General features: G+C 59.6%; 39 protein-coding genes. 18 read left to right on the top strand and 21 right to left on the bottom strand.

What is annotated here, in order from left to right:
* The 8 genes from ACIQ0Q_RS03600 to rsmG form a co-directional block, all read right to left on the bottom strand.
* The coding region (locus tag ACIQ0Q_RS03600) for an SDR family oxidoreductase (protein WP_395771581.1) at window positions 1-333 on the bottom strand (333 nt) is incomplete at its 3' end.
* 116 nt (window positions 334-449) lie between these two features.
* Window positions 450-614: a 50S ribosomal protein L33 gene (gene rpmG, locus ACIQ0Q_RS03595; RefSeq protein WP_188449914.1), complete on the bottom strand. Its 165-nt coding sequence runs from the start codon at window positions 612-614 to the stop codon at window positions 450-452.
* A gap of 12 nt (window positions 615-626) precedes the next feature.
* The gene (gene rpmB / locus ACIQ0Q_RS03590; protein ID WP_297802368.1) at window positions 627-863 is read right to left on the bottom strand and encodes a 50S ribosomal protein L28; all 237 of its coding nucleotides are present in this window, start codon (window positions 861-863) and stop codon (window positions 627-629) included.
* A gap of 225 nt (window positions 864-1,088) precedes the next feature.
* Window positions 1,089-1,418: a lipid-A-disaccharide synthase N-terminal domain-containing protein gene (locus ACIQ0Q_RS03585; protein ID WP_395771580.1), complete on the bottom strand. Its 330-nt coding sequence runs from the start codon at window positions 1,416-1,418 to the stop codon at window positions 1,089-1,091.
* On the bottom strand, window positions 1,415-2,152 hold the full coding sequence (locus ACIQ0Q_RS03580; protein WP_395771579.1) for a glycosyltransferase family 2 protein: 738 nt from the start codon (window positions 2,150-2,152) through the stop codon (window positions 1,415-1,417). Before ACIQ0Q_RS03580 ends, ACIQ0Q_RS03585 begins: the two co-directional genes overlap by 4 nt.
* A gap of 43 nt (window positions 2,153-2,195) precedes the next feature.
* Window positions 2,196-3,074 (bottom strand): ParB/RepB/Spo0J family partition protein, encoded by an 879-nt coding sequence (locus tag ACIQ0Q_RS03575; protein ID WP_395771578.1) that lies wholly within the window; start codon window positions 3,072-3,074, stop codon window positions 2,196-2,198.
* Window positions 3,074-3,859 carry a ParA family protein gene (locus tag ACIQ0Q_RS03570; RefSeq protein WP_395771577.1) on the bottom strand — a complete coding sequence of 262 codons (786 nt, stop codon included), beginning with the start codon at window positions 3,857-3,859 and terminating at the stop codon, window positions 3,074-3,076. Before ACIQ0Q_RS03570 ends, ACIQ0Q_RS03575 begins: the two co-directional genes overlap by 1 nt.
* Before the next feature lie 79 nt (window positions 3,860-3,938).
* Window positions 3,939-4,580 carry a 16S rRNA (guanine(527)-N(7))-methyltransferase RsmG gene (gene rsmG / locus ACIQ0Q_RS03565; protein WP_395771576.1) on the bottom strand — a complete coding sequence of 214 codons (642 nt, stop codon included), beginning with the start codon at window positions 4,578-4,580 and terminating at the stop codon, window positions 3,939-3,941.
* Window positions 4,581-4,646: 66 nt separating this feature from the next.
* On the opposite strand from rsmG, the gene ACIQ0Q_RS03560 reads away from it, so the two are divergent.
* The 4 genes from ACIQ0Q_RS03560 to ACIQ0Q_RS03545 all read left to right on the top strand — a co-directional run bounded on the left by ACIQ0Q_RS03560 (window position 4,647) and on the right by ACIQ0Q_RS03545 (window position 7,979).
* Window positions 4,647-5,621, top strand: a complete 975-nt coding sequence (locus ACIQ0Q_RS03560; protein ID WP_395771575.1) for an NAD-dependent epimerase/dehydratase family protein — start codon at window positions 4,647-4,649, stop codon at window positions 5,619-5,621.
* A gap of 190 nt (window positions 5,622-5,811) precedes the next feature.
* A complete protein-coding gene (gene hemB, locus ACIQ0Q_RS03555; protein WP_395771574.1) occupies window positions 5,812-6,798 on the top strand; it encodes a porphobilinogen synthase in 987 nt (328 codons plus the stop codon).
* A gap of 9 nt (window positions 6,799-6,807) precedes the next feature.
* Window positions 6,808-7,659: a shikimate dehydrogenase gene (aroE, locus tag ACIQ0Q_RS03550; protein WP_395771582.1), complete on the top strand. Its 852-nt coding sequence runs from the start codon at window positions 6,808-6,810 to the stop codon at window positions 7,657-7,659.
* Window positions 7,656-7,979, top strand: a complete 324-nt coding sequence (locus ACIQ0Q_RS03545; RefSeq protein ID WP_395771573.1) for a DUF952 domain-containing protein — start codon at window positions 7,656-7,658, stop codon at window positions 7,977-7,979. Before aroE ends, ACIQ0Q_RS03545 begins: the two co-directional genes overlap by 4 nt.
* Here the strand turns inward: ACIQ0Q_RS03545 and ACIQ0Q_RS03540 are convergent.
* Complete coding sequence (locus tag ACIQ0Q_RS03540) at window positions 7,976-8,515, bottom strand: gamma carbonic anhydrase family protein (RefSeq protein ID WP_395771572.1); 540 nt, start codon at window positions 8,513-8,515, stop codon at window positions 7,976-7,978. The two genes, ACIQ0Q_RS03545 and ACIQ0Q_RS03540, sit on opposite strands and share 4 nt — an antisense overlap.
* A gap of 67 nt (window positions 8,516-8,582) precedes the next feature.
* Between ACIQ0Q_RS03540 and ACIQ0Q_RS03535 the strand changes: the two genes are divergently transcribed.
* Entirely contained in the window at window positions 8,583-9,977 is a 1,395-nt protein-coding gene (locus ACIQ0Q_RS03535) for a coniferyl aldehyde dehydrogenase (protein WP_395771571.1), read from the top strand.
* On the opposite strand, the gene ACIQ0Q_RS03530 is transcribed toward ACIQ0Q_RS03535, so the two are convergent.
* A complete protein-coding gene (locus ACIQ0Q_RS03530) occupies window positions 9,974-10,507 on the bottom strand; it encodes a cytochrome b (protein ID WP_395771570.1) in 534 nt (177 codons plus the stop codon). The two genes, ACIQ0Q_RS03535 and ACIQ0Q_RS03530, sit on opposite strands and share 4 nt — an antisense overlap.
* A 95-nt stretch (window positions 10,508-10,602) precedes the next feature.
* Here ACIQ0Q_RS03530 and xth point away from each other — a divergent pair, with 95 nt between their 5' ends.
* Window positions 10,603-11,370: an exodeoxyribonuclease III gene (gene xth, locus ACIQ0Q_RS03525; RefSeq protein ID WP_395771569.1), complete on the top strand. Its 768-nt coding sequence runs from the start codon at window positions 10,603-10,605 to the stop codon at window positions 11,368-11,370.
* 15 nt (window positions 11,371-11,385) lie between these two features.
* On the opposite strand, the gene ACIQ0Q_RS03520 is transcribed toward xth, so the two are convergent.
* Window positions 11,386-13,584 carry a DPP IV N-terminal domain-containing protein gene (locus tag ACIQ0Q_RS03520; protein ID WP_395771568.1) on the bottom strand — a complete coding sequence of 733 codons (2,199 nt, stop codon included), beginning with the start codon at window positions 13,582-13,584 and terminating at the stop codon, window positions 11,386-11,388.
* 7 nt (window positions 13,585-13,591) lie between these two features.
* Complete coding sequence (locus tag ACIQ0Q_RS03515) at window positions 13,592-14,347, bottom strand: glucose 1-dehydrogenase (RefSeq protein ID WP_395771567.1); 756 nt, start codon at window positions 14,345-14,347, stop codon at window positions 13,592-13,594.
* A gap of 68 nt (window positions 14,348-14,415) precedes the next feature.
* Between ACIQ0Q_RS03515 and ACIQ0Q_RS03510 the strand changes: the two genes are divergently transcribed.
* From ACIQ0Q_RS03510 to uvrD, 3 genes are read left to right on the top strand one after another with little or no spacing between them, the layout of a single operon-like run.
* Window positions 14,416-15,219 carry an SDR family NAD(P)-dependent oxidoreductase gene (locus tag ACIQ0Q_RS03510; protein WP_395771566.1) on the top strand — a complete coding sequence of 268 codons (804 nt, stop codon included), beginning with the start codon at window positions 14,416-14,418 and terminating at the stop codon, window positions 15,217-15,219.
* Entirely contained in the window at window positions 15,219-16,271 is a 1,053-nt protein-coding gene (locus ACIQ0Q_RS03505; RefSeq protein WP_395771565.1) for a saccharopine dehydrogenase family protein, read from the top strand. Before ACIQ0Q_RS03510 ends, ACIQ0Q_RS03505 begins: the two co-directional genes overlap by 1 nt.
* Window positions 16,271-18,445, top strand: a complete 2,175-nt coding sequence (gene uvrD / locus ACIQ0Q_RS03500) for a DNA helicase II (protein ID WP_395771564.1) — start codon at window positions 16,271-16,273, stop codon at window positions 18,443-18,445. Before ACIQ0Q_RS03505 ends, uvrD begins: the two co-directional genes overlap by 1 nt.
* Before the next feature lies 1 nt (window position 18,446).
* Here uvrD and ACIQ0Q_RS03495 read toward each other — a convergent pair whose 3' ends face one another.
* On the bottom strand, window positions 18,447-19,103 hold the full coding sequence (locus ACIQ0Q_RS03495) for a hypothetical protein (RefSeq protein WP_395771563.1): 657 nt from the start codon (window positions 19,101-19,103) through the stop codon (window positions 18,447-18,449).
* A 67-nt stretch (window positions 19,104-19,170) separates the two neighbouring features.
* On the opposite strand from ACIQ0Q_RS03495, the gene polA reads away from it, so the two are divergent.
* Window positions 19,171-21,903, top strand: coding sequence for a DNA polymerase I (gene polA / locus ACIQ0Q_RS03490; protein ID WP_395771562.1), 2,733 nt, complete (start codon window positions 19,171-19,173; stop codon window positions 21,901-21,903).
* 204 nt (window positions 21,904-22,107) lie between these two features.
* Here the strand turns inward: polA and speE are convergent, their stop codons facing one another.
* On the bottom strand, window positions 22,108-22,965 hold the full coding sequence (speE, locus tag ACIQ0Q_RS03485) for a polyamine aminopropyltransferase (protein ID WP_395771561.1): 858 nt from the start codon (window positions 22,963-22,965) through the stop codon (window positions 22,108-22,110).
* Between the two features lie 98 nt (window positions 22,966-23,063).
* On the opposite strand from speE, the gene speA reads away from it, so the two are divergent.
* Window positions 23,064-24,959, top strand: coding sequence for an arginine decarboxylase (gene speA / locus ACIQ0Q_RS03480; RefSeq protein ID WP_395771560.1), 1,896 nt, complete (start codon window positions 23,064-23,066; stop codon window positions 24,957-24,959).
* A gap of 2 nt (window positions 24,960-24,961) precedes the next feature.
* Window positions 24,962-25,828: an NAD(P)-dependent oxidoreductase gene (locus ACIQ0Q_RS03475; RefSeq protein ID WP_395771559.1), complete on the top strand. Its 867-nt coding sequence runs from the start codon at window positions 24,962-24,964 to the stop codon at window positions 25,826-25,828.
* Between the two features lie 7 nt (window positions 25,829-25,835).
* On the opposite strand, the gene ACIQ0Q_RS03470 is transcribed toward ACIQ0Q_RS03475, so the two are convergent.
* From ACIQ0Q_RS03470 to radC, 3 genes are all read right to left on the bottom strand, one after another.
* Entirely contained in the window at window positions 25,836-26,468 is a 633-nt protein-coding gene (locus ACIQ0Q_RS03470; protein ID WP_395771558.1) for an SPOR domain-containing protein, read from the bottom strand.
* Window positions 26,468-28,240, bottom strand: a complete 1,773-nt coding sequence (gene argS / locus ACIQ0Q_RS03465; RefSeq protein ID WP_395771557.1) for an arginine--tRNA ligase — start codon at window positions 28,238-28,240, stop codon at window positions 26,468-26,470. The genes ACIQ0Q_RS03470 and argS overlap by 1 nt, the downstream gene beginning before the upstream one ends.
* Before the next feature lie 72 nt (window positions 28,241-28,312).
* Window positions 28,313-28,975 carry a DNA repair protein RadC gene (radC, locus tag ACIQ0Q_RS03460; RefSeq protein WP_395771556.1) on the bottom strand — a complete coding sequence of 221 codons (663 nt, stop codon included), beginning with the start codon at window positions 28,973-28,975 and terminating at the stop codon, window positions 28,313-28,315.
* A gap of 93 nt (window positions 28,976-29,068) precedes the next feature.
* Here radC and coaBC point away from each other — a divergent pair, with 93 nt between their 5' ends.
* Genes coaBC through ACIQ0Q_RS03445 form a run of 3 tightly spaced genes read left to right on the top strand, consistent with a single transcriptional unit; the run spans window position 29,069 to window position 33,044 of the window.
* On the top strand, window positions 29,069-30,259 hold the full coding sequence (gene coaBC, locus ACIQ0Q_RS03455) for a bifunctional phosphopantothenoylcysteine decarboxylase/phosphopantothenate--cysteine ligase CoaBC (protein ID WP_395771555.1): 1,191 nt from the start codon (window positions 29,069-29,071) through the stop codon (window positions 30,257-30,259).
* Window positions 30,256-30,720, top strand: a complete 465-nt coding sequence (dut, locus tag ACIQ0Q_RS03450) for a dUTP diphosphatase (protein WP_395771554.1) — start codon at window positions 30,256-30,258, stop codon at window positions 30,718-30,720. Before coaBC ends, dut begins: the two co-directional genes overlap by 4 nt.
* Window positions 30,721-30,722: 2 nt before the next feature.
* The gene (locus ACIQ0Q_RS03445) at window positions 30,723-33,044 is read left to right on the top strand and encodes a phosphomannomutase/phosphoglucomutase (protein ID WP_395771553.1); all 2,322 of its coding nucleotides are present in this window, start codon (window positions 30,723-30,725) and stop codon (window positions 33,042-33,044) included.
* A gap of 1 nt (window position 33,045) precedes the next feature.
* Here ACIQ0Q_RS03445 and ACIQ0Q_RS03440 read toward each other — a convergent pair whose 3' ends face one another.
* Both ACIQ0Q_RS03440 and pyrE read right to left on the bottom strand, forming a co-directional pair.
* On the bottom strand, window positions 33,046-33,726 hold the full coding sequence (locus tag ACIQ0Q_RS03440) for a DUF4124 domain-containing protein (RefSeq protein ID WP_395771552.1): 681 nt from the start codon (window positions 33,724-33,726) through the stop codon (window positions 33,046-33,048).
* Between the two features lies 1 nt (window position 33,727).
* Window positions 33,728-34,369 (bottom strand): orotate phosphoribosyltransferase, encoded by a 642-nt coding sequence (pyrE, locus tag ACIQ0Q_RS03435; protein ID WP_395771551.1) that lies wholly within the window; start codon window positions 34,367-34,369, stop codon window positions 33,728-33,730.
* A 62-nt stretch (window positions 34,370-34,431) separates the two neighbouring features.
* On the opposite strand from pyrE, the gene ACIQ0Q_RS03430 reads away from it, so the two are divergent.
* Together ACIQ0Q_RS03430 and ACIQ0Q_RS03425 are read left to right on the top strand one after the other, a co-directional pair.
* The gene (locus ACIQ0Q_RS03430; protein WP_395771550.1) at window positions 34,432-35,199 is read left to right on the top strand and encodes an exodeoxyribonuclease III; all 768 of its coding nucleotides are present in this window, start codon (window positions 34,432-34,434) and stop codon (window positions 35,197-35,199) included.
* The gene (locus ACIQ0Q_RS03425; RefSeq protein WP_395771549.1) at window positions 35,199-36,473 is read left to right on the top strand and encodes an AmpG family muropeptide MFS transporter; all 1,275 of its coding nucleotides are present in this window, start codon (window positions 35,199-35,201) and stop codon (window positions 36,471-36,473) included. The genes ACIQ0Q_RS03430 and ACIQ0Q_RS03425 overlap by 1 nt, the downstream gene beginning before the upstream one ends.
* On the opposite strand, the gene ACIQ0Q_RS03420 is transcribed toward ACIQ0Q_RS03425, so the two are convergent.
* Both ACIQ0Q_RS03420 and ACIQ0Q_RS03415 read right to left on the bottom strand, forming a co-directional pair.
* Complete coding sequence (locus tag ACIQ0Q_RS03420) at window positions 36,464-37,564, bottom strand: anhydro-N-acetylmuramic acid kinase (RefSeq protein ID WP_395771548.1); 1,101 nt, start codon at window positions 37,562-37,564, stop codon at window positions 36,464-36,466. The two genes, ACIQ0Q_RS03425 and ACIQ0Q_RS03420, sit on opposite strands and share 10 nt — an antisense overlap.
* Window positions 37,565-37,566: 2 nt before the next feature.
* Window positions 37,567-38,844, bottom strand: coding sequence for a peptidoglycan DD-metalloendopeptidase family protein (locus tag ACIQ0Q_RS03415; RefSeq protein WP_395771547.1), 1,278 nt, complete (start codon window positions 38,842-38,844; stop codon window positions 37,567-37,569).
* Between the two features lie 171 nt (window positions 38,845-39,015).
* Between ACIQ0Q_RS03415 and tyrS the strand changes: the two genes are divergently transcribed.
* Entirely contained in the window at window positions 39,016-40,227 is a 1,212-nt protein-coding gene (gene tyrS, locus ACIQ0Q_RS03410) for a tyrosine--tRNA ligase (RefSeq protein WP_395771546.1), read from the top strand.
* Window positions 40,228-40,491 lie beyond the last annotated feature (264 nt).

Genomic DNA, 40,491 nt, shown 5'->3' with positions numbered 1-40,491 from the left:
CTGTACCGCCAAGGCCGCCGACAGGGCGTTGAGTTCGTAATCGCGCAGGAAGTCGGCACGGCTCAGCCGGGGCAGGGCTTTCAGAGTGATGCTGCCGACGGCATAGACCAGTCCGTCGAGTCGGTCGCCCGCTTCGCTGGCGGCCTGGGCGATGAAGCCGTCATCGAGCACATCGCCGATGCTGTAGCCGGCACCGAGTTCGGCGGCAAGGCCGGTAACGGCGTCGGCATTGCGCCCGGCCAGATGCAGGCGATGACCGCGTGCTGCCAGCAGGCGTGCCGTGGCCGAACCGATGCCGCCGTTGGCGCCGAAAATGAGGATGCTTCCGGACATGAGCGGCTCCCGAACAAAAGACCATTGTCCGGCCGCCGCCGTGATGGAAATGTGGTGGTCTTGGCCATGAAAAAACCCGCCGGAGGGCGGGTTTTTTCGTTGCAGCAAGCCGGGGCTTACTTGATCTTGCCTTCCTTGTACGGCACATGCTTGCGCACGACTGGATCGTATTTGGAAATTTCCATCTTGTTCGGCGTGGTCTTCTTGTTCTTATCGGTGGTGTAGAAGTGACCGGTGCCGGCGGTGGAGATCAGGCGGATTTTATCGCGTTTCGATGCCATGTCAGGTGCTCCTTAAATTTTTTCGCCACGGGCGCGCAGTTCGGCCAGCACGGAATCGATGCCGCGCTTGTCGATGGTACGCAGGCCATGGGCCGAGACCTTGAGTTTGATCCAGCGGTCTTCGCTGGCGACCCAGAAACGGCGCTCGTGGATGTTGGCATGGAAATGCCGGCGGGTTTTGTTGTTGGCATGCGAAACGTTGTTGCCGCTTTGCATGGCCTTGCCGGTTACTTGGCAAATACGACTCATGGCGTACCTCGTGGAGTATTAAGGATCCCCCGTAGCCCGGGTGAATTCGGCCCCGCGGAAATTCCGCACACAATGGGGTGGTGCCCGATGACGGCGTGCGTATTGTGGGCCGCACAGCCAGCAGAGCTTCAGGCGAGCCGGTTATTATGCCAACGTTTTCCTTGTGGCGCAAATACTTAGCTGAATCCGCAAGGAGTGCCGCGCTAAGCCCTTGATGCCCAAGGCCTAGTGCGCAGCCTTGTCGCGGTGCCAGCCGCGGTGCTTGATGTCCAGATACAGGCTGTACAAAGCGGTAAAGGTCGGGAACAGATTCTGCAGAACCCCCACCGAGTCCTGTTTGGAGGAGAACAGAAAGTAGCTCAGGGTCATCAGGCTGCCGACCACGCTCATGTACCAGAACACCCGTGGAATGACCGGTTTGCCGGCGCGTTTGGAGGCGATGAACTGCACCAGCCAGCGGCCTCCGAACATCAGCGCACCGGTGTAGCCGATCAGCTTCCAGGGAGTGATGACCAGTCCGGTCCAGGCCAGCCACTCGATCGGAAGATTCATCATAGTTCGGTGGTTCCGGTGATTTTGCTGCGTTTGATCAGCCAACTCACGCCGCGCAGATCGGCGATGCCGACCCAGGCGCGGCCCAGGTTGTTGTATTTGGACACGCCGGTGCTGCGTTCGCGATGATTGACCGGCACGCTGACCGATTGCCAGCCGGCGCGCTTGACCAGAGCCGGGAGGTAGCGGTGCATGTGGTCGAAGTAGGGTAGGTCGAGGAACAGCGCGCGTTCGAACAGTTTGATGCCGCAGCCGGTATCCGGAGTTTCATCGCGTAGCAGACGCGAACGGATGGCGTTAGCCGCTTTCGAGGCCCAGCGCTTTGAGCCGGCGTCTTTGCGTTCGACGCGCCAGCCGGCGAACAGTTTCACCGCCGGATCGGCGGCATCCCGGGCCGACAGCAGTTTTGGAATGTCGGCCGGATCATTCTGGCCGTCGCCGTCCAGCGTGGCAATCCATTCGCCGCGTGCCTGTTTGACACCGTTACGGATAGCGGTGCTCTGTCCGCTCTGCCGGGTGTGGCCGAACACACGGAGTTCTGGCACGGTTTCCCGCAGTTGTTTCAAGATCTCGCGCGAGGCATCCTTCGAGCAGTCGTCAACGTAGATGATCTCGAACGGCAGTAGGCCGCGCAGGGCGGCGGTGATTTCATGCACCAGCGGCGCGATGTTGTCCTGTTCGTTGAATACCGGAACGACCACGGAAACCTGCGGCAATGCGGCGTTGTCCAGTGTCATGGGCGGCCTCTGTCGGCTTGGGAACTACCGCTATTGTAGCGTGTCAGCGCCGCAGTTTTTCCAAGATGCCATCGAGCGTATCGAGGCCGTGGTAGTGGATGACCATTTTACCGCTGCCCTTGCGGCCATGATTGAGCTGTACTTTCGCCCCGAGCAGATCAGCAATTTCACGTTCGAGCATCTCGATGTCGGCATTGCTGGGCGCCGGCGCCGCATCGGATTTAGCGGCGGCTTTGGTTTTCCCGGCCTGTTGCGCGCGCCGTTCCACTTCGCGCACCGATAACTGTTCGGTAGCAGCGGTTTGCGCCAGTGCGATGGCCAGATCGGCCGGCAGCGTCAGCAATGCCCGGGCATGGCCCATTTCCAGCTGGCCGGTTTCCACCAGTTTGCGGATCGCTTCTGGAAGTTCCAGGAGACGCAGCAGATTGGATACCGCCGCACGCGAGCGGCCGACCGCTTCCGCGGCTTGCTGGTGGGTCAGATCGAATTCATCGATCAAGCGGTGCAAGGAGGTCGCTTCCTCCAGCGGGTTAAGGTCTTCGCGCTGGATGTTTTCAATCAGCGCCATGGCGATGACCGCACGGTCATCGACCTCGCGGACCACGACCGGCACATCACGCAGTTCGGCCAGTTGGGCCGCGCGCCAACGGCGTTCGCCGGCGATGATTTCGAACTTGCCGCCGCCGATGTCGCGGACCACGATCGGCTGAATGACCCCTTGGGCGCGGATGGAATCGGCCAGCTCGGCCAATTTCTCGGTTTTCATGTCCCGGCGCGGCTGGTATTTGCCGGGCTGCAATTTGGTGATTGGCAAGCGGGTCAAGCCTTCCTTGCTGAGATCAGCGGGCGCCGCAGCAGCCTTCAGATTGCCGCCGAGAAGCGCATCAAGGCCGCGTCCGAGTCCTGTTTTCTTGGCCGCCATTATGCGCTCTCCTTGTTCTTGGTTTTGTTATTGCGTCGGATGACTTCGCCGGCCAGACCCATATAGGCCAGGGCGCCGCGTGAGCTGCGGTCGTAACGCAGGATGCTCATGCCGTGACTGGGCGCTTCGGCCAGACGCACATTGCGCGGCACCAAGGTACGGAACACGGTGTCGCCGAAGTGCTGGGTCAGCTCGTTGCTGACCGCATTGGCCAGATTGTTTCGGACGTCGTACATGGTGCGGATGATGCCGTCAATCTCCAGCGCCGGGTTGAGCTTCTGCTTCAAGGCGTTGATGGTGTTGATCAGCGAACTCAATCCTTCCAGAGCAAAATACTCGCATTGCATCGGAACGATGATGCCATCGGCGGCGGCCAGCGCGTTCAGGGTCAGCAATGACAGCGAGGGCGGGCAGTCGATGATGATGAAGTCGTAATTGTCCCGGATGGGCTCCAAGGCCTGCTTCAGGCGGCTTTCGCGCGCCGGCATGTCCATCAGCTGGATTTCGGCAGCGGTCAGGTCGATGTTGCCGGGTATCAGGTCGAAGCCTTCTTCGCTGCGGCGCAGCACCTGTTCGATGGCCGATTCACCCAGCAGCAGTTCGGTGATGGAATGTTCCAGTTCGCGTTTATCGAAGCCGGCGGCCATGGTCGCGTTACCCTGGGGATCAAGATCGACCAACAGCACTTTTTTCGGCGTGGCGGCCAAGGCGGCAGCCAGATTCACGGCGGAGGTGGTCTTGCCAACCCCGCCTTTCTGATTGGCGATAGCGATGATGCGGCTCATTCAGCTTCCAGTAACCGGCGACTTCCAGCCCTCCATTATGCCCAATGCCGGCGGTCTTTGGCGTTGCATCGGTAAATTTTTATGGGCGTGCGGCGTGGCCGACCACCACCAGTTGGCGTTCGGCATCCAGACCCGGCACGTGCAACGGGTGAACTGCCCTGACCTGCCAGCGGGCATCCAACTCTGCGATTTCATCCGCGATACGGGGGCCTTTCATTGCCAACAGTACGCCGTCCGGTGCCAATAGATGGCCGCCGACGGCGAGTATGCCGGCGAGGCGATCCATGGCTCGGGCGGTGATGGCGGCATAACAACCCTCTTCGGCAACCGCCTCGGCCCGGGACTCGATGACGCGGGCGTTTTCGAGACCGAGCTGGCGTACTGCCTCGCGCAGAAAGCGTGCTTTTTTGCCGTTACTCTCAACGAGGCTGACGGAAGCCTCCGGCCGGATGATGGCCAGTGGAATGCCGGGCAGGCCTGGACCGGTTCCGAGGTCGGCCAGCGATGCCTGGGTGAAATACGGGTGCATGGCCAGGGAGTCCAGAAGATGTTTACCCAGCATGTCGTTGGGATCACGGATTGCGGTCAGGTTGTAGGTTTTGTTCCATCGCACCAACAGGTCCAGATAGTCCAGGAGCTTGCCGGCGTGTTGCCGGTCGAGCGCAAGCGCATCCAGACCCCGACAGAGGTCCGCATGCAGTGGATGGTTTTCCGGATTCATTTGCCTATTGTCGCAAAACCTGCACTTATGCGCATACACTAATGCAAATCTTCGGAGATTGGCACCATGGCCAATGTATTGCTAACAGGTGCCAGCGGTTTCGTCGGCGGTCATCTCCTGCATGAGCTTCTGGTCAACGGGCATAAGGTGCGGGCACTCTTGCGCAGCGCGGTCTCCGATGCTCAGCTCGCGAATGCGGGTGCCGAGCCGGTACGCGGCAGCTTGCAGGACCAATGTGCGTTGAACGCGGCATGCCAGAATATGGACGCAGTCTTTCACTGCGCTGCCAATACCAGCGCCTGGTCACGGGATCGCGAGACACAGAACGAAACAAATATCGCCGGGACCCAACGTCTGCTGGCCGCTGCTGAAGCCAACGGTGTCGCCTGTTTCGTCCACACCTCCAGTGTTTCGGCCTATTCGCATCTGGTCGAAGAAACCCTGACCGAAACCCTGCCACAGCGCGGCGGCGAAAGTTGGATCAATTACGAACGCAGCAAGTATCTGGGTGAGCAGGCGGTTCGGCAGGCGTCCCTGCCGTATCTGGTATTTAATCCCTCGCATGTGCTGGGCCCCGGCGATCGTAACAACTGGGCGCGGTTGGTCAAGATGGTGCACGACGGCACACTGCCCGGCGTTCCACCGGGATCCGGTGCTTTCGCCGATGTCCGTGAAATCGCCAAAGCCCAGGTTCGTGCCTGGCAGAGCGGGCTGCGCAATGAATCCTTTCTGCTCGGCGGCAGTCATGCCAGTTTTCTGGAGTTCGTGCAGTTAGCCGCACAGTTGTCCGGACGTCCGCTGGCCCGACGGGCGATGCCGAAGGCGGTGCTGCGCATCGTGGGACAATTGAGCGAAATGACCGCTGCGGTCACCGGCAAAATGCCTCAGATCACACCGGCAGCGGTTGCCATGACCTGCCATCACCTGAAAGTCGATTCCGGCAAGGCGATTGCCCAGCTCGGTTACCGAGAAACTCCGTTGCCGCAGTTAATGGCGGATACGCTGGCGTGGATGCGTGCCGAAGGCATGGTTACGGCGTAGCGATCTTCAGCACTGGGCCGACGCCCTCGGTGAAACTAAGGGCGTGAAGTCGATTGCCATCAGGCATTGCCACCGCGCTTCGGTTTCGGCGCTCATGGCAATAATACCAGTCCCAATGACGGCCCGAGGGCATGGATGGCGTGAATCAGATGATAGGCTTAAAATACGCATACCGATCTCGGAGTCGCCCATGTCCTTCCCCATGTCACGCCCACGCCGGATGCGCGCATCCGAGTTTTCCCGTCGTCTGATGCGCGAATACCGCCTCGATGTCAGCGATCTGATCTTGCCGGTATTCGTCCATGAGTTGCAACAGGTAACGCCCGTTGCCTCGATGCCGGGCGTGGAGCGTCTTTCCATCGATGCGCTGGTGCGCAAAGCCGAACAGGCAGCTTTGGCCGGCATTCCGGCTATGGTCCTGTTTCCGGTGACCGCGCCGGAAGCCAAGTCACTGGATGCGGCCGCTGCCTATGATGAAAACGGCTTGGCCCAGCGCGCCATCCGCGCCATCAAGTCGCGCTTTCCGGACATGGGTGTGATTACCGATGTCGCGCTTGATCCCTACACCAGCCATGGCCAGGACGGCTTGGTTGATGAAAGCGGATATGTGGTGAATGACGATACCGTCGAAGTGTTGGTTGCACAGGCGCTGTCGCATGCCCACGCCGGTGCCGATGTAGTGGCTCCGAGCGACATGATGGATGGCCGTATCGGCGCCATCCGCGAAGCACTCGAAGAGCAGAACTTCGTCAACACCCGAATCCTGGCCTACTCGGCAAAATACGCTTCGGCGTATTATGGCCCGTTCCGCGATGCGGTCGGCTCGGCATCGGCGCTCGGCGGCGGCAACAAATATTCCTACCAGATGGATCCGGCCAATGCCGATGAGGCCCTGCGTGAAGTGGCACTGGACATCGAGGAGGGTGCCGACATGATTATGGTCAAGCCGGGCATGCCCTATCTGGACGTGCTGCGTCGGGTCAAGGACCGGTTCGAAATGCCGACCTTCGTTTACCAGGTGTCCGGCGAGTACGCGATGATCAAGGCTGCTGCCCAGAATGGCTGGCTGGAGGAGCAGGCCTGCGTAATGGAATCGCTGCTGGCGTTCAAGCGCGCCGGTGCCGACGGCATCCTGACCTATTACGCGCTTGACGCCGCCCGTTACCTGAAGGGCTGAGCCGTGCCGCTGCGCCAGCCGCATGCACGCTTCGCAGTCCTCGGCCAGCCGGTCGATCATTCGCTGTCACCCTATATCCATAAACATTTCGCCCGCCAGTGGTCGATCGATTTGGACTACATACGTCTGGAACTGGCACCGGAAGCGCTGGCACAGGGCTTGATACGTTTTGCGGCTGATGGCGGTGTCGGCATGAATGTGACTCTGCCGCACAAACGGGCCGTGATGGCACTCTGCAGCGAATTGATGCCGCGCGCGCGGCGTGCACAATCGGTCAATACGCTGAGTTATATCGACGGCGCTTGGCATGGCGATAATACCGATGGCATTGGTTTGGTGAATGATCTCTGTATGCGCCATAACATCGATCTGCGTGGCCGTCGCACTTTACTGCTCGGGGCCGGTGGTGCTGCATTCGGGGTGGCGCCGGCGCTGCTGGATGCCGGCATCGGTGAGCTACTGGTGTGCAATCGCACCACGGAGCGTGCCGATGATCTGGTGAATGTCCTTCAGGAACCGGCGCGCGCTCATGCCCGCTATTGGCAGGATCTATCCGAACTCGGTCATTTCGATCTGATCATCAACGCCACCTCCGCGGGGCGCGGCATGCAGCCCTTGCAGCTGCCGTTTCGTCTGGCCGGCGCATCCACCGTAGCGGTCGATCTCAGTTACGGCATGGCTGCCATCGATTTTCTGGCCTGGGCCCAGGCCGCCGGCTGCGGCGAAGCCTTCGATGGCCTGGGCATGCTGGTCGAACAGGCCGCCGAAAGCTTTCGGATTTGGCAGGGCCTGCGCCCGGATACCGACGGCGTATATGCCGAGCTGCGCCGCCTGGCCGATGGCGAAGGTGCCGCCGAGTGACGCCGCAGGCACTGCCGTTCGGCGTCTTTATTCTTGCGCGCGCCGCCGATTGGGACAACGCCCAGCAGCTCGGCTACTGGCATACCGCTTCACTCGAAAAAGAGGGATTCATCCATGCCGCCAGTCATGAGCAGGTGCCCGCTGTTTTCGCCCGCCGTTTCAGCGATGCGGCGCAGGTGTTCCTGTTGAAACTAGACGAGGCGGCCTTGGTCGATTATCTGCGCTGGGATCCGCATCCCGTTAGCAGTGAACTGTTTCCACACATTACCACGCCCATTCCGCTGGAATGTATCGAGCGCGTACTGCGCTGGCCGGTTTAACTTTCGGCCAGATACATATCCTTCAGGCGCACGTAATGCTGCGCCGAATAATACAGTTGCGCGATATCCTGTTCGCTGAGCGTGCGTACGCATTTGGCCGGGTTGCCGAGCCAGAGCTCGCCGCGGCGAACGGTTTTGCCCGGCGGAATCACCGCGCCGGCGCCGACGAAGCCGTGGTCCTCGATGACGGCACCGTCCAGTACGGTGGCGCCCATGCCGATCAAACAGGCGTTGCCAATGGTGCAGGCATGCACGATGGCAGCATGACCGATGGTGACGTCATCCCCAATCAGGGTTGGATAACCGACCGGTCGGCCTTCCGGCCCGTCGTGGCTGACATGCACGATGCTGCCGTCCTGGATGTTGGTGCGGGCGCCGATGCGGATATGGTTGACGTCGCCACGGATGACCGTACCTGGCCAGATCGAGCTGTCGTCGCCGATGTGCACGTCGCCGATGACCGTGCAGGCCGGATCGATGAACACGCGTTCGCCGAGGCGGGGGGTGATACGATTGAAGGGGCGCAGAGCCGGCATGAGTTGACCTTTTGCTGACGGAAACTGGGTACAATCTGCTTATTCCCTCCCATTCTACCCGACTGCCATGACCCTTCGCACCGACTTCGACCGTTTGAAACAGGCGCACCTGCGCGGCGCGTTCTCCTATCAACAGCGCATCGAGCTGCTCAGCCGCCTGGATGCTGCCGTGCGCCGGAACCGGGAAGCGGTGGTCGAGGCCTGCAGCCGCGATTTCGGTCGCCGCGCCCGTATCGAGACCCTGGCCGCCGATGTCATGGTCACGCTGGATGAAATCAAACATGCTCGCAAGAATTTGCGCCGCTGGATGCGTCCACAGCGCCGTGCCATCAACCTGACCTTCAAGCCAGCACGTGGTGAAATCCGTTACACGCCGCTCGGCGTAGTCGGCGTGGTGGCACCCTGGAACTATCCGTTCCAGCTCGCTATAATCCCGCTGGCCAATGCCATCGCTGCCGGTAATCGGGTCATGATCAAGCCGTCCGAATTCACCCCGTCGGTCAGCGCCCTGATCGAAACGCTGATCCATGAAGTCTTTTCCGCTGACGAGGTGGTGGTGGTGCAAGGCGATGCCAGCGTGGGTGCGGAGTTCACCAGGCTGCCGTTCGACCATCTGATCTTCACCGGATCCACTGCTGTCGGCCGGCATGTGATGGCCGCCGCTGCCGCCAACCTCACTCCGGTCACGCTCGAGCTCGGCGGCAAATCGCCGGCATTGATTGCCGCCGATTACCCGATTGCCCAAGCGGCCGATCGCATCGCGTTCGGCAAATGCTTCAATGCCGGCCAGACCTGCGTGGCACCGGATTATGTGTTATTGCCGGAGGCGCAGCTGGAGGCCTTCATTACTGCATTCGCCGAAAGCATCGCACGTCGCTATCCGAATATGGCCGCTAATCCCGAATATACCGGCATCATCAATGAGCGACAGTCCTCCCGTTTACAGGCATGGCTGGACGAAGCCAAAGCTGCTGGCGTTCGCACCATCGCCTGCGGACCAGAACACAATGTTGCCGAGGGGCTGCATCTGATGCCGCCCACGGTGCTGGTAAATCCACCAGACAACTTGACGGTAATGCAGCAGGAAATCTTCGGGCCACTGCTGCCGGTACTGACCTACCGAACTCTTGAACAGGCGCTGGATTTTGTCCTGGCCCGTGACAAACCGTTAGCGTTCTACTTGTTCGATCGCGAATCGGCACGCGTGGATGCCGTACTCGGTCGCATCTGCGCCGGCTCGGTGTGTATCAACGATGTGCTGGTGCAGTTTGGCCAGGATGATCTGCCCATTGGTGGTGTCGGTGCTTCCGGTATGGGCCACTACCATGGCCGTGACGGCTTCCTGACCTTCAGTAAGGCCATGCCGGTGATGCATCAGGCCCGTCTGAACGGCATGCACCTATTCAATCCGCCATACGGGCGGATCATTACGCGCCTAGTGGATTTTCTGACCAAGCCTTAAAGCATGCGCTGCAAGGCATTGTCACGACGGATGAAGTGATGATAGAGCGCAGCCAGCACGTGCAGGCCAATGACCCAGTAAAAGGCTTCGCCGATATCGTGGTGTAGCTCTTCAAGCTGGTGACCCAGCTCTTTGTTTTCCGCCATTAGCGGCGGCAGAACGATATCGGTAAACGGGATGAACAATTCTTTGCCTTCAGTCCAGACCGTCATCATGCCCAGAATCGGCATGATGATGAAAAATGCATACAGGACAGAATGGAACAGATACGAAATACCCAGCTGCCAGCCCGGAAGCTTTGGAGCGATACGCGGCGATCCGTGTTTTAGGCGCTGAACGATACGTGCCCATGCCAGAATGAAAATGCCGATGCCAATCCAAAAATGCGATTGCATCATGACAAAACGGCCTGTTGTTCCGCGTCCGAATAAATCGCGCTGTTCGATGGCGATATAAGCAAGGACGATCAGAATAGCCATCAACCAATGCAGGCGGCGAAGGCTGATGTCAAAACGGTCTTTTTCAAACATCCGGATAACCTAATGGCAAGAGCGTATGTTCTGATTGTAACCACGATGGCGCTATTTTGTGAATAATAGACACAAATTGCTACAGTAGTCACATTATGAAAATCGCCAGCTGGAACGTCAATTCGCTCAATGTCCGCCTTCCGCATCTGCTGGAATGGCTCAAAATCGGCAACCCCGACGTGCTGGTGCTGCAGGAAACCAAGCTGGAAGACCACAAATTCCCGCAGGCCGAGATCGAGGCCGCCGGCTACCACGTGGTGTTCGACGGCCAGAAAACCTACAACGGCGTGGCCATTCTCAGCAAAACCGAAATCACCGGAGTGCAGCGCGGCATTCCCGGCTTTGCCGATGAGCAGAAGCGCGTGCTGGCCGCCACCGTGGGCGGCGTGCGCATCATCGACCTGTATGTGGTCAACGGCCAGGCCGTGGGCAGCGAGAAGTACGATTACAAACTGCGTTGGCTGGAAGCGATGACCGACTGGGTGCGCGAGGAGATGCAGCGTTACCCGCAGCTGGTGGTGCTCGGCGATTTCAACATCGCGCCCGACGACCGCGACGTGCACGATCCGGTGGTGTGGAACGACGACAGCATTCTGACCTCGACCGCCGAACGCGCCGCGCTGAACAAACTGCTGGCGCTGGGCCTGCATGACAGCTTCCGGCTGCACAGCGACGAGGCCGGGGTGTTTTCCTGGTGGGATTACCGGATGGGTGGATTCCGCCGCAACCTCGGTCTACGCATCGATCTGGTGCTGATCAGCGAGGCCTTGAAGTCACGCGCCGCCGCTTCGGGCATCGAGCGCGAACCGCGTACCTGGGAACGGCCCAGCGATCACGCGCCGGTGTGGGTGGATATCGGCTGAATCCGCATCCTTAACTTACGGGTTTAGACAGCGATCAAAAAAATCCTGTGTCAATAGCAGGCGGTGCTTCAAATCCGCACCACGAAGGCCGTGCTTGGCGCCGGGGTAGGTCATCAGTTCAAACGGCGTGCCCTGTTTCTGCAGCGCCGACATCAGCGCCGTGGAGTGGCTGAACAGCACATTGTCATCGGCCATGCCGTGAATCAGCAGCAGCTTCGAGGTCATGCCCTTGGCGTGCGTCAGCACCGAGCCCTCGCGGTAGCCCTCGACGTTGTCTTTCGGCAGATCCATGTAGCGTTCGGTGTAGTGCGTGTCGTACAGCGCCCAGTCGGTCACCGGTGCGCCGGCCACGCCGCAGGCGTACACCTCGGAATGTTTGGCCAGCAGCATCAGGGTCATGTAGCCGCCGTTCGACCAGCCGTACACGCCGATGCGTTGGGCATCGACATAGGGCAGGGTTTTCAGGAAGTCCACCCCGCGCACCTGGTCGGTCACTTCCACCGTGCCTTGCTTGCGGTAAAGACTGGCGCCGAAACGCTGGCCGCGCCGCGGCGTACCGCGGTTGTCGATGGAGAACACCAGATAGCCGCGCTGCGCCAGCACCTGATTGAAATCCGGGGCCCAGTTGCGGGTCACGGTCTGCGCTGCCGGGCCGCCATACACAATCACCACCACCGGATATTTTTTGTTGGCATCGAAACCGGCGGGTTTGATCAGGCTGTAATGCAGCACCTGGCCATCAATGGCCTTCAGCGTGCCGAATTCCGGCAGACGGTGCGCTTTTAGGTACGGCGTATACGGATGGTCGGCGTCCAGCGTGTTGTCGATCAAGGCGCGCACGGCGCGACCATCGGCGGTACGCAGCCGGGTCTGCGGCGGCGTTTCCGGGTTGGCATAGGTGCCGATGTAGTGGCTGGCGCCGGCATTGAACTGCGCGCTGTGCATGCCCGCTTCGGTGCTGATGCGGGTGATGGCGCCGCCGTCGAAACCGACGCGGTACAGGTGGCGTTCGGTCGGGCCGTCTTTGGTGCCGGTGAAGTAAATCCAGCGCTTGGTGCTGTCAATCGCCAGCACATCCTCCACCATCCACTCCCCGGAAGTGATGGGGTTCAGCGTGCCTTTACTGCCCAGCCAATACAGGTGCTCGAAACCGGACTGCTCGGACGACCACAGGATGCGGCCATCGTCGAGGAAGCGCAGATTGTTGTGCAGCGGCACCCAGCTGCTGCTGGTTTCGGTGCGCAGGCGTTCGGCTTTGCCGCTGTCACGCTGGAAGCGGTGCAGTTCCAGACGGTGCTGTTTGCGGTCCTGGATCTGCCAGGTCAGGCGCGTGGCGTCCTGCCATTGCACGCGCGGCAGGTAGATGTCTGCTTCCTTGCCCAGATCCATCCAGCGGGTTTTGCTGTCCGCCAGCGTGAGCAGACCGAGCTGGATCAGCACGTTGGCATCGCCGGCGGCCGGATAACGCTGCTTCACCACTTCGGTGCGGTCGGCGTAGATTTCAAAACGCTCCTTGATCGGCACCGGGGTTTCGTCGATGCGCGCATAGGCGATGGCGGAATCATCCGGCGCCCACCAATACCCGGTGTGGCGGTCCATTTCCTCGTCGGCTACGAATTCAGCCACGCCGTTGCCAATTGCTTCCGAGCCGTCGACCGTGAGCTGGCGCTCTTTGCCGATGGCGATGTCGATGATCCACAGGTTACGGCCGCGGATGAAACTGACGAAGCCGCCCTTCGGCGAGATTTTGGCATCGGTCACGTCGCCGGTGCCGCTGGTGAGCTGGCGCAGGGCGCGTTCCGGCGTGGCGGCGGCCAGATCGAACCAGAACAGTTCGCCGCCCATCGGGAACAGCAGGCGCTGGCCATCGGCGGCCCACTGGTATTCGACGATGCCGGTCAGCGCCGCGATACGCTGGCGTTCGCGCCGCGCTTTTTCTTCATCGGAAAGTTCTTTGCTGCTTCCGGCCAGCGTGGCCGAATCGACCAGCATGCGCGACTCGCCGGTGGCGACATCGAAGGTCCATAGATCGAGTTGCCCGGCTTTGTCCGGCTTGCCTTTCAGAAAGCTGATGCGTTTTCCGTCGGGCGAGAATTTGGCTTGGGTCAGGGCGTTACCGGACAGGCTTTTGCCGGAGGTCAGGGCGTCGATCGTGAGCTGTTGGGCCATGGCGGTGCCGGAAAGAAGGGCGAAAACAAGAAAAAGAGTACGCATGCGATCCTCAGGCCAGATAGCCGCCGTCGACGGTGAGTGTGGTTCCGGTCACATAGCTGCTTGCTGGCGAGACCAGATACAACACGGCCGGAGCGATTTCGGTCGGCTCGCCGGCACGTGCCATTGGAATCAGCTGCGTCATCAATTTCATCAGCTTGGCATCCTGGGTGATGGCCGAGGCGAAATGGGTGTCGGTCAGACCCGGCAACACGGCGTTGACGCGGATGCCGCGCGGCGCCAGTTCCTTGGCAAAGCCCTGGGTCAGGTTGACGATGCCGGCTTTAGTCATCGAATAGGCGGCCTGACCCGGCGCCGGACGTTCGGCGTTGACCGAGGCGATGTTGACGATGGCGCCACCGCCGGCCATCTGCCGCGCGGCGCGCTGGCTGCTGTAGAAATAGCCACGCAGATTCACTTCCAGGATTTTCTCGAAGCTGCGCAGGTCCATGTCCAGCAGCGGGCCGTAATACGGGTTGGCGGCGGCGTTATTGACCAGAATGTCCACCTTGCGGCTCTGTGCGGCCAGCCCGTCGAACACGGCGTCGATGGCGGCGGTATCGCCGATGTGCATGGCGCCGGCTTCGGCTTGAAGACCCTTGGCGCGGATGGCATCGGACACGCTCTGGCAGCCCTCCAGCTTGCGGCTGGTACAGATCACGTGGGCGCCGTAATGGGCGAGCAGATGCGCGATGGCCTCGCCGATACCGCGCGAGGCGCCGGTGATCAGGGCGGTTTTTCCCGTCAAGTCGAACAAATCAGCCATGGTTTTTCACTCCGTCGGTATGCCAAGCGCATACAATAGAAAACCTATCATACCCGAAGGAGTTGCCCGTGAAGTCTCCGCAACGCGTCCTCATTACCGGTGCCGGAAGCGGCCTGGGTCAGGCCTTGGCACACCGTTTCGCCGCCGCCGGTGCGCAGGTCGCCTGCGTCGATATCAACCTCGACCGCGTGCAGGCCACGATGGCGACCTTGACCGGCGAAGGCCATGCCGCCTATGCCGCCGATGTCGGCAGCGATGATGCGATGGATGCCTTGGCCGAATCGGTGTTGGCCAATTGGGGCGTGCCCGATGTGCTGATCAACAATGCCGGCATTGCTTCCGGCGGTGATGTGCTGGAAGCGCCGATCAGCGAATGGCGGCATTTGTGGGAGGTCAATGTGCTCAGCGTGGTGCGCGGCACCAAACTGTTTTTGCCCGCGATGCTCCAACGCGGTTCCGGCCATGTGGTCAGCACCGCCAGTTTCGCCGGTTTGGCCGGCGCACCGGGCCTGATGACCTACGGCGTGTCGAAAGCCGCGGTGGTGGCGTTTTCCGAACAATTGCGCGCGGAGTGCAACGGCACTGGTATAGACGTCAGCGTGATCTGTCCGGCTTTTTTCAAAACTAATCTGATGCAGAGCACGGTCGGCACCGAGAAAATCAAACACCTCGGTCAGAAAATGATGGACCGATCCCCAGACAGTCTCGATCAGGTCGCCGATCGGATTTTCGCCGACATCAATAAACGCCGCTTTCTGATCATTCCGACCAAGAACGAACCAATGCTCTGGCGCATCAAGCGCTTTTTCCCTGACTGGTATTACAGCAAGCTCATCGAACGTGCCGGTGATATGCAGTTGAGGCTGAAATAATGGATTGGATGATTTATGGCGCCAACGGCTACACCGGCCGGCTGATGGTGGAAGAAGCGCTACGCCGCGGGTTGCGCCCAGTGCTTGCCGGTCGTTCGCGCGAAGCCATCGAACCGATAGCGGCGCGGTACGGCTTGCCCGCGCGCGTGTTCGGCTTGGAGAAGCCGGCAGCGGTCGAAATGGGCCTGCGCGGTATCGATCTCGTGTTGCATTGCGCCGGACCATTTTCCAAAACGGCCTTGCCGATGGTGCGCGGTTGTCTCGCGGTGGGTGCGCATTACCTGGACATCACCGGAGAGATTGATGTGTTTGAGGCCTGCCATGCGCTGGATGCTGAAGCGCAGCAACGCGGCATCGTGGTGATGCCTGGCGCCGGCTTCGACGTGGTACCGACGGATTGCCTGGCCGCCATCCTCAAGCTGGAATTGCCGACGGCCGAAACTCTGGTGCTGGCTTTCGATGCGCCGGGCGGCCCGAGTCCGGGTACCGCTAAAACTGCGGTCGAGGGCCTGGGTAAAGGCGGCCGTGCCCGCATCGACGGCGTCATGACCAAAGTACCGCTGGCTTGGAAAACACGCAGTTTTGATAAGAACGGCGAGTCGCGTCTGGCCATGACCATTCCCTGGGGCGATGTCTATACCGCTAACATCTCGACCGGCATTCCGAACATCGAAGTCTACATGTGCGTACCGCCGTCTACGGTCGCTAATCTACGTCGTATCCGGTGGCTCGGTCCTTTGCTGGGATTGGTGCCGGTGCAGGGGTTGCTGAAATCGCAGATCGGCCGGAAAGTGCGCGGCCCTTCGGAAGAAAAGCGCAAGGAAGCCGAAACCTGGGTCTGGGGCGAAGCCACCGATGTCACCGGCCGTCAGGTCAGCGCCATTCTGAAAATGCCGAACGGCTACACGCTGACAGTTCTGGCCGCGCTCGGTATCGTCGCCAAGTTGATGTTGGCACAGCGTCCGATTGGCGGATTTTATACGCCCTCACGTCTGATGGGTGCCGATTACGTGTTGCGACTGCCCGGCGTCAAGCGCGTCAGCGGCAAGTAATGGATGTTTCCAGTCTCATCGATGCCCTAAATCCGGCGCAACGCGACGCCGTCTGTGCCGAGCCGGGTCCATATCTAGTACTGGCTGGTGCCGGGTCCGGAAAGACCCGCGTGTTGACCCACCGCATCGGCTGGCTGAACCAAGTTTTCGATATTCCGTTGTACCGCATTCTGGCGGTCACCTTCACCAACAAAGCCGCCGCCGAAATGCGCACCCGCATCGCCGCGTTGTTGCCGGACGGCGCGCGTGGCATGTGGGTCGGCACCTTCCATGGCGTCGCACACCGGTTGTTGCGTCTGCACTGGCAAGATGCCGCGCTGCCAGAAAGCTTCCAGGTACTTGATGCTGATGACCAGCTGCGCATGATCAAGCGCATGGTTGCCGATCTGCAGCTGGACGATACCCGCTTTCCGCCGAAGCAACTGGTCTGGTGGATCAATGCCCAGAAAGATGCCGGTCGCCGGCCGGCGGCCATCCAGATTGCCATGGGCGATGCCTACACACGGACGCAGCTGCAAGTGTATGAAGAGTACGAAATCCGTTGCCAACGCTCAGGCCTGGTCGATTTCGCCGAGATCCTGTTGCGCGCACATGAGACATTATTGAAAAATCCGGCATTATTGGATCACTACCGCCAGCGTTTCAGCCAGATTCTGGTTGATGAATTCCAGGACACCAATAATGTGCAGTACGCTTTCATTCGTCTGCTTGCCGGCGAGCGCGGCCAGGTGTTCGTGGTCGGTGACGATGACCAGTCGATTTACGGTTGGCGCGGCGCACAAGTCAGCAACATGCAGAAGTTCCTCGACGACTATCCCGGTGCCCGTACCCTCCGGCTGGAACAGAATTACCGCTCGACCGGCAATATCCTTGCCGCTGCCAATGCGGTGATCGCGCATAATCCGGAGCGCCTAGGCAAGAAACTGTGGACGGAAGACCGCGATGGTGCGCTGATCGAACTGTATACCGCGTTCAATGAAGTGGATGAGGCTCGATATGTGGTGGCCAAGATCCAGCAGCTGATCCAGCACGGACACAGTGCTTCCGAGTGTGCCGTGCTGTACCGCAACAACGCCCAGTCACGTGCCATCGAAGAACAGTTGTTGTCGAACGCGCTGCCGTACCGGGTCTATGGCGGCCAGCGCTTTTTCGAGCGCATGGAAATCAAGGATGCCATGGCCTATCTACGGCTGGTATCCAATCCCGATGACGACGCCGCGTTCGAACGCGCGGTCAACACACCACCGCGCGGCATCGGCGACCGCACGCTGGATGAATTGCGTCGGCTGGCGCGCGATTCGGCGCTGTCGCTCTGGCGCGCTTCAGCTCTGATTCGTGAATCATCGGCGCTGAATGGACGGGCCAAGAATGCCTTGGCTGGCTTTCAGGCGCTGGTCGACAGCATCCGCAACAGCCGCGATGGCATCGAACTGTACGAACTGTTTGACATCATTCTGGAGCAATCCGGCCTGCGGCTGCATTACGGCAAGGAATCGAAGGGTGAGCTCGATTCACGCTTGGACAACCTTGACGAATGGGTCTCGGTGGCCAGCCGTTTTTCACGGCGGATTGTACCCGACGAAGAAGAATCCACCAGTGAACTCAGCGCGTTTCTGGCTTATGCCGCTCTGGAGGCCGGTGAAGGTCAGGTTGAAGAGGGTGTGGATGGTGTGCAGCTGATGACCCTGCACAGCGCCAAGGGTCTGGAGTTTCCCTTCGTATTTCTGGTCGGTGTGGAAGAAGGTCTATTTCCTTCGGCGCGCTCACTCGATGAAGCCAACCGGCTTGAGGAAGAGCGCCGACTGGCTTATGTCGGGATCACCCGGGCCCGCGAGAAACTGACGCTGACCTATGCTGAAACCCGCCGCCTGCATGGCATGGAGATGTATGGGTCTCCCTCGCGTTTCATCCGTGAGATTCCTGAAAAACTGATTCATACCATCCGTCCGAAAACCGCGCGTTATGGCAACAGCTCCGGATATGCCTCATCCCATTCGTTGGGCGAGGACACCGGGGTGTTCCGCCTCGGCCAGAGCGTGCGCCACGCCAGCTTTGGTGAAGGCGTGATCATGCAGTTCGAAGGCTCGGGCGCCCATGCGCGCGTGCAGGTGAACTTCAGCGCAGCCGGCAGCAAGTGGTTGGTGCTGGCCTACGCGAAGCTGCAGGCGGCCTGATTCAGCCACCCAGCAGGATGATGATGCCGACCAGCATGCTGCCGATGGCGGCCATGGCCAAGCCGAAATGCCAACCCTTGCCGCCGGCGCGCCGACCGAGCAGATAGCCGGAAACGAACAGGGTCACTACGCCGAGTGCATTTGACAATCGCAGTGCATGAAGCGCATCGTCGACCAGCAGGAACGGAAGCACGATCGGAAAGGTGGACAAGGCGACCAACAGGAAGACCAGCAGGCCATCGAGATATTGACGCCGGTCTAGCAGGACGCGGGGCTCCGGCAGTTCCACCAGGCTTTTCCGGAAGGCTTCGAACACGGCCGGATTGGCATGTGAGCGCAGCCGCTCGGGCATTTCGTCGGCAATCAGACGGTCGGCCGCTTCCGCGGATTCGGCATGATGCAGGCGATGCAGAAATGAAATCTTGCGCTCCCGTTCGGTGATTTCCGCAATCAGGTACATGAACGCATCGGTCAGGCCCCAGGCCAGGTTGCAGCCAACGGCGGCCAGCATCATGGTGTGGATATCCTGTTCCCCCGCAGTAGCCACGGAAAGAGTTCCAGTGAAGCTCATCGCCATCAGGGTTCCGAACACCACTTCCGAGGCGCGTTCAACCGGATCAAGGCCGGATTGGGCGGAGTTTCGTTTCGGATTCGCCATTGGCATGCATGCTCGGGAAATGGACGTTCAAGTGGCATAATAACCGGAATCACGAAGGATTCCGGTCATGCCCAAACTCGTCCTCATCGACGGCTCGTCCTATCTGTACCGCGCCTTCCATGCGCTGCCGCCGCTGACCGCCGCCGACGGAACACCGACGGGCGCGTTATTCGGCATCGTCAATATGCTGAAAAGCAGCCTGAAAGAAAATCCCGAATACATCGCGTTCGTACTGGATGCGCCCGGACCGACCTTCCGCGATGCGCTGTATCCCGAGTACAAAGCCAACCGCTCCGCCATGCCCGATGATCTGCGTGCGCAGGTCGAACCGATGATCGCCATCGTTCAGGCGCTGGGTCTGCCGGTCATCCGCGTGTCCGGCGTGGAGGCCGACGACGTCATCGGCACCTATGCCGTTCAGGCGGCCAAGGACGGCATTAATGTGGTGATTTCCACCGGTGATAAGGATTTCGCGCAATTGGTTGGGCCGCGGATCACGCTGACCAATACCATGACTGGTAGCGTGACCGATGAAAAGCGAGTGCCCGAAAAATTCGGCGTGCGCGCCGACCAGGTCATCGATTTTCTGGCACTGATGGGCGATGCCGTCGATAACGTGAAAGGGGTCGAAAAATGTGGACCGAAGACCGCAGCGAAATGGTTGGCCGAATACGGAACCCTGGATGCCATCATCGCCGGTGCCGATAAATTCAGCGGTAAAATCGGCGACAATCTGCGTGCGGCACTGCCCGTGCTGCCCTTGAACCGTACGCTGGTGACCATAAAAACCGATGTTTCGCTGGATCGGGACTACACCCAGCTTCTGCAGTTGCCGCCGCATCAGGAAGATCTGTCCGCCCTGTATACGCGCTTTGGCTTCAAGCAGGCACTGAAGGAGCTGGATGGCTCGACGACCGCACAATCAGCACCGAAATCATCCGCCGTGCCGGCACTCGGCGATGTACAACCCGCATTGCTGCCCGAGGCCAAGCCGGGCGAATACACCACCGTACTGGACTGGCCGGTATTCGACGCGATGCTGGCTGCACTGAACGCCGCCGAATTGGTCTGCTTCGATACCGAAACCGATTCGCTCGATCCGATGCAGGCCAATCTGGTCGGCCTGAGTTTTGCGGTCGAACCCGGTGCAGCCTGGTATATTCCGCTGGCTCATGATTATCCAGGCGCGCCGTCGCAGCTGCCCTTGGCCGAGGTCTTGCTGCGCCTGACGCCGCTGTTGACCGATGCCGGCAAGGGGAAGTGCGCGCAAAACGGAAAATACGACCTGCATGTCTTGAACCGCCAGGGTATTGCGGTCCAGGGATTGTGCGAAGACACCCTGTTGGCCTCGTTCGTGCTCAATGCCGGCCGCGCCCGGCATGACATGGACTCGATGGCTTTGAATTATCTCGGCTATCAGACTATCGCCTACAGCGATGTTGCCGGCAAAGGCGCCAAGCAGATTCCGTTTTCGCAGGTCGCCGTCGATGATGCCACCCGTTATGCCGCCGAAGATGCCGATATCACCCTGCGCCTGCAAAGGCATTTCGATGCGCAGCTACGGCAGGTGCCTGCGCTCGAATTGCTGTACCGCAATATGGAAATCCCTCTGCAGCAGGTGCTCTGCGATATCGAGGAAAATGGTGTGCTTGTTGATTCAGCACTGCTGCAGCGCCAGAGTGCTGATCTGTCGGCACGAATGCTGCAGGTGCAGAACAAGGCCTATGCCCTTGCCGGGCGTCATTTCAATCTGGATTCGCCAAAGCAGCTCGGTGCCCTGTTATTCGATGAAATCGGACTTGAGGCCAAGCTCAAAACACCGACCGGCGCGCCATCCACCAACGAAGAAGCGCTCGAAGCTATTGCCGATGATCACGAACTGCCGCGCTTGATCCTCGACTACCGCGGCATGGCTAAGCTGCGTAGCACTTACACCGATAAGCTGCCGCTGATGATCAATCCGCGCACCGGACGTGTGCATACCAGCTATCACATGGCCGGCGCCGCCACCGGACGGTTGAGCTCGAGTGATCCCAATCTGCAGAACATTCCGGTACGTACCGAAGACGGCCGCAAGATCCGTGAGGCGTTCATTGCGCCGCTGGGCCGCAAAATCCTGTCTTTCGACTACTCACAAATCGAGCTGCGCATCATGGCCCATCTGTCCGATGATGCGGGTCTGCTGGCGGCGTTCGGTTCAGGACAGGATGTGCACCGGGCCACGGCTGCGGAAGTCTTTGCTGTGCCTCTGGCGCAGGTGAGCTCCGAACAACGCCGAGCCGCGAAAGCCATTAATTTCGGGTTGATGTACGGCATGAGTGCATTCGGCTTGGCGCGCCAGTTGGGCATCGGCCGTAACGAGGCCGCCGAATACATCAGTCTTTATTTCAGCCGTTATCCCGGCGTGCGTGCTTACATGGATGAAACCCGTGCCCAAGCCAAGTCTGACGGTTATGTTGAAACCGTGTTTGGACGCCGCCTGTATCTGAATGAAATCAATGGCAGGAATGCCGCACAGCGTGCCGGCGCCGAACGCGCCGCGATTAATGCCCCGATGCAGGGGACGGCAGCCGATATCATCAAGCGCGCCATGATCGACGTTGCCGGCTGGATCAAGGGCCATCGCCGGCAGGCGCTGATGCTGATGCAGGTGCATGATGAATTGGTGTTCGAAGCCGATGTAGAATTCGTACCGCGCATGCTGGCGGAGATCAAGACCCGCATGGAAGCTGCAGCCGATTTGAAGGTGCCGCTCCTCGTCGAAGCCGGCACTGGCGACAACTGGAATGAGTCGCATTAGCCGGCGGCTGCAGAGTTTACAAAGAGTTTACAGTTTCTGGGGTCTGGCTCACCACTCATTTACCCTGAGTGTGATTAACTACACATAACAAGCGCAAGGCTTGTTGGTTGTCTCCCCCCGAGGCAATCAAAGAAGATTGGCTTTCCCCGGCCACCTTCTTTAAACCCTGGCCCCGCATGCTTCCCCTGGCATGTGGGGCTTTTTTCAGCTCTGTTTCAAGGCGCGCTTGAGCAGTTCCGGCTGCAGCAGTGCGCCGTGATGGATGCCGGCATTGTAGTACTCGGTACGGAAAGTCTTGCCCGCGGCGGCATCATTGCGGAAAGTGGTGAGATCGCGGCCGTTTTTGGCGGCGATGGTGCAGCTCCACCACCCTGTCGGATAGCACGGCTGAGGAAACGGCAAAGTCCTGAAGCCGCGGAAGCCGGCATCGGCCATTGCCGCAATCATGTCCTGGATCAGATTCATCAGCGCCAACGGAGATTCGCTCTGCTGCACCAGCAGGCCTTCGGGGCGTAATGCCTTGAAACAGGTTTCATAAAAAGCCCGATTGAACAGGCCTTCGGCCGGGCCGACCGGGTCGGTCGAGTCGACGATGATGATGTCGATGCTTTCCGGTTCGGCAGCGGCCATGTAGGCGATGCCGTCATCGAACATCACGGTGGCACGCGGATCGTTGTTGCTTTCGCACAGCTCTGGAAAGTATTTCTCGGCCATACGGGTGACCTGCTCATCGATGTCGCATTGGACGACGGTTTCGACCTCGGCATGTTTCAGGCACTCGCGCAGAGTACCGCAATCGCCGCCACCGATGATGACAATGTCTTTAGGCGCGGCATGCGTGAAGATCGCGGCGTGCGACATCATCTCGTGATAAAAGAAATTCTCACGCGTACTCACCATCATCGCGCCGTCAATCACCATTAGATTGCCGAAATCAGTGGTTTCGAAAATCTCAATCTTCTGGAAGGGTGACTGCACCTCGTCAAGTTTGCGCACGGTACGGAAACCGATGGCCGATCCGGTATGCTCGAAGTTCTCGTAAAACCAGGTGGAGTCTGCCATGGCGGAGGTGTCCTGAAGGCGGTAAAAAGTGAGGCGCATTGTATCCGATAACCGGCCTCGGGGGGTACAATACGCATCCCAAAAGAGGATTCCTGCCCATGAACGCTTGGTCGGTCAACGACGCCAAACAGCTATATTCCATGCCGTTCTGGTCGGAGGGCTATTTCGATGTCGATGACCGCGGGCGTGTCTGTGCGCAGCCACTCGGTCCGGAGGGGCCGCGTCTGCCGATTCCCGAACTGATCGAGAAGGCCTGCGCCGATGGGGTCAAGCTGCCGCTGTTGCTGCGCTTTTCCGATATTCTGCCGCACCGGCTGCAGGCCATGCAGCGCGCCTTCAATGCCGGGATGGGCCATCTGGGCTACAAGGGTGGCTACACCGCGGTCTATCCGATCAAGGTCAACCAGCATTTCGGCGTAGCCGGGGTGCTGGCTGCCGCCGGCAGCGAGCAATTCGGTCTAGAAGCTGGATCGAAGCCCGAGTTGATGGCGGTACTCGGACTGGCCAAGCCCGGCAGTGTCATCGTCTGCAACGGCTATAAAGACCGCGAGTTCATCCATCTGGCGCTGCTTGGCAAGCAGCTCGGTTTCGACACCACCATCGTGGTCGAGAAGCCCTCCGAGCTCGACATGATCCTGCAGGAAGCGGCCAAGCTCGGTGTCATGCCGGGTATCGGCGTGCGACTGCGTCTGTCCACGCTGGGTGCCGGCAAATGGCAAAATTCCGGCGGCGACAAAGCCAAGTTTGGTTTGTCGCCCCGGCAGGTGCTTGATCTGGTCGCGCGCCTGCGCGCCGCCGGCCAGCTCGAGTGTCTGCAGCTCCTGCATTTTCATATGGGTTCGCAGATCTCCAATCTGCGCGACATCGCCGCCGGGATGCGTGAGGCCGTGCGCTATTTCGTCGAGCTCAGCAAAGCCGGCTGCATGATCCGTTTCATGGATTCCGGTGGCGGCCTGGGTGTCGATTACGAAGGCACGCGTTCACGCGGTGCCTGCTCGATCAATTACCGTCTCGAGCAGTTCGCCCAGACGCTCATCCAACCTCTGCAGGAAGCCTGCGCAGAACACGGCATTCCGGAACCGCGGATGATTACCGAAGCCGGCCGCGCGATGACCGCCCACCATGCGATGATGGTGGTGAATGTTTCGGAAGTGGAGCAGGCGCCAGACGGTGCCGTGCCGGACGCGCGCACAGGTGAGCCGCTAGTCATCAAACATCTGCGCGATTTGGTGCGCTGCATCGACAGCCGTACTGCGCTGGAGGTCTACCTCGAAGCCCAGCATTACCTTGCCGAGGGGCAGGCTCTGTTCGCACATGGCCAGCTCGGTCTGGACGACCGCGCCCTGCTCGACGATCTGTTCTATGCCATCGCGCATGCGGTACGTCGGCAGTTGAATCCGGACGACAAAAGCCATCGCGAGGTGCTCGACGAGCTCGACGAGCGGCTGGTGGATAAATACTTCGTCAATTTTTCCGTGTTCGAATCCATTCCCGATGTCTGGGCCATCGACCAGGTGTTCCCGATCATGCCGATCGCACGTCTCGACGAACGCCCGGAGCGGCATGGCGTCATCGCCGACCTGACCTGCGACTCCGACGGCCGGGTCGATATCTATGTGCAGTCGCAGACGCTCGGCCATTCGCTGCCGGTTCATGCCCTGAAACAGGGGGAGAGCTACCGCCTGGGCGTATTCATGGTCGGGGCCTATCAGGAAACCCTGGGCGACATCCACAATCTGTTCGGCGATACCGACACCGCCAACGTCAGTCTGGATGCGCTCGGTGGCTACCGCATCGAACGTCAGCGCAAAGGCGATACCACCGATGTCATGCTGGATTACGTCGGCTATCGGCTGGATGAATTGCGCGCACGCTATCGGCATCTGGTCGAGCATGCCGGTTTGCAAGCCGGTGCCGCATCCGCTGCTTTGGCGGCACTTGAAGCGGGCCTGACCGGCTACACCTATCTTGAAGAAACCCCGCACGGAGTCTGAACATGAGTCGCATCACCCGCGTCGGATTCATCGGTCTCGGTGCCATGGGCGGTCCCATGGCCGGCCATCTGCAGGCCAAGGGGTTGCTCGCCGCAGTCGGCAACCGCACACCGCAGAAGGCTGAAGCATTGGCTACCCAGCTCGGCGTCACGGCCGCGATTGCGCCTTCCGATTTCACCGGATGCGATGCGGTGGTGTTGTGCGTGTCGATGGATGCGGACGTGATGCAATGCTGCCGGGATCTTGCCGGTGTTCTGACGCCCGGATCCTTGGTCATCGACCATTCCACCGTGGCCCGCGAAACCGCACTGGCCGCCGCCGCACTGTTGGCGGAATCCGGAATCGCCTTTCTGGATGCGCCGGTGTCCGGCGGTGTCGAGGGTGCGCGCAACGGCAAGTTGTCGGTGATGGTTGGTGGCGATGCCGATGTCCTGACGCATGCTCAGGAGTTGCTGTCGGCTTACGCGCTACGTGTCACGCATATGGGGCCGACCGGCGCCGGGCAGGCCACTAAGGCAGTCAACCAAGTGCTGGTGGCCGGCATCGCGCAGGCTGTTTGCGAAGGATTGGCCTTTGGCGAAGCGCTCGGCCTGAAGCCGGAATCGCTGGTGCCGACTTTGGCCGCCGGCGCCGCTGGTAATTGGTTCCTCGATAAACGCGGTGCGACCATGATGGCCGGTAACTATACCCCCGGATTCAAATCGGCGCTGCTGTTGAAAGATCTTCGCATCGTGCAGGCCATGGCCGAGGCGCTCGGCCGTCAGTACAGCGTGGTCGAGCGGAGTCTGGATGATTACGCGACACTGGTTGAAGCCGGTTATGGTGAGGAAGATACCTCGGCCCTAATCCGCCTCAAGCGCGGAAACTGATCCGGAATTATTTGATTCTGATGCTGACGGCAGAGATGCCGATTCCGGCGAGATTGGCTTTGGCGGCATCCGCCGCCCTTGCGTTGGGATACGGCCCAAGCCGGACACGATACACCCTTTTATCATTCACTTCCGCGCTTTCCACGCGCGCTGTTTCCCCGGCCATGGCGATCCGTGCTTTCAAGTCATCGGCATCGGCACTGCTCTCGAAAGCACCCGCTTGCAGCAGATAACGTGCTTCCTCGGCAGGTTTCGCTACTTCAGCCGGCGTCTGTATGGTTAGCGTGCTCTCCGGGTTCGTCTCGGCGCTATCCGCCACAGGTGCTGTCGGATCCGGAGCTTCGGCCTCCGGTACATCGACCGTTTCCTGTGACGGCAGGACATCATAAAAGCTGTAATCGGTGTCGAGTACGCCATCGTCTGTGCCGCTGGCCGGTGGCTCAAGGCCGGGTTCAGCTTCATCATCCATGGTTTTACCTGCCTGGGGTACAGGCACATCTCCCGCTGGCGGTGTGCTCATCCGCTTGAATTGCAGGTAGCCGAAGTAAGCCAAGGCGCCAATCAGCAATCCGGCCAGCAGCCAGGCCAAGGCCGGTGTACCTTTACGGCCCTGTCGACGCGCCTGCACTTTCTTCGCCATTACATACGCTCCGGTGCGGACACGCCCAGCAAGGCCAGGCCGTTGCCGAGCACTTGCGCGCTTGCTTTACACAGTCCGAGACGGGCGCTGCGGATGGCTTCGTCTTCACTCAGAATGTCACAGTTCTCGTAGAACGAATGGAAGGCATTAGCGGTTTCGCGCAGATAATTCGCCAGAATCTGCGGGGCGCGGTTGGCGGCCGCCGATTCGATGACTTCTGGGAAGCGCATCAGTTCGCCGAGCAGCACCGTTTCGGCGTCGCTGTCCATCAGCTCGCGGTTGGCTACGGCCATGCTGTCGTTATAGCTCCGCTGTTTTTCATGGAGCTTGCGGAACAGGCCGGCGGAGCGGGTGATCGCGTATTGGATGTAATACACCGGATTTTCTTTCGAATGGCTTTTGGCCAGATCGAGGTCGAAATCCAGATGCTGGTCGTTGCTGCGCATTACGTAGAAAAAGCGTGCGGCATCATTGCCGACTTCCTCGCGCAGTTCACGCAAGGTCACGAAGCTGCCTGCGCGGGTCGACATCTGTACACGCTCGCCGCCGCGGTAAAGGATGGCAAACTGCACCAGCTGAATTTCGATCTTGGATTCATCCAGACCCAGGCCTTTGGCAGCTGCTTTCAGGCGCACGATATAACCATGGTGGTCGGCACCAAAGATGTATAGCGCACGTTCGAAGCCGCGTTCGAATTTCGACAGCAGGTAGCCGATATCGGAGGCGAAGTAGGTGGATATGCCATTGTCGCGGATGACTACGCGATCCTTGTCGTCGCCAAAATCGGTGGCACGGAACCACAGGGCCCCCTCCTGCTCGTACAGATGGCCATTCGCCCGCAGAATGTCGATCGCCCGTTGTACATAGCCGTCGATGCTGAGTGAGCGTTCGGAAAAGAAACTGTTGTGGTCAACACCGAAGCCATGCAGGTCGTTTCGGATGTCGGTCAGGCAGAAATCCAGGCCGGCATTGAACACAAGCCGGTAGTCACTGTCGCCGAGTAGACGACGGGCATTGGCAATCAGGGCATCGACGTGTTTTTCCTTGTCGCCGCCCTGGCCTTCGTCATCGGGCACGCCGTCGAAGATGTCGATGGCTCCGAAGCGCAGACGGTCGCCTTCCTGGGCGCGCAGCGCACGGGCGATATCAATGACGTAGTCGCCCTTGTAGCCGTTGTCGGGGAAACGCACGGCCACGCCGCACAGTTCGTGGTAGCGGAGCCAGACGCTGATAGCGAGGATGTCCATCTGGCGGCCGGCGTCATTGACGTAGTATTCGCGCTGGACGCTGTGGCCGGCGGCTTCCAGCAGATTGGCGACGGTCGCTCCGTAGGCGGCGCCACGTCCGTGTCCGACATGTAGGGGACCGTTCGGATTGGCAGAAACGAATTCCACGGTGACCGATTCCCGCGAGTTGGCCGGTTGCCGGCCGAATTCGGCGCCGGCCTCGAAGACGCGGCGGACGGTAGACAGCAGGCAGCGCCGTGAAATGGTGAAATTGATGAAGCCCGGTTTGGCCACGGCCACTTTTTCGATGTGCTTGGATTCATCATTGGCATCCATGCTCCCGATCAGGGTTTCAGCCAGTGCCATCGGGTTCATGCCGATGCGTTTAGCCAGCAGCAGGGCAATGTTGGTGGCGTAATCCCCATGTTCACGCGATTTGGTGCGCTCGATGACGTACTCGGGCAATTCCAGGTCGGCGGGAATTTTGCCCTCGCGGCGCAGATCGAGAAGGGCTTGCGCCACCAGTTCACGGAGATGGTCTTTCACGGGAGGGATTCGGATTCCATGGGAGTCCGTTATTGTAGCCCGAACCGGCGGGCGGGCGCATCCGTGTGGAATTTAGAGCCAGCCGCGTTCAGCGAAGGAGGTTACCGTATTTCCGGCAACGATGAAATGATCGAGTACCCGAATATCCACCAGCATCAGCGCCTGTTTCATTCTCACGGTCAGTGCGTGGTCGGCCGCGCTCGGTTCCGGATGCCCACTGGGGTGATTGTGCACCAGCAGCACCGCCGCCGCCTGATTCCGGAGGGCTTGCTGTACGACTACCCGTGGATGGACTTCGGCACCGTCCAGACTTCCTGCAAAAAGCTCCTCGTAACGGATCAGACGATGGCGCGCATCTAGGAACAGACAACCGAAAATTTCCCGCGGACGGTCGCGCAGCTCGGTCCTCAGCCAATGGCGGACCTGTTCGGGATCGTTCAGCGCCTGCCCCGGCCGCAGGGGCTGGCACCAATAGCGTGTGCCGAGCTCCAGGCTAGCGGCCAATTTACAGGCTGTTCCAATGCCGATATGGTAGTCACGGCTGAATTCGCCAATGGCGTTTTGCTTCAACGCCCTGAGGGCATCGATGCCGGAAGCCTCTTCAGGCAAAATCACGGCACCGCGTTGTGGTGCGCCGATCAGCTGCAGCAGTTCATGCTGGCTGAGTGCGCCGATGCCATGCGCCAGTGCCTTGTTCTGAAGGCTTATCCATTCCGGTTGTGCGGGTTTGTCCATGCAGGCAGTTTGCTGCGTTCAGTTACCCGCATCTGTCGGAATCCGCTGGCTTTTCGGTTAAACTGATACGTAAGACCGTGTCGGGGAAACTGGGTGGCCGTATTGAACGGTAAGCATGTTTTATTGGGCATTACCGGGGGTATTGCCGCCTATAAATGCGCCGAGCTTGTGCGCGGCCTGCGCAGGGCTGGGGCAGAGGTGCGTGTGGTGATGACGGCTGCCGCCGAACGTTTCGTGACATCGACCACCCTGCAGGCGCTGTCCGGCCACCCGGTGCGTTCCAGTCTTTGGGACGAGGCCGCCGAGGCGGCCATGAGCCATATCGAGCTGGCGCGTTGGGCTGATCTGATTCTGGTGGCCCCCGCCAGTGCCGATGCTTTGGCGCGCTTTGCCGGGGGGCACGCCAATGATTTGCTGAGCACGCTCTGTCTGGCCACCGAAGCGCCGGTACATCTGGCGCCGGCGATGAACCGGGTAATGTGGGCCAATGCCGCGACGCAGGCCAATGTGGCGGCACTGCGTGGACGCGGTTTCCGCATCCACGGGCCGGACAGCGGCGAGCAGGCCTGTGGCGAAACCGGCCAGGGTAGGATGCTCGAGCCGGAGCAGCTCATTGACGCGCTGGCGGATAATGTCGGCTCTTGGCACGGAAGGCATTTGCTGATCACGGCCGGTCCGACCTATGAAGATCTCGATCCAGTGCGTTTTATCGGCAACCGCAGTTCTGGAAAGATGGGCTTCGCCATTGCCGAAGCGGCCGTGGCGAAGGGATCGAAGGTGACGTTGGTAGCCGGTCCTGTCATGCTCACGACGCCGTCAGGCGTGCACCGTATCGATGTCCGCAGCGCCGCACAGATGCATGATGCGGTCATGGCTGGGCTTGCTGGAATCGATACCTTCATTGCGACTGCAGCAGTGGCCGATTACCGGCCGAAGACCGTCAGTACCGCTAAAATCAAGAAATTCGACGCCGACGTCGTGCTTGTGCTTGAGCGCACGCCGGATATTCTGGCCGCGGTTTCAGGCAACCCCATGCGCCCGAGGCATGTGGTTGGATTTGCCGCAGAAACCGAGAACCTTGATGAATACGCACAGGAAAAAATGCGGAACAAGGGCCTCGATGCCATTGCTGCCAATGTTGTTGGCCTGTCCGGATCGGGGTTTGAGAGCAATCATAATGCACTGACTGTGTTCACCCGTTCCGGTCGTTACGCCATTCCACTTACCACCAAACGCCAGGCTGCCGATGCGCTCCTGGACATCCTGTTGGAGAAACTGCCATGAACCATGCCCTGCAAGTCGACTTCCGCATCCTCGATGCCCGTTTGGGCATTGAATTTCCGTTGCCGGAATATGCGACCGCGCATTCGGCGGGTCTGGATCTGCGGGCGATGCTGGACCAGGCGCTGACGCTTCAGCCGGGCGATTGCTCCCTGATTCCCACCGGCATGGCCATCCATATCGGCGATGCCGGTGTCTGTGCGCACATTCTGCCGCGCTCCGGACTCGGCCATAAACAGGGGCTGGTGCTTGGTAACAGCGTCGGGCTGATTGATGCCGACTACCAGGGTCCGCTCATGGTCAGTCTCTGGAACCGTGGTAGCGCGGCGCAGACCATCCAACCCGGCGATCGCATCGCCCAGCTGGTTTTCATGCCCGTGTTGCGGGCGCAATTCCGTCACGTCGAGCAGTTCGCCGAGAGTGCGCGTGGCCAGGGTGGATTCGGCCATACAGGAGTCGCTTGAACATGACCGCAATGAATTCCCGCGTTGAACGCATGCGCACTTGGGTGCAGCAGCATCCCTGGCAAACCGCCACGCTGCTTTTCATTCTGCTTGGCCTCTGGTTCGGATTCAAAGGCTTCGACCTGTATATGCAGAACAAGAACGAGCGTGACATCGTCACCGCACGTGATGCCGGTGCAGCTGCGGTTGCCGCGCGCAGCAATACGCTGATCAACCGGATGATGCAGGCACAGAAGAATGTGGAACCGGTGACCGTACTGACTGATCAGGCGTTAATCGTGCAGGCCTTCAAGCAGGAATTCAAGAGTGCAGAGGTGGTCGCGGTATATGCTCCCGGTCTGGCAATGGCTTATGATGATATTGCGCGATTCGGTGCCGGTCGTTTGGCCCTGCTTGAAGCTGCCACCAATGACCAGCAGGTTGCGGTCCGCATTATCCAGGCAGATGGTGGCCATCGATTGGGCTTGGCCAAAGCAGTCGGCGCGGAGCCTGACATACGTCTGGTTTACGTGCAGCTTCCGATGAGCACGATGACTGGCGTATTCGACGTAACCCAACAAAAGCAGAGTTATCTCGGCCTGCGCCAGGGTCAGACCGATGTACTGAGTCATGGCGATGTGACACTGGCTAGCACGGCGGAAATCAATGCGGTCCCCATCGCCGAAACCCCTTGGCGGGTAGTGGCGTCGGCACCGCTGGCGAAAAAAGGTCTATTCAGCACGGGCGGCATCGCCGAGCTGGCCTTCAGCGGATTTTTCTTGCTGCTCAGTATCGGTTGTTGGTTTGCGCCGGGATATTTGCAGCGGCGTAATGGCCTGAAAACCATCGTCGCGGAAAATGATGGCACGGACATGACCCTGGAGCAGCTGCAGCAAGCCGGTGTAATTGCGGCACAGGCACCGCCGGTGCCGGAGTTCAATATCAAGGAGTCGGTGCAGTCGAAAGTCCTGTTGGACCGCTCGATTTTCAGGGCTTATGACATCCGCGGAATCATCGGCGTCAATCTCGATGCTGGAATCGCGTGCAAAGTCGGTGAGGCGGTCGGTAGCATTCTGGTTGAAAAAGGTCTGCGCGGCATCATCGTCGGCTTCGATGGCAGGCTATCTTCGCCGGCGATGGCGGACGGCCTCTGCGAAGGGCTCGCATCCACCGGCATCGAAGTCATCAACATCGGTCAGGTGCCGACACCGCTGGTCTATTTCGCCGCCAATACTGGCGAGTTCACCAGTGGCATCTCGGTAACCGGCTCGCACAATCCACCGGATTACAACGGTCTGAAAATCGTCATTGACGGCCACACGCTTTCCGGCGATGCCATAATGGACATCTTCAACCGCATCATCGACAAGAAAATCATCCGTGCCGATAACCCCGGACAGGTTCGCCAGAAAGACATCATTCCGGAATACATCAACCGCATCGCCAAGGATGTCCATATCGCGCAGCCGCTGAAAGTGGTGGTTGACTGCGGCAACGGCGTACCGGGCGCGGTTGCCCCACAGGTTCTGCGGGCCATCGGCGCCGAGGTCGAGGAACTGTACTGCGAAGTCGATGGTAATTTTCCCAATCACCATCCCGATCCGAGCGACCCGGAAAACCTGCTCGATCTGATCGACATGGTGAAGCACAGTGGAGCCGATATCGGGCTGGCTTTTGACGGCGACGGCGACCGCCTGGGCGTGGTCACCCGCTCAGGCGAGGTCATTTTCGCCGATCGCCTCTTGATGCTGTTTGCCGAAGACGTGCTCAGCCGCAATCCGGGCGCGGCCATCATCTATGATGTCAAATGTACCGGTGCACTGCAGGGCCATATCCTGCGCAACGGCGGTAGTCCTTTGATGTGGAAAACCGGCCACTCCCTGATCAAAGCCAAGATGAAGGAAACCCATGCCGAGCTGGCCGGCGAGATGAGCGGGCATTTTTTCTTCAGCGAGCGCTGGTTCGGGTTCGATGACGGTATTTATGCCGCCGCACGTCTGCTTGAGATTCTTGCAGCCGCGCCGGAGGGTATTCAAGCCAAGTTCGAAGAACTGCCCAAGTTGGTATCGACACCGGAATTGAAGGCGGAAGTCACCGAAGGCGAGCAGCATGTCTTCATCACCCGTTTTGTGGAACAGGCCCGCTTCGAGGGTGCGCGCATCAGCTTGATCGATGGCGTGCGTGCCGACTGGCCGGACGGCTGGGGCTTGGTGCGGGCGTCCAACACCACGCCGGTGCTGGTGCTGCGTTTCGAAGCCAATGACGATGCGACTCTGGTACGCATCCAAGAGGCTTTCCGTCTGCAATTGCTAGCCTTGAAGCCGGATATGGTTTTGCCGTTCTGACTCAGGGTTGTGCCGGCGCGGCGCCGGCATCAACCGGCAGTACTATACGCCGGCTATCGGCCTCCGCCTTCATGCTACGGTATTTATCCAGGGTCTTTGCAAACTCGGCCTGCAAGGCGCGGTAGCTGACATTGAGCCGGTCCATCTGAGCAGTCTGTTCCGCGACCAGCGCCTGCGTTTCGGCCAGCATCTTGAGTTTTCCGGCATCCAGGGTCTGGCCATTGATCTCGGCCTCGCTCATTTCATTCAAGCTGCTAATTAGGAACGCGCGCCGCGATTGGATGCTTGCTTTCAGCGAGATAATGGTCTGTTTGAGCAAATCGGTACGCTCATCGAAAAAGCGCTGCAGGTCCTGTTCGGTTGCATAGTTAATCAGCATGCTTTGCTCGATGCGTTTGGCCTTTTCGGCTTCTGCCATGACGGCCGCTTCCGCCTGCGCCTGATGCTCGGCTGCCGCCTTCTCGGCGGGCGAGAGTTGGCTCTGCACGTCATTCTTGAGCGAGCCGGTTTTTGCGTTGTATTCCTTGCGTGCTTTGTCGACAGCATCCGGCGGTAGCTGGTCACTGATCTGGACTTTGCCGTCTTTATCAACCCAGCGGTATATCTTCTTTTCCTGTGCGGCAACGCCGGCAATCAGTGTGGCACCTAAGAAAACTGATACTAGCAGTTTGACATTCGACATTTCAGATTCCGTAGTGGTTGCGGTAATTCTGCAATGCCTGTCGGTATTGTGCAAGCTCAGCCCGGTCTTCAACGAAGGACAGTAGTTCATTGAGTCCGATGATACTGAATACCGGAAATCCGAACTGCTGTTGGATTTCCTGGCTGGCTGAAAACTCCGTATCTTTACCTTTCTCCTGGCGGTCCAGGGCAATGATGATGCCTGCTACGTCCGCGCCTTGGGCGTGGATGATGTCAATGGATTCCCGGATGGCGGTGCCGGCGGTAATGACATCATCGATGATCAGAACTCTGCCGCGAACCGGCGCGCCGATCAGGCTACCACCCTCACCATGGTTTTTGGCTTCCTTACGGTTGAACGCCACTGGGACGTTGCAGCCCTGGCGCGCCAGGGCGATGGCAGCGCCGGTCGCCAGCGGCAGCCCTTTATAGGCTGGACCGAACAGCATGTCGAAAGCCACGCCGCAATCGAGGATACGGGCGGCATAGGCTTCGCTGACCTGATTCAGGCTGTCGCCATCGTCGAACAAGCCAGCATTGAAGAAATAAGGACTGATACGGCCCGATTTCAGAGTGAACTCCCCGAATCGCAGCACCTGTCTGCGCACGGCCAACTCCAGGAACTGCTGCTGGTAAATTTGCATTTTCCCCACTTCACTCGTGCATTCGGCTAATCTTGAGGCAAGTTTATCAGCAGTTGACCCGCATGCGAATCATCAGCTTCAATGCCAATGGCATCCGCTCCGCAGCCAGCAAAGGATTCTTCGGCTGGCTTGCCGGGCAGGGTGCCGATATCCTCTGCGTTCAGGAAACCAAGGCGCAGGAGCACCAGCTCGGCGACGGCCTGTTCCGCCCTGCGGGCTATCATGCCTTCTTTCGTGACGCCAGCACCAAGAAAGGCTATTCCGGTGTCGCCATTTATTGCCGGAATACTCCGGATGCCGTGATTACCGGATTGGGTTGGGCGCCTTTCGATGAGGAGGGGCGCTACATCGAAGCACACTTCGGCGAGCTGTCGGTGGTTTCGTTGTACCTGCCTTCGGGCTCATCCGCGGAAGTGCGCCAGCATTTCAAATTCGAAGTCATGGACTGGATCCGTCCGAAGTTCAAGGCGATGCTCACCGGCGGCCGAAAAGTCGTGCTCTGTGGCGACTGGAACATCGCGCACACCGCGATGGATATCCGCAATGCCAAGTCGAATGCCAAGAATTCCGGATTTCTGCCCGAGGAGCGCGAATGGATGACGGCATTGACCGTGCAGGATGGCTGGGTTGACAGTTACCGCACGCTCCGGCCGAGTGGCCAAGACTACACCTGGTGGAGCCAGCGCGGTGCGGCACGCGCCAAGAATGTCGGCTGGCGCATTGATTACCAGATGGTCAGCCCCAACCTCAAGCCGATGCTACGCGAATGCACTATTACCGCCGAACCGAAGTTCTCTGATCATGCCCCCTTTACCGTGGACTACGACTGATGAGTGAAACGCAATCTTATAAAGGCTGGCAGGGCATCAAGCGCGCCTTCGGCACACCATCAGCGGCGACCCTGCTGTTCTTCGGATTCGGTTGCGGCCTGCCGTTCCTGCTGATCGTCGGCGGTACGCTATCGACCTGGTTGCGAGATATCGGACTGGGGCTCAGTCTGATTGGTCTACTCAGCTTCGCGAGTTTTTTCTATGTCCTGAAATTCCTTTGGGCACCGATTCTTGACCGATACGCCTTGCCGTTTCTCGGGCGCCGGCGCGGCTGGTTGTTCACCTCTCAGCTGTTGCTGATGTTGTCTCTGCTGGCAATGGCCTACACCAATCCAGCAGCGCAGCTGTCAACGCTGATCGCATTCGTGGCATTGGCGGCATTTGCGGGGGCTACACAGGACATCCTGGTGGATGCCTACCGCATCGAAATCGTTGAACCGCATGCGCAAGGCGCATTGGCCGCAACTTACACGCTGGGTTACCGCATCGGCTTGATTCTTGGCGGGGCTATGGCACTTTATTTTGCCGAGCTGTTCGGGTGGCAGATTACCTATGCCGTGATGGCGCTGCTTATGCTGTTACCATTGGCAGCCACGCTGCTCGCGCGCGAGCCCGAAGCCCGCGTTGCGATCCGCAAGGTCAGTCTGACGGAAGCATTCATCGAACCGTTCCGCGAATTTTTCTCGCGCAACGGAGTAATGTTAGCACTAGCTTTTCTGGTGTTCGTCGGGCTTTACAAATTTCCGGATCAGATGATCGGCGTGTTGGCCGGTCCATTCTATCTCGACTCAGGCTACACCAAAGCTGATATTGCGAACGTTTCGAAACTTTATGGGGTCTGGCTGGGTATCGGCGGCGCGTTCCTCGGTGGTGTATGCGTGGCGGCGTTCGATATCCGTAAACTACTGGCAGTAGCGGCAGTCGGCGTGGCATTGTCGAATCTTGTGTTTCTGTTGATGGCGCAGAATCCATCGGAGATTTGGGCATTTTTCGCTGCCATCACCGCCGACAATCTAGCGCAGGGTTTTGCCGGGACCGTATTGGTGGCATTCATGTCCAGCTTGACCCACCAGAATTTCACCGCCACGCAATATGCGTTGTTGGTTTCGCTGGCCAATCTTCCGGGCAAGTTCGTCGGCGGCTTCTCGGGTTACATCGTCGAGCACAGCAGCTATTCGGCGTTTTTCCTGATCAGCGCCGTATCGGTGATTCCCGCCTTGCTGCTGCTGGCCTGGCTCTGGAAGCGGATTGGCCTCGGAACCAATCAGGCCTGATAAATAGCTCCGAGAATGCGCGGCCCGGCGGCACCAGTGACCTCTACGACATTGCCGGACAGGCTTTCGAGGCATTGTTTGGCCAGCCAAGCGAAAGCCATTGCTTCCACGTAATCCGGGTTAACGCCCAATGCTGCTGTTGATTGGACCGGGCAGGTCAGCAGTGCCTGCAGATGTTGCATTAGTAGGGTGTTGTGCACGCCGCCGCCGCATACAAATACCAATTCCGGTGTGCGGTCATAAAGCTGAATTGCCTCCGCGATGGCGCGTGCGGTAAACACGTTCAGCGTGCACAGCACGCTTTCCGGCGACAGCTGCAAGCCCCGCAGATGATAGTCGAGCCAATCGAGCTGGAAATAGTCGCGCCCGGTGCTTTTCGGTGGCGCTAGCTGCAGCCAGGGATCCGACAGCAGGCGTTCGAGCAGTTCGGCATCAGCGGCACCAAGAGCGGCCTTGCGACCCTCGGCATCGAAAGCGATGCCCCAGTGTTTGCGGCACCAGGCGTCCATCAGGCCATTGCCGGGACCGCAATCAAAACCGCTGAGACGGCCATCACCCGATAACAGGGTGACATTGGCGATGCCGCCAATATTGACCACCGCGCGATTCTGCCCGGCTTCACTGAACAGCGCGGCGTGGAAGGCGGGCACCAGCGGCGCACCTTGGCCACCGGCGGCAACGTCGCGCCGCCGGAAATCAGCCACAGTAGTGATACCGGTACGCTCGGCGAGGATGTTGGCATCGCCCAATTGCAGGGTGTAGGGAATGTCACCTTTTGGATCGTGGCGCAGAGTCTGTCCATGGCTGCCGATGGCGCGTATTGATTCCGGTGACAGACGGTGCTCGGCGCAGAAAGCCATGACCGCTTCGGCAAACGCTTCACCGAGCAGGGTTTCCAGCTGCCCGACCTGTTCCAGACTGACCGGTGCATTCGATTGCGAGAGCGCCAGCAGCCTATCGGTCAGCTCCGCCGGCAGCCGGCAGTGTCCGTGTGCGAGCAGTTCCGCACCATTGTTGAAATCGACCAGGGCGACATCGATGCCATCAAGACTGGTACCCGACATCAGGCCGATATACAGGGACGAGGACATGTTCAGCGCAGCTCGGTAGTGGCGGATTGTTCCATCATCGCCACAGCAGGTGCGGTAGCGCGACGAAATGCCGCCAGCGCCGCGCCGCGCAGCGGTTCTGGTTTCGGCATGGTGACCTTCAGCGGATTGACCTGTCGGCCGTTGACGCGGAACTCATAATGTAGATGCGGACCAGTGGCTAGACCTGTACTGCCGACACGGCCGATGATCGCACCCTGCGGCACAAACTGGCCGCGTTTGTATTTGCCAAACGCCGACATGTGGCCATACAGCGTGCTGCGGCCCTGGCCATGATTGATGATGATGGTCTTGCCAAAGCCGTTCTTCCAGCCGGCAAGCTCAATACGGCCATCACCCGCGGCCATGATCGGCGTACCGGTGCGTGCCGCATAATCGACACCCTTGTGGGCACGCATGCGGCCGAGCACGGGATGCTTGCGCATACCGAACGTTGAGCTCAGGCGTGCGAATTCAATCGGAATCCGCATCAAGACTTTTTTCAAGGGCCGGCCGCTGGCATCGAAGTATTCTTCGCGGCCATTGTGGTTGTAGCGCAATGCTGTGTATTCCTTGCCGCGGTTGATGAAGCGGGCGGCCCGGATATGGCCCTGACGGTAGGGCTTGCCCTCGAGGAAGCTTTGTTCATAGACGACCTGGAATCGGTCGCCATCACGCAGATCGTCGACGAAATCGATGTCGTACTTGAACACATTGGCGATCTGGTTGACGACATTGCCGTCCAGGCCCGCGCGCTTGGCATCGGCATACAGCGAGCTGGTGATTTCAACGCTGGCCACCATCAACCGGTTCTCCAGTGGGCGCAGGGTGATCTGCTCCCGGACCGTGCCATTTTCAAGAGTCAGGTTGACCTGCTCCAGGTCGCTACGGTCGAAGCGCATCGCGCGCAGCTGGTCGTAACCGTTGATTTCGAATTCCAGGATGTCACCGTCGCGGATGCGGCGGAAGCTGTCCCGGGCGGCAGTGCTGGTCATCACCTGTTGCAGCGACTTGCCCGAGAGTCCCATGTGTTCAAAAATCTCACTGACGGTCTGGCCTTTTTCCACCGTAATGCTTTGCCACTGGAACGCGCCGAGATTCAGCGCTTTGCGCGAAAAATCGGGGCTGTGCACGAGCGCCGGCGCCAGTGCCAAGTTATGCGGCGACTGCAGGGCCGGTATCAGCGAGGCTACGAAAATTCCGGTCAACAGCATCAGTCCGGTGGATTGCCAACGGGATCGGTCCCAGCTGCGGAGTGTGTTCAGGTGTTTGGGCAATCGCAATGGACGTCCTTCGGGGACAGCGTTCAGGCAATAGGCTAAAATAACCAGTCCGGATGCCGCGCGTCAAACCCCCACGCACCGCATTCAGGCATAATTAACGCATTTAACACGGTATTAACGCATGCGTACGCATGCGGCTGTTCCTAAACGTATTTTCGGAGCCTTGCCACCATGCAGATGCAGGATGTACTTGAACTGATTGGACGCGGCGCACAGGAAATTCTCAAGCCCGAAGAGCTGGAGGCCCGTTTGAAGCTGGGGCGTCCGTTGCGGGTCAAGGCCGGCTTCGATCCGACCGCCCCGGATCTGCATCTCGGACATACCGTGTTACTCAACAAGATGCGCCAGTTTCAGGACCTTGGTCATCAGGTGATTTTCCTGATCGGCGATTTCACCGGCATGATCGGCGATCCGACCGGCAAGAACGTGACCCGCAAGCCGTTATCGCGCGGCGATGTGCTGGCTAATGCCGAAACCTATGCCGATCAGGTATTCAAGGTGCTGGATCGCGAAAAGACCGAGCTGCGTTTCAATTCCGAATGGTTCGATGCCATGAGCGCCGCCGATATGATCAAGCTGGCAGGGCAAATCACTGTGGCACGCATGCTCGAGCGTGACGATTTTTCCAAGCGTTTCGCGGGCCAACTGCCGATTGCCATCCATGAATTCCTGTATCCGTTGGTACAGGGCTACGACTCGGTCGCGCTCAAGGCCGATATCGAGCTCGGCGGCACCGACCAGAAGTTCAACCTGCTGATGGGCCGTGGCCTGCAGGAGCACTTTGGGCAGACGCCGCAAATCGTGTTGACCATGCCCTTGCTGGAAGGTCTGGACGGTGTCAACAAAATGGGCAAGTCCTTGGGCAATTACATCGGCATCAACGAGCCGGCCATCGACATCGTGAACAAAACCATGAGAATCGGTGATGACCTGATGTGGCGCTGGTTCGAGCTGCTCAGCTTCGAGGTTTCGTTGGCCGAGCTGGTGCGCATGAAAGCCGATGCCACTGCTGGCCACTTGCATCCGCGTGAGGCCAAGCTGCGTCTGGCGCAGGAGTTGGCCGCCCGTTTTCATAGCCCGGCAGATGCCGAGGCCGCCATTCAGGGCTGGCAGGCCGCCGTGCGCGGCGAGGCGGACAAAAATCTCTTGAAAATCAACATCCTGATAGTTCCTGCGGAGGGCCTGAGGCTGGCTGCCGTGCTCCGCCAGGCTGGGCTTGCAGCCAGTAACACGGAGGCCAATCGCAAGATCCAAGAGCGTGCCGTCCGCATCGATAACGTCATCGTTGAAGATGCGCAGATGGTTCTCAAGCCGGGCTTCGAGGCTGTTGTCCAGGTCGGTAAGCGCAATTTCGCCCGGATCCAGTTGCAGGCAATGCCCTGAGCGTCAGATTCCGCTAGGGGTCTGATAGAAAGTGCGGACAAGGCTTCCCAACGCACAGTGTCCGTTGCTATACTAGCCGACCGGGTTGATATCTCATGCCTGAATCAGGAATCGCGTGAACGCTTCGAAATGAACCTCGAATGTTGACGTGGTTTAAAAGGTCTGCCATACTGTGCGACCACTTCGAGACGAAATGTCCGAGGCGCGAACCCTTCGGGGTAAGCAGAATGATCTTTGTAAATGTGCGCAGGAAATTTGTGCGGG

This window comes from Arenimonas sp., from assembly GCF_044348765.1.
Lineage (GTDB): Bacteria > Pseudomonadota > Gammaproteobacteria > Xanthomonadales > Xanthomonadaceae > Arenimonas.
The sequence above is the reverse complement of the archived record's forward strand: the minus strand, read 5'-3'. Positions and strand labels throughout refer to the sequence as shown.

What these genes read in the sequence shown, in the direction of transcription:
- rpmG (WP_188449914.1), bottom strand. Translation starts at nt 614, where the DNA reads ATGGCATCGAAACGCGATAAAATCCGCCTGATCTCCACCGCCGGCACC.
- rpmB (WP_297802368.1), bottom strand. Translation starts at nt 863, where the DNA reads ATGAGTCGTATTTGCCAAGTAACCGGCAAGGCCATGCAAAGCGGCAAC.
- ACIQ0Q_RS03585 (WP_395771580.1), bottom strand. Translation starts at nt 1,418, where the DNA reads ATGATGAATCTTCCGATCGAGTGGCTGGCCTGGACCGGACTGGTCATC.
- ACIQ0Q_RS03580 (WP_395771579.1), bottom strand. Translation starts at nt 2,152, where the DNA reads ATGACACTGGACAACGCCGCATTGCCGCAGGTTTCCGTGGTCGTTCCG.
- ACIQ0Q_RS03575 (WP_395771578.1), bottom strand. Translation starts at nt 3,074, where the DNA reads ATGGCGGCCAAGAAAACAGGACTCGGACGCGGCCTTGATGCGCTTCTC.
- ACIQ0Q_RS03570 (WP_395771577.1), bottom strand. Translation starts at nt 3,859, where the DNA reads ATGAGCCGCATCATCGCTATCGCCAATCAGAAAGGCGGGGTTGGCAAG.
- rsmG (WP_395771576.1), bottom strand. Translation starts at nt 4,580, where the DNA reads ATGAATCCGGAAAACCATCCACTGCATGCGGACCTCTGTCGGGGTCTG.
- ACIQ0Q_RS03560 (WP_395771575.1), top strand. Translation starts at nt 4,647, where the DNA reads ATGGCCAATGTATTGCTAACAGGTGCCAGCGGTTTCGTCGGCGGTCAT.
- hemB (WP_395771574.1), top strand. Translation starts at nt 5,812, where the DNA reads ATGTCCTTCCCCATGTCACGCCCACGCCGGATGCGCGCATCCGAGTTT.
- ACIQ0Q_RS03540 (WP_395771572.1), bottom strand. Translation starts at nt 8,515, where the DNA reads ATGCCGGCTCTGCGCCCCTTCAATCGTATCACCCCCCGCCTCGGCGAA.
- ACIQ0Q_RS03535 (WP_395771571.1), top strand. Translation starts at nt 8,583, where the DNA reads ATGACCCTTCGCACCGACTTCGACCGTTTGAAACAGGCGCACCTGCGC.
- ACIQ0Q_RS03530 (WP_395771570.1), bottom strand. Translation starts at nt 10,507, where the DNA reads ATGTTTGAAAAAGACCGTTTTGACATCAGCCTTCGCCGCCTGCATTGG.
- xth (WP_395771569.1), top strand. Translation starts at nt 10,603, where the DNA reads ATGAAAATCGCCAGCTGGAACGTCAATTCGCTCAATGTCCGCCTTCCG.
- ACIQ0Q_RS03520 (WP_395771568.1), bottom strand. Translation starts at nt 13,584, where the DNA reads ATGCGTACTCTTTTTCTTGTTTTCGCCCTTCTTTCCGGCACCGCCATG.
- ACIQ0Q_RS03515 (WP_395771567.1), bottom strand. Translation starts at nt 14,347, where the DNA reads ATGGCTGATTTGTTCGACTTGACGGGAAAAACCGCCCTGATCACCGGC.
- ACIQ0Q_RS03505 (WP_395771565.1), top strand. Translation starts at nt 15,219, where the DNA reads ATGGATTGGATGATTTATGGCGCCAACGGCTACACCGGCCGGCTGATG.
- uvrD (WP_395771564.1), top strand. Translation starts at nt 16,271, where the DNA reads ATGGATGTTTCCAGTCTCATCGATGCCCTAAATCCGGCGCAACGCGAC.
- ACIQ0Q_RS03495 (WP_395771563.1), bottom strand. Translation starts at nt 19,103, where the DNA reads ATGGCGAATCCGAAACGAAACTCCGCCCAATCCGGCCTTGATCCGGTT.
- polA (WP_395771562.1), top strand. Translation starts at nt 19,171, where the DNA reads ATGCCCAAACTCGTCCTCATCGACGGCTCGTCCTATCTGTACCGCGCC.
- speE (WP_395771561.1), bottom strand. Translation starts at nt 22,965, where the DNA reads ATGGCAGACTCCACCTGGTTTTACGAGAACTTCGAGCATACCGGATCG.
- speA (WP_395771560.1), top strand. Translation starts at nt 23,064, where the DNA reads ATGAACGCTTGGTCGGTCAACGACGCCAAACAGCTATATTCCATGCCG.
- ACIQ0Q_RS03475 (WP_395771559.1), top strand. Translation starts at nt 24,962, where the DNA reads ATGAGTCGCATCACCCGCGTCGGATTCATCGGTCTCGGTGCCATGGGC.
- ACIQ0Q_RS03470 (WP_395771558.1), bottom strand. Translation starts at nt 26,468, where the DNA reads ATGGCGAAGAAAGTGCAGGCGCGTCGACAGGGCCGTAAAGGTACACCG.
- radC (WP_395771556.1), bottom strand. Translation starts at nt 28,975, where the DNA reads ATGGACAAACCCGCACAACCGGAATGGATAAGCCTTCAGAACAAGGCA.
- dut (WP_395771554.1), top strand. Translation starts at nt 30,256, where the DNA reads ATGAACCATGCCCTGCAAGTCGACTTCCGCATCCTCGATGCCCGTTTG.
- ACIQ0Q_RS03445 (WP_395771553.1), top strand. Translation starts at nt 30,723, where the DNA reads ATGACCGCAATGAATTCCCGCGTTGAACGCATGCGCACTTGGGTGCAG.
- ACIQ0Q_RS03440 (WP_395771552.1), bottom strand. Translation starts at nt 33,726, where the DNA reads ATGTCGAATGTCAAACTGCTAGTATCAGTTTTCTTAGGTGCCACACTG.
- pyrE (WP_395771551.1), bottom strand. Translation starts at nt 34,369, where the DNA reads ATGCAAATTTACCAGCAGCAGTTCCTGGAGTTGGCCGTGCGCAGACAG.
- ACIQ0Q_RS03430 (WP_395771550.1), top strand. Translation starts at nt 34,432, where the DNA reads ATGCGAATCATCAGCTTCAATGCCAATGGCATCCGCTCCGCAGCCAGC.
- ACIQ0Q_RS03425 (WP_395771549.1), top strand. Translation starts at nt 35,199, where the DNA reads ATGAGTGAAACGCAATCTTATAAAGGCTGGCAGGGCATCAAGCGCGCC.
- ACIQ0Q_RS03420 (WP_395771548.1), bottom strand. Translation starts at nt 37,564, where the DNA reads ATGTCCTCGTCCCTGTATATCGGCCTGATGTCGGGTACCAGTCTTGAT.
- tyrS (WP_395771546.1), top strand. Translation starts at nt 39,016, where the DNA reads ATGCAGATGCAGGATGTACTTGAACTGATTGGACGCGGCGCACAGGAA.